Below are 53,959 nucleotides of genomic sequence, written 5' to 3' on the forward strand. Positions count from 1 at the left end.
AGAGCACCAGGCCCATGGCCAGGGCGCGGAGTACACCGGAGATGAAGATGATCACCGAGCTGGTGACGAAGTCTTCGCCGTATGGGGCTGTATCTAGGGTGATGCTGAGGTCGCCGTAGTACTCGCTGTAGGGACTGCGGCCGACCAGTTGGGTGGTGAAGGTCTGTTCCTTGCCGAGGATGGGGTCGGTCAGCCAGCGGGTCGACAGCTCCATCAGCGGCCGGTCCTTCTCCGCCAGCATCGGCTCGTTGGGGTGGCCGATGGAGGCGTGGCGCACTGATTCGTGCTGGAACAGGCCTTCGATCACCTGCATGCCCATCTCGCGATCCAGGCTATAGACGGCCTGGGTCGAGGGGTCGCGGAACATGCCAAGGATCCGGTTGGCGTCGTTGGAAACCGCCTGCCGCGTCTTGTAGACATCGAACACGATCTGCGCGCAGCTCAGCACCACACCGACAACCAGTGCGGACAGCAGCACCACACGCAGCAGCTTCAGCGACAAGCTGTGTTTGAGATCCAGCTTCAAATGGAGATTCCTTGTTCGATGCCGCCAGGCGTCAGACGGGTGTGAGTATTGGCAAACAGGCCTTGGCCGTCAAAGGGCCAGTATGTGTATGCCACTATTCAAAGCATCGATCCACTCTCGGGACCGCCGCTTTCGATTCCCCCTCTCCTTTATGTCGGTGCGAACCGGTCCGACCTTGAGGGGGTGTCCGACAATTTTTCCCTTGTACCGCAACAAGACGACGAATGACGCGCAAAAATGAAGAAACCCGGCGAATGGCCGGGTTTCTCTTACCGCTGGAGCGGGTCTCAGGCTGCGTAGTTCTTGGCTACGAAGTCCCAGTTGACCAGGTTCCAGAAGGCCTCTACGTACTTCGGACGCAGGTTGCGGTAGTCGATGTAGTAGGCGTGTTCCCAAACGTCGCAGGTCAGCAGCGGGGTGTCGCCGCTGGTCAGCGGAACGCCGGCACCAATGGTGCTGGCCAGGGCCAGGGAGCCGTCAGCTTTCTTCACCAGCCAGGCCCAGCCGGAGCCGAAGGTGCCGATGGCGGTCTTGGTGAACTCTTCCTTGAACTTGTCGAAGGAACCGAAGGCGGCGTTGATGGCGTCAGCCAGGGCGCCGGTGGGCTGGCCACCGCCGTTCGGGCTCAGGCAGTTCCAGTAGAAGGTGTGGTTCCAGATCTGGGCCGCGTTGTTGAAGATGCCGCCGGAAGAAGTCTTGATGATCTCTTCCAGGCTCTTGCCTTCGAACTCGGTGCCCGGAACCAGGTTGTTCAGGTTTACCACGTAGGCGTTGTGGTGCTTGCCGTGGTGGAATTCCAGGGTTTCGGCGGACAGGTGCGGCTCAAGGGCGTTCTTTTCGTAAGGCAGCGGCGGCAATTCGAAAGCCATGTCTATCTCCTTCATCATCAGGTCGGGATTTTTGCGCCAGGCGCGGGGCCGTTCACGGTCGGCCGAAAAAGCGGCTGCGAGTTTGTACTCTTTATTGCCGCGAAGTCCGGATCATAGCATCGGGCATGGGGCTTAACCACGCAGCAACTGTGTGGTTAAGCCCTGCCGCCAGGGCTCTGGCACGGTTATCTCATCTGGACCCGACGCACTCAGATTCCGTTCACCAATTGAGCCGCCATGCCGAACATCATTACCGCCACTGCCAGATCGAGCAGGCGCCAGGTGGTTGGACGCGCCAGCCAGGGGGCGAGCCAGGCGGCGCCAAGGGCGAGGGCGAAGAACCATACCAGCGAGGCACTGGCAGCGCCCAAGGCGTAGGCGCCGGGGACAGCCTGTTGCGCACCGAGGGAGCCGATCAGCAGGACCGTGTCCAGGTAGACGTGGGGGTTGAGCAGGGTGACCGCCAGGGCCGCCAGCAGTACCGCGCGGCGCGATCGCGGTCCGGTTTCAGCGGACTGGTCGAGGATGCCGGGCTTAACTGCGCGACGCAGCGCCTGAATGCCGTACCAGAGCAGGAAGGCCACGCCACCCCAGCGGGCGATGGCCAGCAGCACGGGGTTCTGTGCCAGCAGGGTGGCCAGGCCGAAGACGCCGGCGCTGACCAGCAACGCATCGCACAGCACGCAGAGTGCGGCCACCGGCAGGTGGTGTTCGCGGCGCAGACTCTGGGCAAGGACGAAGGCGTTCTGTGCGCCAATGGCGATGATCAGGCCCGCCGCCACCAGTATTCCGTTCAGATAGCTCTGCCACATGTTGCTCACTCCGCCTGGGCGTTGGCCGCCAGGGCCCGCAGGGTAGAAAGGGCGCGTTCGGCGTCGGCGCTGGCAACGAACAGGTGATCGTGGAAATAGCCCGCTACGACGTTGCAGCTGATGCTGGCTTGGGCCAGGGCGCCAGCGAAGGTCGCGGTCAGGCCTACTGCACTCAGGGAGGAATGCACTTCCAGGGTGATCCAGGCCGCGCTGTAGTCGTAGGCCAGGCCCAGGCGATCGGCCTCGCTGCGTTCAAGGATCACGGTCAGTCCTTCGCGCTCGCGGAAACTGCCCAGCGGCACGCTGCCTTGCAGGCGGGCGGCGTCTTCGAGGGTGCAGAACACGTACTGGCCGGGGTTGAGTTGCGGCGACATGTTGCGGATCAGAATGGAGAGTGCAGTTTCGCCGGCCATGGTGCTTCCTTCGCTACGACGGGTTGGGATGTGGCGAGTCTGCGGCGCGAAGATGTATAAGGAAAACGAATCTTGCTGATCTCTCATTAGGAAAACTGATTTGTTCGACTACAAGTTGCTGGCCGCCTTGGCGGCCGTGGTGGAACAGGGTGGTTTCGAGCGCGCGGCCCAGTTGCTGGGGCTGTCGCAGTCCGCCGTATCGCAGCGCATCAAGCTGCTGGAGGCGCGGGTCGGTCAGCCGGTGCTGGTACGCGCGACGCCGCCAGCGCCCACTGAAGTGGGCACGCGCCTGCTCAACCATGTGCAGCAGGTGCGCCTGCTGGAACGCGACCTGCAACGCCAGGTGCCGGCACTCGAGCAGGGCGACATGCCGGAACGCCTGCGAATTGCCCTGAATGCCGACAGCCTCGCCACTTGGTGGGCCGCCGCCGTGGGGCAGTTCTGCGCCGAACAGCGGGTACTGATGGAACTGGTGGTGGAGGACCAGGAAGTGGGCCTGAAGCGCATGCGTGCTGGTGAGGTAGCGGCCTGTGTCTGCGCTGCTGAACGCCCAGTGGCCGGCGCCCGCAGTCTGCCGCTTGGTGCGATGCGTTACCGTGCCCTGGCCAGCCCCGCGTTCATCGAGCGGAATTTCCCCAAGGGCGTCACGCCGGGGGCATTGGCCCGCTCACCGGCAATCGTGTTCGGCCCGGATGATCTGCTGCAGCACCGTTACCTGGCAGCGTTGGGAGTCGAAGGCGGCTTCGTCCATCACCTTTGTCCCTCCTCGGAAGGCTTCGTGCGCTTGACGGAAGGCGGCCTGGGCTGGGGGCTGGTGCCCGAGCAGCAGGTGGGGGCGCAGCTGGCGCGGGGCGAGTTGCGGGAATTGATTGCCGACCAGCCCATCGACGTGCCGCTCTATTGGCATCACTGGCGACATGGCGGCGAACTGCTGGGCCTGCTCACCGATCATCTGGCTGCGGCAGCCAGTCGCTGGCTGGTGCCGCTGTGACGTTGCCGGCCCGGCGGGAACGATGATCGGGGATAACGTTCAGAGTCGTTCTATTGGCTCGCGACGCCACACCTGGCAGGCATCAGGGCTGCTAGAGTCGCGGGCATCACGAGGCATGGCAGGGGACCATCGATGAAGATTCTGGTGACAGGGGCGAGTGGGTTCATCGGCGGACGTTTCGCTCGTTTCGCGCTGGAGCAGGGGCTCGACGTGCGGGTGAATGGACGCCGGCCGGAGGGCGTGGAGCATCTGGTCAAGCGCGGTGCCGAATTCGTCCAGGGCGACTTGTCGGACACGGACCTGGTGCTGCGCCTGTGCGACGACGTCGAAGCGGTGGTGCATTGCGCAGGCGCGGTCGGCGTCTGGGGCAAGTACGAGCACTTTCACCAGGCCAACGTACAGGTCACCGAAAACGTGGTCGAAGCCTGCCTGAAGCAGCGAGTGAAGCGTCTGGTGCACCTGTCCTCGCCTTCGATCTACTTCGATGGCCGTTCCCATGTCGGTATTCGTGAAGAACAGGTGCCCAAGCGCTTCTCCGATCATTACGGCGCCACCAAGTACCTGGCCGAGCAGAAAGTGTTCGCCGCCGAAGAGTTCGGCCTGGAAGTGATCGCCTTCCGTCCGCGCTTCGTCACTGGCGCGGGGGATACCAGCATCTTTCCGCGCCTTATCGCCATGCAGCGCAAAGGCCGTCTTAAGATCATCGGCAACGGCCTGAACAAGGTCGACTTCACCAGCGTGCAGAACCTCAACGACGCCCTGCTCAGCGGTCTTCTGGCTGCCGGGCCGGCGCTTGGACAGGTCTACAACATCAGCAATGGCCAACCGGTGCCGATCTGGGATGTCATCAACTATGTGCTGCGCAAGCTGGGCGTCCCCCAGGTGACCCGGCACGTTCCCTATGGCTTGGCCTACAGTGCCGCGCTCGTGAACGAGTCGGTCTGCAGGATTCTGCCGGGGCGGCCGGAACCCTCGCTTTATCGACTGGCCGTGGCGGTGATGGCCAAGGACTTCTCCCTGGATATCAGCCGCGCGCGGCAGTACCTGGACTACGATCCGCGGGTGAACGTCTGGACGGCGCTGGATGAGTTCTGTGCGTGGTGGGGCGCTCAGCAGCCCTAACCGCGCAAGGGACCGGCGTACTGGGTGTACTTGCGAACCAGTTCTTCTTCGCTCAGCACCGGCGGTTTGAGGCGAATGCCGGTCAGGATACTGAGGTGCTCGCCCAGCTCGCGGGTCGTGTCGCGCTGAGATTCGGCGCACGCATTGAGCATGGACAGGATGGCGTCGGGCTGGCTGAGGCGGATATCCACAGCCTGTTCGTCTCGAAGCTGGCGCCGCAGGGTTTGCATGCAGTCCAGCACAGCCTTGGTCAATTCCACTCCTTCTTCCCCCATGGTCGAAGTGTGCTCCTGCCCTTCATGGCGACGAGCGAGAAGCCTGGCGGAGCCTTTGGCTCCGGATGGCGATTTCCTGGCATGGCCCCGTGCCGGGGCTGGCAACTGGCTAGCAAGCCCCGTACCAGGCTGTAAACCCCGGAACTGCTGGGCCCTGGCGTGGTCAATCGAGTGTCTCTGCCCCTGAGCAGTGCAACCCGCACCGCCGTGGCGCGACGCTGAAGACCGCCGTGCGAACCGGTATACTCCCGGCCATTCGCGGTTCTGCGTTTCTCTCCAAAGGTCCCCCAATGCGCAACGACGCTCTTGACGAAGTGGATGATGTCCCCAGCCTGACTACCGATGCCCGTGATCGCGACGAGTTCGGTCATCACCCGGTGGCTGAGCCCGTGCATCGCCACAACAATGGTTATTCAGCCGCTGCTCCCGTGGGCAAGGGAGCCAGCACCGGGCCGCTCTGGGCCCTGGTGGTTGCCCTGGTCGTCGCCCTCTGTGGCCTCGGCTGGTGGAGCTTCCAGCAGATCAGCCTGATGGAGCAGCAACTGGTGGCGACGCAGGAAAGCTTTGCCCGCATCAGTGAAGAGGCAGCCGGCCGCATCCAGGACATCTCCGGTAAGGTGGTCGCCACCGAATCCAGCGTGACCAGCGGCAGTGAGTCCATGAAGCTGCAGATCAAGCAGCTGCAGGCCAAGGTAGTCGAACTGACCAAGCAGCAGCAGGCCGCTGGCGCTCAGCTTGGCAGCCAGGGCAAGCGAGTCGATCAGCTCGCGGCTGACGTCAAGGCTGCGCAGAGTGCGGCGACCCAGGTGGGCAGCCAACTGGGCAGCAAGCTCGACGGCCTGGCGAGCGAGCAAAGCAAGCTCAAGGCCGCCCAAGGCGATATGGCCCAGCTGGACAGCCGTCTGAAGGGCCTGGGCAGTGATGTCGAGGCGCTGAAGAAGCAGGGCAATCCGAACCAGGCGATCAAGGGCCTGGAGCAGGACCTGCTGGTGCTGCGTAGCGAAATGGACAACCGTCCGGCACCGTCCCAGGGTGCCAGCACCGCCGAGTTCGATGCTTTCCGCGCGCAAATGACCCGCAATATCAGCACTCTGCAAAGCCAGGTGCAGAACCTGCAGCAGCAGCTGAACATGCGCTGATCCAAGCTGCTTGAGAAAAGCCCCCGTGCCTTGTGGTTCGGGGGCTTTTTTATGGGTGATTCGAGGTTTCGGGAAGGTTTCGCATGTTATTGGCAATCTGGAGCCTGGGAGTCCAGCTCATTGACGAGCGGGCTCTGGCTTAATGTTTCACCTTCCCGGGCGACTCCCTTTTGCAGTCGCCCAAAAGGAAGCAAGTACGCTTGCCCCTGCATCCGGCCCGGCTTCGCCGGGTGCCCTCGCTCCATCATTGCGCCGGGCCCCTCTCGCCTCTCGCGGCATCGATGCCGCTCGTTCCCTCTGCAACGATTCCGCTCGGCCTTCTGAAGGGGCGGAATGGTTGCTTAGTTCCAGGTCGCGGGCTGCTTCAGGATTGTTAGGTCGTCGCCGGCGCGAGTCACCCCTCTAGGTTTGGGAGAGGGGGCGGGGGAGGGAGGCCCGGACACGCGCATAAATTTTCAATTCAAAGTGAAGATCGCGTCTCCAGCCTTAAAACCTGAATACGTAATTCAGATAAAACCGCTCGGCATTGTGGGTAATGATCCCTGCCGGGCCGCGGGAAGCGGTGGTGCGCTCGATGCCGTCCGGTTGGCCCTTGGTGTGGAACTCGTTGTGCAGCCAGACCAGGCTCAAGCCTTTCAGGGCGCCCGTGAAACTGTACTGCAGCAAACTCTGGAATTCCCGGCGGGAAAACCCGTCGTAACCGGCTGCGTGATCGGAAAAGGCATAGTGAACATCCAGCCTGAGTTGTGGAAGACCAATTGAACTGAAGTTGGTGCCGCCCACAAGTTTGAACATTTCCTCATCTTCCACGCCGAAGAAATAGAACAACTTTGCGCTGCTGTTCCAGGCGCCGTGATCCTTGCTGAAGAACAAACGGTCGAAGTCGTCACCTCGAACTTTGTTGTAGGTCATGCCGGCGTAATAGTTCGTCGTACGGTATTTCGCGGAAAGATCGATATAGCGCGCGTCATGGGAGGTTTCTGCTTCGTAGAGTCCGGGTACGCCCTGGTAGTCGAACAGATCGCCGGCATCCTGCTGCATGCCCTGGGTGGCGTAGAGATCGATGAAGCGGCCGGCACCCAGGTCGAAGCTGTGCTCCAGCTTGATGGAGGCGGCGCGCAAGTAGTTATCGGACTCGGAGTATTCGGCCAGCAAGTTGCTGCCGAAGGGCATCCGGTAGGCAAGGGCGAACAGCTGCAGTTGGTCGATCTTCTCGCCGCGGAAATTGCTCAGGTCGTCGCCCCAGCCATTCTCGTTGCGCGGACTGAACTGGTTCACCCGGCTGTAGCGCAGGTTCAGGCTGCCTATGCGGTAGTCCGCATCGAGGCCCGTGGTACCGGCGGGGAGGATACGGGTGGCGTCATCGAAATACTGGGCATAGCGGCGGACCTTCTTGCCGCCGCCCACCACCAGTTCGCCTGCGTCTCCCTGCAGGCGGCCGCGCAGGTAGGCCTCCAGGGGCTTGGCAAGACCATGAGGTGACTGCACCGAGTCGTCGGGTTCGAGGTTGCTGATGCTGTTGGCGTCGTCGCCGATGCGCAGGTCATCGGCCAGGCCGTAGCTGTAGTCCACGCCCAGCACGTCCCGGTACCAGCCGGAATTGAAACTGAACTGAGTGCCCTGGACCCATTCGTCGCGGGTGGGGCCGACACCGTCGCCGTTGTTTTCCTTCCAGTAGAACTGGCTGTAGCGAAGTGACGTGATGCTGTCATTGATAAAGCCATCGGCACTTGCACTTCCTGCCAGTAAGAGTCCGGCAATCCCCGCCAGATACTCGCAGCGAACTCTGCACATCTCATCACCTTTATTCTTGTGTTATGACGAAAAGACCGATTTCCGGGTCGTGGTCTATTGTCGATTCACGCGAATAAAGGGCAATTCAATTGGGTTCCGCGCTGTGGAATCACAACTTCAAGAGTGAATGAAAAGTATCCGTCAGAGTTGTCGACGGATACTTTTCATCAAGACGGCGGTCGAGTGTTCAGCCGAGACTGTGCTGCAACTGGCTGACGGTGCTGGCCAGTCTTCCGAGATGGCGTTCCCTTACGCTCTCGACGCTGCCGGTATCCCGTGGCCAGTGCAGCGCGATGCTGCCGACCAGGCGGCCCCGGCTGAGTATCGGCAGCGCCACGGCGCGGATCAGGAAGGGCAGCCGTATCGAGTATTCCCACGAGCCCTCGGTGCGCTCGCCAAAGCCGCGGTTGTGGGTCTGTTCGTGGGCCTGCAGCAGGTCATCACCGCTGAGCCGGTGGTGCTGCGCCAGGCGCTGTACCTCGGAACTGTCCAACTCGCCGAGGCAGGCCTTGCCCATGGCCGAATGGAACAGGCTGGCCCGCAACCCTATGACCAGACGATTGCCCGGATATCGCTTGCGCAGCACCTCCGGAATGGAGCTTTCCATCACATGCAGCTCGTCGCCGTCAAAGTACGACAGGTCGGCCACCAGCCCGGTGCTCTCGCTCAGGTCCAGCAGCAGCGGCGCAGCCTGCTCGACAAGGAGCCGGCTGAACCGCTGGGCGGGATTGCCGAACAGGCGGCGGGAGCATAGGCGATAGCGGCGGTCGCACAGTCCCCGGTAGAGCCAGCCCTGCTCCTGCAGGGTGTGCAACAGTCGCGAGACGGTCGCCTTCGGCAGTCCCGTGAGGTAGTGGAGTTCTTCCAGCCCGAGTTCCTGGTGTTCGCCCAATAGCTCGACTATCGCCAGCGCGCGTTCCACCGACCTGACCGTGCCACCATCGTCTTTACCCTGAGTCTCCGCCACCTGCCGCGCCTCCCGGATTTGCGTTCCGAAAACGCTGCAAGATCGGGACCCGAAGGCGCCAGAGATGCCGCCCATTGGCTTAATCAGCCTCTTTGAGCAACGGTGGCGGACAATTGCGTACCCATTGCGTGAGCTGCTCGTGGGCATGGGCCAGTTGCAGCACCGCCAGGTCAGCTTGCGCCGGGCCCATGATTTGCAGACCCATGGGCAGGCCGGCGGGGTTGAAACCAATCGGTACGCTCATGGCCGGGATACCCGCCAGGGTGGCGCCGATCACCACCTCCATCCAGCGGTGATAGGTGTCCATCTCGTGGCCTGCTATGGCCTTCGGCCAGTGCAGCGTTGCATCGAAAGGAAACACCTGTGCACTGGGGAGCAGCAGGAAGTCGTAACGCTCGAAGAGTTTTTCCACGGCCCGGTACCAGTCGCTGCGGTCCACTGAGGCCTGAAAGACGTCGGCGGCGCTGAGGCCAAGGCCGCTTTCCACTTCCCAGACTGCCTCGGGCTTGAGTCGGGCGCGCCGGGCAGGGTCGGTGTAGGCGGCGCCCAGGCTGCCGCCCACCAGCCATTGCCGGTGCACCAACCAGCAGCGCCAGAGCCGGTCCATGTCGAACGCAGGCTGACAGTCCTCGACCTGGCAGCCGAGGTCGCGGAAATCCGTCAGGGCGCTCTCACACAGAGCCAACAGGCCAGGTTCCATGGGCAGGCGACCGCTCAGGTCGCCCAGCCAACCAATGCGTGCACCGGCGAAATCGCGCTGCAGCGGCCCGATCAGGTCGGCGGTACTGGAAAGGGCCAGCGGCGTAGCACGATGAGGGCCGGCCTGGGTGCGCAACAGTGCCGCCACATCGGCCACGCTTCGGCCCATGGGGCCTTCCGTACCCAGTTGCTGGGCAAACAGCTCGGGTGTGGGGCCGAAGGGCACGCGCCCCTGGGACGGGCGCAGGCCGTAGACGTTGTTGAAGGCCGCCGGGTTGCGCAGCGAGCCCATCATGTCGCTGCCGTCGGCCACCGGCAGCAGGCGCAGCGCCAGGGCGGCTGCCGCTCCGCCGCTACTGCCGCCAGCGCAGAGGCTGGGGTCGTAGGCGTTGCCGGTCGTGCCGAAGACGCTGTTGTAGCTCTGCGAGCCGAGGCCGAACTCCGGGACGTTGCTCTTGCCGATGAAGACTGCACCGGCAGCGCGTACCCGCGAGACGGCGATGGCGTCGTGCTGGGCGATCTGCCCGGCGAACAGCGGAGAACCCATGCTGGTCGGCAGCCCGGCACAGGCAGCCAGGTCCTTCACCGCCTGTGGCATGCCGTGCATCCAGCCCAGCCATTGGCCCCGGGCCAACTGGCGGTCGCGTTCATCGGCCTCGGCCAGCAGTTCCTCTGCCGGGCGCAGTGCAACCAGTGCATTGACCCTGGGATTGAAGCGGTCGATCTGTTCCAGGTAGGCCTGCATCACCTCACGGCAGGACAGCTGGCGCGAGCGGATGGCCTCTGACAGAGGCAGCGCATCCAGTGCGACGATTTCCTGCTGCAGGGTGGCATGGGGAAGATTGGTTTCGAAACGAGTCATTCACAGGCTCCGGGCAGTGGCGAGCAGGTCGCGGCGTTGGCGGCGCTCCAGGGCGGCGGGGGCGCCTTCGCGCAGATAGCAGGTGGCGATGAGGCCGACGAAGGAGGCGAAGAGCACGTAGTAGGCAGGCGCTACCGGCGTGCCGCCCACCTGGGTCAGCCAGGTGACGATGAACGGGGCGAAGCCACCGAACAGCATGACGGCGACGTTGTAGGCGAACGCCAGGCCGGTGGAGCGCACGCGGGTGGGGAACTGTTCGGCGACGGCTGTGGGTGCAGGGCCGTAGAACACGCCGATCATCGAGCAGAGCAGCAGTTGCATCACCAGCAGGCGTTCCAGGCTGGGGGCCTGGGCGACCCAGGAGAACAGCGGATAGACCAGGAGGAAGAAGGCCAGGGTGCCGCCGAACAGTACCGGGCGCCGGCCGATGCGATCAGACAAGGCACCGGATAGCGGAATGATGATGGTCATCAGCGCCACGGCCAGCATCTGCACCATGAACACCTGGTCCAGCGGCAGGCCCAGTTGTTTGTGGGCGAAGGTGGGCATGTTCACCAGCACCACATAGAAGGCCACGGTACCGCTGATGGTGCCGCCCATGGTCGCCAGCACTGCGCGGCGATGTTCGCGCACTACTCGCAGCAGGCTGAAGGATTCGCCTTTGTGTTCTTCCTGGGCATAGATGAAGGCTTCTGTTTCCTCCATGTGGCGACGCATCCACAGCCCCACCGGACCGATCAGCAGACCGAGGATGAACGGAATCCGCCAGCCCCAGCTGTCCAGCGCTTCGGGGGACAGGCTGTGGGTCACCAGGGCGCCCATGCCCGCCCCAGCGAACACCGCCAGGCACTGGCCGAAGAGTTGCCAGGCGCCATAGAGGCCACGGCGGTTGGCGGGTGCGCTTTCCACCAGGAAGGCCGTGGCGCTGGCGTACTCGCCGCCGGTGGCGAAGCCTTGCAGCATGCGCGCGATGACGATCAGCAGGGGGGCACCGATACCGATGGCGGCGTAGTCCGGGGCGAAGGCGATCAGGGCGATGGACAGGGTCATCAGCAGGATGATCAGTTGCATGGCCGCCTTGCGTCCCTTGCGATCCGCGTACATGCCCAGCAGCACGCCGCCTACCGGGCGCATGAAGAAGCCGACGCCGAAGGTGGCCAGGGCCATCAGCAGCGAGGCGTACTCGCTGTCGGAGGGGAAGAACAAGCGGGCGATGATGCTGGACAGGAAGCCGTAGACGATGAAGTCGTACCACTCGAGCGCATTGCCGATGACGGCGGCGGTCACCTGACGGGCGCGCGAGGTTCCGCTTTGGGAAGCGTGCATGGGGAATCTCCGGAATCTGGTGTTGGGCTAGGCGGCAGTGGCAGAAGCCTGGGAAGGCGCGGCGGGGTCCTGGAACCAGGTTTCCGTCAGCGCGGCCCAGTACGCGGCGCCGCGCACCAGGATTTCGTCGTTGAAGTCGTATCCGGGGTTGTGAACCATCGGCCGCCCGGCACCGCTGCCGTTGCCGATGAAGAGGTAGCTGCCGGGGCAGCGCTGGAGCATCCAGGCGAAGTCTTCGCTGCCCATCACGGTGGGGGCTTCGAACACCTGGTCGGCGCCGGCTAGCTCCACGCCTATTTGCCGGGCGAAGGCGGTTTCCGCTGGGCTGTTGATCAGCACCGGGTAGGCCGGACGGTGCTCGATGCTGGCGCGGCAGCCGAGGCTTTCGGCCTGGCTGTGGATGATCCCTTTCACGCGCGCCAGCACCTGCTCGCGCACGTGGGCATCGAGGGCGCGCAGGCTGAGGCGCAGCAGCGCCTGCTGCGGAATTACGTTGGCCGCTTCGCCTGCCTGTAGGGCACCGACGGTAACCACCGCCGCTTGTTGCGGATCGACATTGCGACCAACCACTGTCTGCAGCGCCATCACAGTGCTGGAGGCGGCTACCAGTGGGTCGACGGAGAGGTGCGGCATGGAGCCGTGGCCACCGACGCCTTCGATGACCACTTCCAGCAGGTCCTGGGAGGCCATCAGCGGACCTGCGTGGAAGCACAGGTGGCCGGCCTCCAGGCCCGGCATGTTGTGCATGCCGAACAGTGCCTCGCACGGGAAACGTTCCAGCAGGCCATCTTCGAGCATGGCTTCGGCGCCACCCTGGCCTTCCTCGGCCGGCTGGAAGATCAGGTTCAGGGTGCCCTGGAAGTTGCGGGTCGCGGCCAGGTAGCGTGCCGCCCCGAGCAGCATGACCGTGTGCCCGTCGTGGCCGCAGGCATGCATGCGGCCGGCGTGGCAGCTGCTGTAGGCCAGACCGGTGTTCTCGATGATGGGCAGCGCGTCCATGTCGGCACGCAGGCCAAGCGTGCGGTTGGAGGCGCCATTGCGCAGCACGCCGACTACGCCGGTGCGGCCGACGCCGCTGTGTACTTCATAGCCCCACTCCGTCAGCAGGCGGGCGACCAGGGCGGACGTGCGCTGCTCTTCGAAGCCGAGTTCGGGATGGGCGTGGATGTCCTGGCGCAGCGCTTTCAAGTCGGCGTCTACGTCATCGAGCCAGGCCTGGATGTGTGCGTAACGGGTCATTGTTCTTGTTCTCCTCGTTGGGGCGGCTACCGCCTTTTGCGGCTGGCCCTCAGCTAACCGCGAGGACGAAATGAGAACAATCGAAGGTGGTTCCACAGGGTGGAACAGGGGGGGGGCGAGGGCCGCGTTGGGCTTCGCTCCGCTCAGCCGCAACCTACGGGGACGTCGGGGCGTTCCGTAGGTTGGTTTGAGTCCACGACGCCCAACGGGCGAGGAACGAATGCCTCAGAGAGCACTGTTCGCGTTGGACATCAAGCGGCATCCCTGATGCGGGCTGACCCAGGCGGCAGTGCTGCTGCGCCCGAGGCCGCTGGCGGTCACGCGCTTGTGCTCAGCGTCGTCGAGAAAACCGCTGGTGGGTACGTACTGCTTCACGTAGCCCTGGCAGTAATCGGCGTCGTTGCCCATCACGTAGCGGCAGGAGCAGTACTCCTTGGCGGTGTAGGCGCTGATGATGTCGGGGAAGGCCGCAAGGTGCTGGCGATTTTGCCAGGCCAGCGCGGCCAGCAGGATGAGCGCCAGCACCAGCAGGCTGAGAACGGGACGACGGGCGATCACGGCTGCACCTCCGGGGCGAATGCGGCCAGGGCCAGCTTGAGGAAGTCGTTGTGGTGGTAGCTGCCGTCGCGGTCATCGGCGTAGCGCACGATCACCAGTTTCTGGCTGGGCAGCACGTACAGCGCCTGCCCCCAGTGGCCCAGGGCGGCGAAGGCATCTTCCGGGGCGTCCGGCCAGGGTTTGGCGCTGCCTTCGAGCTGGACGTTGAGCCACCAATGGCCGCCGGGTACGGCCTCTCCGGGCTTGGCCGGATCGGTACGGTACTCGGCGAAGGGCTTGCGGTTGAAGGCGACCCAGTCCGCTGGCAGGAGCTGGCGTTCACCCCAGCGGCCGCCGCGCTGCATCAACAGGCCGACACGCGCCAGGTCGCGGGCTGTCAGGTAGCTGTAGGAAGACCCGACGTAGGTTCCAGCAGCGTCGGTTTCCCAGATTGCCGAGCGAATTCCCAGGGGCTCGAACAGCGCAGTCCAGGGGTACTCCGCGTAGGCCTTTTCCCCGACCATGCCGCGCAGCGTGGCGGACAGCACGTTGGTGTCGCCGCTGGAGTAGCGGAAGCGCTTGCCGGGCACCGCATCCAGTGGGTGCGCGGCGGCGAACGCGGCCATGTCGTCCCGGCCACGGGTATAGAGCATGGCCACCACCGAGGATTTCAGCGGTGCGTACTCGTAGTCCTCCTGCCAGGCGAGCCCGGAGGCCCAATGCAGCAAATGGTCGAGGCGGACACCGGGATGGCCTGCAAAGGCCGGGTAGTAACGTGAGACTGGCTCGTCCAACTTGAAGCGACCCTCGCCATAGGCGACGCCGAGGACGGAGGCCAGCAGGCTCTTGCTCACCGACCAGGTGAGGTGTGGGGTGTCTACGCGGGTGGGACCTGCGTAGTGCTCGTAGATGAGCTCGCCATCTCGGATCACCACCACGGCATCGGTGCGCACGCCCTTGCGGCTGGCGTCGTCACGCTGCGGGAAGGCATAGGATTCGAGCGCCTTCACGGCGGCACTACTGGGCGCAGGGGCTTGTTGCCAGTCGGTGGCGGGCCAGGTTTCAGCCTGGGCCAGACCGGTGAGCAAGCCGAGCGCCATGGCCAGCGGTCGTAGAACGGGGATGGGCATTGTTCGGCCTCTTCTGGTTTCGAAGGGCGAAGCTAGCACGGGCCTTGTGACGGTAAAAAGCGCCGAACGCGCCGGCTGCTGTGGCTATTCGGCGCGATAAGTCAGTTCAGCGTGGCAGGCGGTAGTCGTCCGGACCGAGCAGGTCGAGGCCACATTCCAGGTTCTCGATCCAGTAGAGGAAGGCACTGATCATTTCCTGGCCAACGAAGGGACGGCCGTGCTGCGGGACGATCATCTCCACGTCCATGCCGCGCACCATGTCGGCCCAGAGACGGCAGACCTTGTTGCTGGCCATGTAGCGACGGTGGAAGCCTTCCATGTTCGGCACGTGATTGACGAAGTCGCGCACCGGCGTGGCGTCGTCAACCATGGAGGCGCCCATGTCGCCGGAGAAGAGGATACGGCTGACCGGGTCATAGAGCTGGAAGTTGCCCACCGAGTGGAGGAAGTGTGCCGGCACGGCCTTGAGCTGGCAGCGACCCAGATTGATGGACTGGCCGCGATCGGGCAGGGCGATGATGCGGTCGTAGGTGGAGATGCCGTGGCTGATGGCCAGGTAGTTGGCGGTCAGGTGAGGCAGGAAACGAGCCCAGAGCTTGGAGCAGATCACTCGCGCACGGGTGTGCAGCAGCCATTTGTCGAGGGACGCGATGATGTCCGGGTCCTGGTGGGAGGCGAAGATGTAGGTCAGGTCCTGCACCGGCATGTGCTTGGACAATTCCAGCGACAGCGGCGTGTAGGTCAGGTCGCCGCCCGGGTCCAGCAGCAGGTACTGCTCGTGGTCAGTGATCAGGAACTGGTTGGACTGCACGCCGTCGCCGCTGACCAGATCGTCGAACATCAGGCATTGGTGGGAGCCGTTGTCGAACAGCACGATGGGGTCGCGACGCATGTAAACCTCGATAGGAAAAGCGACGCGCAGATGTAAGGCATTTCTGAAGGACGAGTGCTGACCTGAGTCAATTCAGGCTGAGGCGGGCTTTGCTGTGGGGCGATTTCAATCGCGAATGAATTCGCTCCCACAGGGACACAATCGGAACGTCTTCTGTGGGAGCGGTTTCAACCGCGATGCAGGCCGAAGGTCAGCCATTGATCATGGCCCCATTCGTGAATGACTTCGCTTCTACAGGACCGCGTCAGAGCCCCAGGGCTGCACGGGCTTTCTCCAGCCGCTTGGCCCTTGGTCCACTGGCAATTTCCAGCACGCCCTGGTCGCGCTGCCAGAGGTTGGCCCATTCCGCCGGACCGCTGGCGAAGGCGGCGTCCAACTCTGGCTTGAGTGCCTTGAACTCGGCGAAGAGGGCGGCCAGCAGCAGGTGCATCGTCGGGGTGGTAGCGCACTGGCGGGAGACTTCGGCGGCGCCACTGAGCAGGCTCAGCAGGCGCAGTTGCAGGAGCTGCGGCCAGGCGCTGTCGCGTCCCACGCCATAGAGCCAGGCGACCATCGCAGCGAGGATGTGGAGGTCTTCGATGCTGCGGAAGGGTTTCACGTATGCGTCCCAGCCATCGCCTGCCAGGCGCTCGCAATGGCTGCCTTCCAGGTGCAGGCGGGCATGGGGGACGTCGGGCATCAGCGGCAACGGCTTGAGCTGTTCGACGTGCACGCCGGGAGCGCCATTGCGAACCACCACCAGCGCCAGGCGCGGTGACTCACCTTCGGCCTCCTCACGGGCCGCCACCAGCAACCAGTCGGCGGCGTCGCCAGCGGTGACGAAGTCCTTGCGGCCACTGAGGCTGAGACCCGCCAGGCGCGTCTGCATGTCCGCCGGGCGCACGCTGCGGTTCTCGGTGACGCACAGCGCGCCCAGGCTCAGCGGCGCCGATGGCCAGAGCAGGCGAAGGGCGCCCTGGTAACCCGCCAGGAAAGCCAGGCCGGGGGTAGGCGCCAACTTGCCGCCGAGGACGGCGAGTTCGAAGGGCGTGACCTCGCCCAATCGGTCCAGCAGAGCGCCGTACCAGTCGTCCAGCGGATGGCCGGACGTTAGGCGGGCGGAAGCTTCGAGCAGGCGTTGCCAGGGCATTAGGGATTCCTCGAGGGCTGTCATACAAGCATCACTGGACCGTCATGGTCGTGACACCGGGTCTACCTAGCCTGAGCTTGCACAACAAGATCGTCCGGCTGCAACCGGGATCGAGCCGGCCTACGGAGGCTTATTCATGACCCAGATCGCCATGACCCGCGACAGTGTCGCACCCAACGGGAAAAGCCCTCGCCGCCTGCAGGCCGAGCGCCTGGAAGGCATCGCTGCGCTGCGTGAGGCACAGGCCCTGCGTTTCCGCGTATTCAGCGCCGAGTTCGACGCCAAGCTGCAAGGTGCCGAATTCGGTCTCGACATGGATGACTACGATCCGCACTGCGAGCACATCGGCGTGCGGGATCTGGACAGCGGTGAGCTGGTCGCCACCACCCGCCTGCTCGACCACCAGGCCGCCCGCGACCTGGGTCGCTTCTACAGCGAAGAGGAGTTCAGCCTCCACGGACTCGGTGAACTGCAGGGCCCGGTGCTGGAAATTGGTCGTACCTGCGTCGACCCGGCCTACCGTAATGGCGCGACCATCGCCGTGCTTTGGGGTGAGCTGGCCGAGGTGTTGAACCAGGGCGGCTACCGCTACCTGATGGGCTGCGCCAGCATTCCGATGCAGGACGGCGGCATCCAGGCCCAGGCCATCATGCAGCGTCTGCGCGAGCGTTATCTGTGCACCGAATACCTGCGCGCCGAGCCCAAGAACCCGCTACCCATCCTGGAGTTGCCGGGCAACGTGATTACCGAGATGCCGCCGCTGCTCAAGGCATACATGCGCCTGGGGGCGAAGGTCTGCGGCGAGCCCTGCTGGGACCCGGACTTCCAGGTGGCCGACGTGTTCATCCTGCTCAAGCGCGACGAGCTCTGCCCGCGTTACGCCCGCCACTTCAAGGCAGCGGTCTGAGGCCGGGCATGCTGAAGTCCGTACGTTTCTACGCGCGCGTTGTCCGGCTGATGGCGGTGATTGGCCTCGGCCTGTCACTGGCTGCCTGGGTTTCCGTATTGGAGCGCCTGAGGCGTGCCGAGCTCATGGCCACCCGGCAGCGCCTGACCCGCTGGTTCCTCAACTGCCTGGCCGGTGCCTTGCCGTTTCGCGTACACGTCAGCGGAAGCGTGCCGGATCAGCCGATGCTCTGGGTGAGCAATCACGTGTCCTGGACCGATATTCCACTGCTCGGCGCCGTCGCGCCGTTGTCGTTCCTCTCCAAAGCCGAGGTGCGTACCTGGCCGGTTGCCGGCTGGCTGGCGCACAAGGCCGGCACGCTGTTCATCCGCCGCGGCTCGGGGGATAGCGGATTGGTTGGCCAGCAACTCGCCCGTCATCTGGGCGATGGGCGCAACCTGTTGATCTTCCCGGAGGGCACTACTACCGACGGTAGCCTCCTGAAGACTTTCCACAGTCGCCTGCTGACCAGCGCGGTCGAGACCGGTGTGCCGGTGCAACCGGTGGCCATCCGTTACCTGCGTAATGGCGAGCGTGACAATGTTGCCCCCTTCATCGGCGAGGACGACCTGCTTTCGCATCTGGTCCGCCTGTTGCGCAGTGATCTGGCAGAAGTGGAAATCCGGTTGCTCGAACCAGTGTCGAGCCAGGGGCTGACCCGCACGGTGCTGAGTCAGAAAGCGAAGAGCGCCGTGCAACTGGCGCTCTTCGGCGAGGAGGAAGACGAGGCATTGGCCGCCTGATAGGTGGTCAGGCCTTGTCTTTGTCCGGCCAGCGGATTGGCGGCACCGCGAGGATGTCGCAGGCCAGCTCGCGTATGGCGGCATCGGCGACACTGCCAATCAGTATCCGCTTCATACCCGTCAATCCACGCGTGCCCATGACCAGCAGGTCGACGGAGTCGCGTTCCAGTACGCGACGCAGCGCGGTCATAGGTTGGCCTTCCTCGATCAGGCGCTGGTCGACGTGTGCGCCCAGTTCCTCTCGGCGCAGGAACTCATCCAGCGCGGCTGTGGCTCGGCGGCGTTCGTCGGCACTGTAGTCGCCCGGTATCGCCCCGGCGCCGGCAGAGGCCGCCAGCATCATCGCGCCACCCAGCGGGTCGAAGGCATGCAGCGCCTTGGTGCCAGTCTTCGGCAGCAGGCCCAGTTCTACGGCGGCACGCACCGCCTGGGCGGAAGCCGGGGAGCAGTCCAGGGCCAGGAGGGGCATCCGGTAGTCGTCTTCCGCCACTTTGTTCACTAGCAGGATGGGTACATGGCTGGTGCGCAGCAGACGTTCCAGGGTGGTACCCGCGAAGATGTCGCGCAGCGGGTTCTTGCGGTGGCTGCCGACAACCAGCAGGTCGATGTCGGCCCAGCGGGTGCAGTCGGTGATGTGCTTGGCCGGATCACCCACTTCCACCCAGATTTCGGGTGCGCGGCCAGCCAGTTCGGTGAAGAGATCCAGCTGCTCGTTCAGGTAGCGGCGGACCTGCTCCACTTCCAACTCGATGCGCAATTGCGGCTGGTCTTCATCGACTACGTGAAGGATGAACCAGGGGCAGTTGAACTGATGGGCCAGCCGGGCTGCTCGCCGCAGGGCACGGTCTGAACGGTTGGAAAGGTCGGTCGCGAGCATCAGGGCTTTCATCGGACGCCTCCTTTAGCGGATTCCTAAGCTTATTCCACTGCAGGTGTAGGAAATTTCCCTTGATGCAGGTCAAGCGATGTTTGGCTGGCCGCCGGCGAACTGCTGGAGCTGTGGATAGAACTGCCGAAAATCCTCGCTCAGGGGGTGGTACAGCTGTTCCAGCTCGGCCATGGCGCCGGCCAGCGCTTCGGGACGCGAAAGGCGACGGGATATGCCGGCAACGACCAGTTCCAGCGTCTCGAACTCCCGATAGCTGCCCAACCAATCCTGGGCCGCCATGCGTGGCGCGATGAGGGCCAGGCGGCCGGGCAGTTCGGGCTCGTTGCCCAGGACCTGGTAGACGTGGCGGGTGAAGGCGTCCAGCGGTTCGGTGGCGTAGAGCTTCCAGTCCCGAGCCAGGCAGTGGTCGAAGAAGACATCCAGCAGGATGCCGGCGAATCGCCGTCGCTCGTTGGGAAAGCGCAATCTGGCCTGGGTGATCAGGGGATGGCTGTCGGTGAAGACATCGATGCGCCGGTGCAGGCGGATTGCGGCTTCGATCTCCGCCGGCCAGCGTCCGGCCAGCGGCCCTTTGACGAAGTCACCGTAAAGGCTGCCGAGCAGTTGTGCAGGCTGCGAGCCGCCGAGATGGAGGTGGGCGAGGTAGTTCATTGGCTGAGCTTAACCCAGGGGCGGTTTTATCATGGCGGTCGATGATGACTATCGTCACAAACGATCTGCGTATCGATTTTGATCGATATAAAGTTCGCTCCATCTCGATATGAGAACCCGGCCATGAGCACACAGATTGACCTCGACGAAATCATCAAGGCACTCGCCCATCCCGTGCGACGGGAGATGCTGCAGTGGCTCAAGGAACCGGAAAAGTATTTCGTCGAGCAGGACCACCCGTTCGAAATCGGCGTCTGCGCCGGCAAGTTCGACCAGCGTTGCGGACTGTCCCAGTCCACCGTCTCGACGCACCTGGCGACCTTGCAGCGCGCCGGGCTGGTGACCAGCCGCAAGGTGGGCCAATGGAACTTCTTCAAACGCAATGAAGCCGTCATCGCTGAATTTCTTCGCCAGATGAGCGACGAGCTGTAACTGCAGCACCTGCCACAACCCGAAAATCTTCCCAGGAGCAGGCCAATGCCTACTGCGCTTCTCGTCCTCGCCTTGTCCGCATTTGCGATAGGCACAACCGAATTCGTCATCATGGGCCTGCTGCCCGAGGTAGCTGCCGACCTTGGCGTGTCCATTCCCGGCGCCGGCTGGCTGGTCACCGGCTATGCCCTGGGCGTGGCCATCGGCGCACCGTTCATGGCGCTGGTCACCTCGAAGCTGCCACGCAAGCGCGCTCTGCTGGTCCTGATGGGCGTGTTCATCATTGGTAACCTGCTTTGCGCCATCGCCGCCAACTACGGCCTGCTGATGTTGGCTCGAGTCGTCACCGCACTCTGCCATGGCGCCTTCTTCGGTATCGGTTCTGTGGTGGCGGCGAGCCTGGTGCCGGCCAACCGCAAGGCCTCCGCCGTCGCCCTGATGTTCACCGGCCTGACCCTGGCCAACGTGCTTGGCGTTCCTCTGGGCACCGCCCTGGGCCAGGCCGCCGGTTGGCGCTCGACCTTCTGGGCCGTGACCCTGATCGGCATCGCCGCTCTGATCGGCCTGTGGCGGGTGCTGCCGCGCCAGGACGATGAAGAAGCCACCGACATCCGTGCCGAGTTCGCCGCCCTGCGTGGTGCCGGGCTGTGGCTGGCTCTGTCCACCACCGTGCTGTTCTCCGCCGCGGTGTTCTGCATCTTTACCTACGTCGCGCCGTTGCTTGGCGAGGTGACCGGTATTTCGCCCCGAGGTGTGACCTGGAGCCTGTTGCTGATCGGGCTTGGTCTGACGCTGGGCAACGTGATCGGTGGCCGCCTGGCCGACTGGAAGCTGGCGCAGACCCTGATGGGGGTATTCGTCGCGCTGGCTGTTGCCTCCAGTGCCCTGACCTGGACCAGCGCTGCGCTGATCCCCACGGAAATCACGCTGTTCCTCTGGGCGACGGCCGCCTTCGCCGCGGTGCCGGCCCTACAGGTCAACGTTGTGAACTTCGGCAGTGCCGCGCCGAACCTGGTTTCCACCCTGAACATCGGTGCCTTCAACGTGGGCAATGCCCTTGGTGCCTGGGTCGGAGGCCTGGTCATCAGCCAGGGTTACGGCCTCACCACAGTTCCCCTGGCCGCTGCCGTACTGGCGATCCTCGCCCTGATAGCGACCCTGCTCACCTTCAGCAACCGTACTCCCGAGCTGCAAGCGGCTCTCGACTGACCCGAGGTAAACGACATGCCCACGCTTTTCGACCCCATCAAGATCGGCGATCTGGAACTTTCCAACCGCATCATCATGGCGCCGCTGACCCGCTGCCGCGCCGACGAGGGCCGCGTGCCCAATGCGCTGATGGCGGAGTACTACACCCAGCGCGCGTCCGCCGGGCTGATCATCAGCGAAGCCACTTCCGTCACTCCCCTGGGTGTCGGCTACCCGGACACCCCCGGCATCTGGTCCGACGAGCAGGTGAAGGGTTGGAGCAACGTCACCAAGGCCGTCCACGCCAACGGCGGCAAGATCGTCCTGCAGCTGTGGCACGTAGGCCGCATCTCCGACCCCAGCTACCTGGGTGGCGACGCGCCCGTGGCGCCCAGCGCCATCGCGGCCAAGGGGCACGTCAGCCTGCTGCGCCCGCTGCGTGACTATCCGGTGCCGCGTGCCCTGGAAACCGAAGAGATCGCCGACATCGTCGAGGCCTATCGAGTCGGCGCGGAGAACGCCCAGGCTGCTGGTTTCGATGGCGTGGAAATCCACGCTGCCAACGGCTACCTGCTGGATCAGTTCCTCCAGGACGGCACCAACAAGCGCACTGACCAGTACGGCGGCTCCATCGAAAACCGCGCGCGTCTTCTGCTGGAAGTGACTGATGCCGCGATCAAGGTGTGGGGCGCTGGCCGCGTAGGCGTGCATCTGGCTCCGCGTGCCGATTCCCACGACATGGGGGATTCCGACCTGGCGGCTACCTTCGGCTATGTCGCCCGTGAACTGGGCAAGCGTGGCGTCGCCTTCATCTGTGCCCGCGAGAAGGAGGGCGAAGACAGCCTGTCACCGCAACTGAAGGAAGCCTTCGGCGGCGTGTTCATCGCCAACGAGCGCTTCACCCGGGACAGCGCCAGTGCCTGGCTGGAAAGTGGCAAGGCCGATGCCGTGGCCTTTGGCATTCCCTTCATCGCCAACCCCGACCTGCCTGAGCGTCTGCGCCTGGATGCACCGTTGAACGAGCCGCGTCCGGAGCTCTTCTACGCCAAGGGTCCGGTGGGCTACATCGACTATCCGCGCCTGTAACAGCGCAACAGGCCTTGTAGGGGTGAATTCATTCGACAAGGGCCGCGCCGCGGCCCCGAGGTGGCTTTGCCTGCGTGCAGGCCTTCGGCCTGCCTGGGAAATGAATTCGCCCCTACAGTTATCTTGGCGAGATCAAATTTCCGATTCCTCTGGTAGCTTTGCTTCCATTGTCCGTCCGTCGGGATCGCCCCAGGGGGAACCCGGTGGCGATTCGTGTGACCAATGGAGTCCGGCCTGAGTCTCTGGGCCGTCAGCGACATGCCAAAGGAAGCCCGCATGCACAAATCGATACGCCCCCTCGTTGCCCTGCTCGCCGCTCTGGCGTTGCCCGTCCACGCGAGCTGGTACCTGGACAACGAGTCATCGCGGATCTCCTTTATCTCCACCAAGTCCGGCAGCATCTCCGAGGTACACCGCTTCCTCACCCTGCACGGCAAGATCGGCAAGGATGGCAAGGCCAACCTGCGCGTGGAGCTGGAGTCAGTGAGCACTGGCGTGCCGCTGCGCGACCAGCGCCTGCGGGATCAGTTCTTCGAAATCGCCAAGTACCCCGAGGCCGAGGTCAGCGCCCAACTTGACCTGCGTCCGATCACCGACCTGGCACCTGGTGCACAACTGGAGCTGGGCCTGCCGCTCACCGTGAAGATTCGCGAAAAGCAGCAGCAATACCGCGCGGAACTCCTGGCCACCCGCCTCGATGACCATCGCTTCCAGGTGGTGACCCTGGCGCCGCTGGTGCTCCAGGTGGAGGACTTCGGCCTGACCACGGCGCTGGATGGCCTGCGCAAGCTCGCCGGCCTGCCGGGCATCAGCCTGTCGGTGCCGGTGGGGGCCGTGCTGATCTTCACGGAGCGCTGATGGGGCAGATCTTCCCCTGGAAGTCCGGCAACCGCCTCGAGTTGCTGATTGACGGCCCGCAGTTCTTCCCGATCATGCTCACCGCCATTGCACGGGCCGAGTACCAGGTTGCGCTGGAGTTGTACCTGGTGGAAGACGGCCGTTGCAGCGAAGCGCTGGTAGATGCGTTGTGCGTTGCTGCCGTGCGCGGAGTGCGCGTGCGTTGCCTGTTCGATGATTTCGGCAGCCTGAAACTTGGCAGGGTGCTTCGCGAGCGACTCAACGATGCCGGGGTGCTGCTGCAGTTCTACAACCCGCTGCGCTGGCGGCGCGGCTTCAGGAACCTGTATCGCGACCATCGCAAGATCCTCGTGGTGGATGACCGACTGGCATTCGTGGGCGGCACCGGCGCCACCGACGAATTCTGGGACCCGGCGCAGGAAGCCAGCCGTTGGCACGAGGTGATGGTCGCAATCGAGGGCCCGCTGGTGGCGCACTGGCAATTGATCTTCGACTACCAGTGGCTGGCCAACCTCGGCCGCCGCCCCTGGAAATCGGGCGATGCGCCGGGCCTGGCGCATCTGCCACCCTATCCGGCGGTGGGCGAGGGGCTTGGTCGCCTGGCCTACGCCGATGCCAGCCAGCATCGCGACATTGTCCAGTCGCTGGTGCGCAGTATCCGCACGGCGCGCAATCGTGTGTGGCTGGCGACGCCCTACTTCCTGCCGAGCTGGAAGGTTCGCCGTGCCCTGATCAAGGCCGCACGACAGGGGGTCGAAGTGCGCCTGCTGCTCACCAGCCGTCACACCGACCACCCGCCGATACGCTTCGCTGGCCAGCGCTACTACCCGCGCCTCCTGCGTGCCGGCGTGCGGATATTCGAGTACCAGCAGCGCTTCCTGCATCTGAAAATGGTGCTGGCCGATGACTGGGTCAGCGTCGGCTCCTGCAACTTCGACCACTGGAACCTGCGCTTCAACCTCGAGGCCAACGTGGAGGCGCTGGACCAGAACTTCACTCAGGCGGTCGATGCCTGCATGCGCCAGGATTTCTCCGATAGTCGCGAGATCACCATGGACGACTGGCATGCCCGGCCCCTGATCAAACGCTTGCGCCAGCGCCTTTGGGGATGGCTGGACCGTCTGGTGGTGAATCTGCTTGACCGCCGCCGCTAGCGGCACGGGAATGGCCGCCGCACTTTCGTCGGGTGTCTGCGGATCGATGCCGGGCTAGGCTTGCTCCACAACAACAAGAGGGAGTGGCTGCATGGGCCGCCGATACCTGCCGATCCTGCTGCTGTGCGCCGTGCTGGGCGGCTGTTCCACCCCAGGTGCGTTCTTCGGTGCAACCGAGGGACCGGCCTTCCAGTCCATTGCGCCGAGCGATGGCGAGCACGCGCTGGTCTACCTCTATCGGCCGCAAAGCCAATGGGCCGACCAGGAACTGGAAGCACCTGGCATCTTCCTCAATAAGGAACTGATCGGCAGCCTGCCGAGCAATGGCTACCAGGCATTGGAATTCGAAGCCGCCAGCTACAAGCTGGAAGTGCGTCGGCCCCTGTTCGGCAGCTACTGGACCCTGTTCGCCGACGGTCCACTGGACTTCACCCTGGTCACTTCCTTTGCTCTGGACGCCAGCGCCGGTCGAACCTACTTCCTGCGCTACGACGAACTGGACCCGCCGCCGAAGAACAGCGAACAGCCCGGCGCGGGCAACGGTCCACTGCAACTGGTGGAGGAATCCCTGGGCAGCCAGGAAATCACTGCCACCCGTCAGGTGAAGCCGATCGAGCGGGTTGCCGCCAGCGGTGAAGTGGTACGCCCTCAGGAGGGTTTCTGGCGCGGCGTGGGCCGGGTGCTGGATAAGATTGGCATCTGACGCTTGGCATTCCAGTAGTAGGGGCCTATTACCCGCGATCGAAAGACGCCGTGGATAATTGGCTACCCTTTGAAGCCTCAGGGCTTCCAATCCAGGAGGATGCGAAATGGCCGCGAAGAAGATTCTGATGCTGGTCGGCGACTACGCCGAAGACTACGAAACCATGGTGCCGTTCCAGGCCCTGCTGATGGTGGGTCACACGGTGCACGCCGTGTGCCCGGACAAGATCGCCGGCCAGAGCGTGCGCACCGCCATCCATGACTTCGAAGGTGACCAGACCTACAGCGAGAAGCCTGGCCACAACTTTGCCCTCAACTTCGACTTCGCCAAGGTCAAGGCAGAGGACTACGACGCCCTGTTGATCCCGGGGGGGCGCGCGCCAGAGTACCTGCGCCTGAACGCTGCCGTGTTGGAGTTGGTGAAGGCCTTCGACAAGACGGGCAAGCCCATTGCCGCGGTCTGCCATGGCGCCCAACTACTGGCGGCCGCCGGCGTGCTGGAGGGGCGCGAGTGCAGCGCTTATCCGGCGTGCGGCCCGGAAGTCAGGCTCGCCGGTGGCCAGTTTGTGGATATCCCGGTGGATGCTGCCCACACCCAGGGCAATCTGGTCACCGCCCCGGCCTGGCCGGCTCACCCTGCCTGGCTGGCAGGTTTCCTCAAGCTGCTCGGGACGAAGATCGAGCTGTGAGGTGCGTAGGGTGGAAACCGCTTTAGGTTTCCACCACCGAGGTCGTGCCGGCCTCCGAGGGTGGATTGGTGAAGCGTGATCCACCCTGCGCCGATGCACCACACCATGAACCTGGAGGCACCCATGTGCGAGCTGTACGTCAAGGCCGATCCCATCCTCTACGAGTCCCGCTCGCGCTCGCTGCGAATCCGCGGGGTCGTGACCACCCTGCGCCTGGAAAACCAGTTCTGGGACATCCTGCGAGAGATCGCCGAGGTGGATGGCATGACCACCAACCAACTCATCACCAAGCTCTACGACGAGGTGATGGAGTACCGCGGCGAGGTGATCAACTTTGCCTCTTTCCTGCGGGTGAGCTGCACCCGCTATCTGGCTCAGCGGCGCGCCACGGTCGTCGAGCTGCCAAAGGCGCGAGCGCAGGGCTGAGACCTTAAACCACCTGTTCGACCCAGTCGTTCAGGTTGTAGTAGTTGGTCACGCGGGCGATCTTGCCGCAGTGGATGTGGAAGAAGGCGCCCGCTGGCAGCACGTAGGTCTGGCCCTTGGCCGGCGGCAGGCCCTCATCGTCGGACAGGTACTGGCCGTGCACTACGAACTCGGCGGCGGCGCGGCTGCCGTCGGCACTTTGCATGACCACGATGTCTGACAGTCGCTCCTTATAGCAGCGGTTCATTTTGTCCATGAAAGCTGCGAAAGCGGCCTTGCCCTGCTGGCGTTCGCCCTGGTTGATGTCGTGCACCACATCCTCGCTGAGCAGGGCGAGGAAGGCCGGCATGTCGCTGGCGTTGAAGGCGGCGTAATAGGCTTGCACCAGTTCGGTAGCGGTCATGGTTGGGTTCCTGTCGCAATGGGGTCATTCGGTCCGTGCCCGGCATGATAGGTTCTTGACCCAGACCCGGCTTAGCCAGGGGCGTCATCCACATCGCCAGAACGACCGCTCCCATGCAGATCCGACTTCTCCAGGGCGCTGCCATCGCGCCCCACATTGAAGACCTCGCACGCCTTCGACTGACGGTTTTCCGCGAGTTTCCCTATCTCTACGATGGCACGCTGGACTATGAAGCGCGCTACCTCTCGACTTATGCCGAGTCACCGGAAAGCCTCTTTGTCCTGGCCCTGGATGGCCAGCGCGTCGTAGGTGCTTCCACTGGCCTGCCGATGGCGGATGAAACGGAGGAGTTCCAGCGGCCCTTCCGCGAGCGGGGCTGGGACCCGAAGCGCATCTTCTACTTCGGTGAGTCCGTGCTGCAGGCCGAATACCGGGGCAGCGGTCTGGGCGTGCGCTTCTTCGCCGAGCGCGAGGGGTACGCACGGCGCCTGGGTCGTTTTCGCCATTGCGCCTTCTGCGCGGTGGAACGACCGGACGATCATCCACGACGGCCTCCGGGCTACCAGCCGCTCAATGAGTTCTGGGCGCGGCGTGGCTATAGCCACCATCCGGAGCTGCGCACCGAATACCACTGGCGCGACCTGGACGAAGATTCGCAGTCGGCCAAACCCATGTCCTTCTGGCTCAAGGAGCTCACTCCATGATCAGGATCGCCGCCTGCCAGTACGCCATCGAACTGCATGAGAGCTGGGACGCCTACGCCGCACACCTGGAGGCAGTCTGCGCCGAGGCGTCAGCGACTGGCGCGAAACTGCTGGTGCTGCCCGAGTACGCCGGCCTGGTGCTGGCAGGCCAGTTGCCGCCGGATGAGCGGGGCGACCTGCAGGCGTCCATCGTCGGCATCCAGCCGCTCCTGCAGGACTGGCGAGCGCTGTGCGCCGGCATTGCCGCGAAGCTCGGTGTCTACTTGCAGCCCGGCAGCCTGCCGGTGCGTGACGCAGACGGGCGCTTTCGCAACCGCGCCTGGCTGTTCGGTCCGGGCGGCGAACTCGGCCATCAGGACAAGCTGATCATGACCCGTTTCGAGCGAGAGCAGTGGGGCATCGTGGCGGGGGAGGGGCTGAAGGTGTTCGACACGGCCCTGGGACGACTGGGCATCCTGATCTGCTACGACAACGAGTTCCCCATGCTGGCGCGTACCCTGGCCGAAGGCGGCGTCGACCTGATCCTCGCCCCCAGCTGCACCGACACCGAAGCCGGCTACAACCGTGTGCGCATCGGTGCCCAGGCGCGCGCACTGGAGAACCAGATCGCCGTGCTCCAGGCCCCCACCGTCGGCTTGGCGCCATGGTCGCCCGCGCTTGACGAGAACATCGGCCGCGCCGGCCTTTATGTACCGCCGGACTACGGCATGCCGAGCAATGGTGTTATCGCGGAAAGCCCCGAACTCTGCCCCGCTTCCAGCCAGTGGCTGATCTGCGATCTGGATCTGGAGGAGGTGCGCCGTGTGCGTACGGAAGGGCAGGTGTTCACCCGGCGGGACTGGCCGGAGCAGTTTGGCCAGGCACAGCTCCAGTAAGTTGGTGCGGGGTGGCGTTCCGCTTGCTCGGAGCGAAGTTCGGTATCGCTGTGTTCGGCCTCGTAAGCTCAGCGCCAACCTGCGGGTACAACGAAAAAGCCCGGCACATGGCCGGGCTTTTTCATGGAGCGATGTAGGCTTACTTCACTTCCACCGCCAGGTTCTCGGCGATCTTCTGTTGCCAGATCGCCGGGCCGGTGATGTGGACCGACTCGCCGTTGGTATCGACGGCGACGGTGACCGGCATGTCCTTCACGTCGAACTCGTAGATGGCTTCCATACCGAGTTCGGCGAAGGCCAGGACCTTGGACTTCTTGATCGCCTGGGCCACCAGGTAGGCGGCGCCGCCGACGGCCATCAGGTAGACAGCCTTGTTGTCCTTGATCGCTTCGATGGCGATAGGGCCACGCTCGGACTTGCCGATCATACCCAGCAGGCCGGTGCTTTCGAGGATCTGGCGGGTGAACTTGTCCATGCGGGTCGCGGTGGTCGGGCCAGCCGGGCCAACCACTTCATCACCGACCGGATCGACCGGGCCGACGTAATAGATGAAGCGGCCTTTCAGGTCCACCGGCAGTTCTTCGCCCTTGTTCAGCATGTCGACCATGCGCTTGTGCGCGGCGTCGCGGCCGGTGAGCATCTTGCCGTTGAGCAGCAGGGTTTCGCCCGGCTTCCAGCTCTGCACTTCTTCCGGGGTGATCTTGTCCAGGTCGACGCGGCGAGCGGACGGGCCGGCTTCCCAGACGATCTCCGGGTAGGCGTCCAGCGGCGGGGCTTCCAGTTCGGCGGGGCCGGAGCCGTCGAGCACGAAGTGGGCGTGCCGGGTAGCCGCGCAGTTGGGGATCATGCACACCGGCAAGGAGGCGGCGTGGGTCGGGTAGTCCATGATCTTCACGTCGAGCACGGTGGTCAGGCCGCCCAGGCCCTGGGCGCCGATGCCCAGCTGGTTGACCTTCTCGAACAGCTCGAGGCGCATTTCCTCGATCTTGTTCTGCGGACCGCGGGCCTTCAGCTCGTGGATGTCGATCGGGTCCATCAGGACTTCCTTCGCCATCACCGCAGCCTTCTCGGCGGTACCACCGATACCGATGCCGAGCATGCCCGGCGGGCACCAGCCGGCGCCCATGGTCGGGACGGTTTTCAGTACCCAGTCGACGATGGAGTCGGACGGGTTGAGCATGGCCATCTTCGACTTGTTCTCGGAGCCGCCGCCCTTGGCCGCGACGTCCACTTCCACGGTGTTGCCGGGAACGATGGAGTAGTGGATGACCGCCGGGGTGTTGTCCTTGGTGTTCTTACGGCTGCCTGCCGGGTCGGCCAGGATGGACGCGCGCAGGACGTTCTCGGGCAGGTTGTAGGCGCGACGCACACCCTCGTTGATCATGTCGTCCACGCTCATGGTGGCGCCGTCCCAGCGCACGTCCATGCCGACGCGGACGAACACGGTGACGATACCGGTGTCCTGGCAGATCGGGCGGTGGCCGGTGGCGCACATGCGCGAATTGATCAGGATCTGCGCCATGGAGTCGCGCGCGGCGGGCGACTCTTCACGCAGATAGGCCTCATGCATGGCCTGGATGAAATCCACGGGATGGTAGTAGGAGATGAACTGCAGGGCGTCGGCGACACTCTGGATCAGATCATCTTGCTTGATCACGGTCATGTGGGCGCTCCTCTTGGAGGGAACATCAGGGAAGCGCCGGACCACGACCCGGCGCGCGAGGCTAAAAAAGGCGCGGCAGTATAGCGCGTGGTGCCATTCGGGCACAGTCGCCGGTAGTCGACCTTGGTCGGTTGTCGGCCACATCCTACAGGCTAGGAAATTTGTGATCACAGGCGTACATTGAAGGCATGGTGCCATTACGGGAAGGAGCCCCATGAGCCCATCCAGCCAGCGGGTCAGCCATAGAGCCTTGCAGAGTTTGCTGTTGAAGCGCTTCGGTATGGCAGTGGCTACCTACTCGATGGTCCTGCTTTTGTGCTGGGTCGCGATGATCGGTGGCTTGTTCCGGGTTTCGGCGAGCACCGCCCTGATCGGCTCCGGCTTCGTCGCCCTGTCCCAGTTCGTCCTGTTCTGGCTGTTCATGAGCGGGCACAACCTGCGCTTTTCCGATCCCAGCCTGACCGAGCCCCAGGTGCTGCTGGCGCTGGCCTGGAACACTTGGCTGATGTCCATGGTCGACACCGCGAGGGGGACACTGCTGGCGGTTTATGTGCTGATCATGATGTTTGGCGTATTCCAGCTCAAACCGCGGGTATTCGCCCGCTGCGCGGCAGTCGGCTTCTTTGCTTTCGCCGGCCTCAATCTGTTTGAAGCCTACTGGATGCGCTTGCCCGATCCGGCCCTGGCGTTGTTGCAGGTTTGCGTGCTGTTCGTGTTGATGGTCTGGCTGAGCTTGTTCGCCAGCTATGTCCAGGCGCTGCGCCAGCGCATGCGTCAACGTCGCTTTGCCCTCCAGGCGCACCAGGACACCCTGCGTGGAATGATGCGTCAGTTGGAGGACCTGGTAGCCACCGACGAGCTGACCGGGCTGTTCAATCGCCGTCATTTCCTACGCCTGGCCAGTCGCGAGCTGGAGAACCTGACGCCGAACCGCCGGCATGGGCTGGCGCTGATCGACCTGGACCATTTCAAGCGAATCAATGATGTCCATGGCCATGCCGCCGGTGATCGGGTGTTGCAGACGTTCGCCGCCGTTGCGCGGGCGTGCCTGCGTGATGGCGATGTGCTTGCGCGCTACGGCGGCGAGGAGTTTGTCCTGCTCCTGCCCAACTGCGATGCAGACCGCCTTACCGCTTGTTGCGAGCGCCTGCGCCAGGCCTTTGAACAGGCCGAGCCGGTGGGCGTGCAGGTTGAGCGGTTGAGTCTGTCGGCGGGCATGACTCTGCTGACGGCCGGCGACGATCTGGATGATGCGCTGCAGCGTGCGGATCAGGCACTCTATCGGGCGAAGCGCGGCGGACGTAACCGTTGCGATGCCGCCTGGGAGGGGCAGGGTGCCTGAACTTGAAGTTGCCGGAAAACACTGGAGCGTTGCACCTGCCAGCAACTTGCTGGATGCCCTGAATGCCGGCGGTTGCAACGTGCCCTTTAGCTGCCGCGCTGGCAGTTGCCACGCCTGCCTGGTTCGTTGCCTGTCTGGAGAACCGGCTGATGCCCTACCTGAGGCGCTGGATAGTGTCCGGCGTGCCGAAGGCTGGCGGTTGTCCTGCCAGTGCCTGGTAGTGCAGGACCTAGTGGTGGAGGTCTTCGATCCCGCTCGTGATGGTCTTGAGGCAGAAGTCGTCGGTATCGACTGGTTGGCTCCAGACGTCCTGCGCTTGCGGCTCGTGCCGCAGCGACCTCTGCGCTACAGCGCGGGTCAGCACCTTCTGCTATGGAACGACGAGGGTATTGCGCGGCCCTATTCCCTGGCCAGCCTGCCCGGTGTCGATGACTGCCTGGAATTTCATCTGGATTGCCGCAAGCCCGGCCTCTTCAGCGATCGGGCTCGTCGTCTGGCATTGGGCGAGAAGCTGCGCCTGGGCGAACTCCATGGCGGTGCACTTCACTACGATCCATCCTGGGATGCGCGGCCGCTACTGTTCCTCGCTTCGGGCACCGGTCTCGCGCCGCTCTGGGGGCTGCTGAGGGAGGCCTTGCGGCAGCATCACCAAGGCCCCATGCGCGTCATTCACCTGGCCCATGACGCCCAGGGCCACTACCTTGCCAACCCCCTTGCCGAGCTGGCCACAGCCCATCCAGGCCTGGAAGTCAGCCTGATCTCCCCGGCCGAGCTGCCAGAGGTTTTGGCGCAATTCCGCCTTGTTTCCCGCCAGACCATCGCCTTACTCTGCGGCCATCCTGCCAGCGTCGAAGAGTTTGCACGCCGGCTGTACCTGGCCGGCCTGCCCCGCAATCAGTTGCTGGCCGATACCTTCCTGACCCGCGAAGCCTGAAGTCGCGGGCCAACACCCATCGAGGATTTGCCATGAGCGAGCACATTCTGGTCGAGCGCGAACAGGGCCTGCTGACGCTGCGGATGAACCGTCCGGACAAGAAGAATGCCCTGACCCGTGCCATGTACAGCGGCATGGCCGAAGTGCTGGACGCCGCGCGAAACGATGCTGGCGTACGTGTCGTGCTGATCACCGGCAGCGAGGAGTGCTTCACCAGCGGCAACGACATCGTGGACTTTCTGCAGGAACCGCCGAGCGGGATGGGCAGCCCGGTGTTCCAGTTCATGCGCGCGCTGTTCGACTTTCCCAAGCCTGTGGTGGCGGCGGTAAGTGGTCCGGCGGTAGGCATTGGCACAACCTTGTTGCTGCATTGCGATCTGGTCTTCGTGAGCTGCGATGCCAAGCTGAAGATGCCATTCGTCAGCCTTGGCCTCTGCCCCGAATTCGGTTCCAGCTTGATCCTGCCGCGTCTGCTCGGTCACGCGAAGGCGTCGGAGTTGCTGCTTTTGGGTGAAGGCTTCACGGGTGAGCAGGCTGCCAGCTGGGGTATCGCCAACGCTGCACTGGAAAATGGGGCTGCGACTCTGGCCCGCGCCCGCGAGGCCGCACTGCGATTCCTCGACCTGGCGCCCTCGGCACTGGCGGTGAGCAAGCGCCTGATGCAGGCGCCGGGCCGCGAAGAGTTGCGCCGGGTGATCGCGGAAGAGGGCGAGATGTTCAGCCAGCGCCTGCGTTCGCCTGAGGCGGTGGAAGCGCTGTCGGCCTTCACCCAGCGACGCAAGCCGGATTTCTCGAAGTTTGTATGAGGCTGCGAGAGCCGCTGTAGGGGAATCGATGCTGTAGGGGCGAATGAATTCGCCCCTACAAGAAAGCCAAAAGCCGCCCCGAAGGGCGGCTTTTTTCGTTCCAGGCCAGGTCAGACCAGCAGGTCGCCGACGTGGAGGATCTTCATGGTGTTGGTGCCGCCCTGGGTGGTGTAGCTGTCACCCTTGGTCAGGATCACCCAGTCACCCTTGGTCACCACGCCGCGTTGCAGCAGTTCGTCCACGGCCATCTGGCTGACCTTCTCCGGGGGCAGTGCGGCGGCGTCGAAGGGGATGGTCTCCACGCCACGGAACAGCGCCACGCGGGCCTGGGTCTCGCGGTGAGGCGAGTAGGCGAAGATCGGCACCGAGGAGCGGATGCGCGACATGATCAACGGTGTGTAGCCGCTTTCAGTCAGGCAAATGATGGCCTTGATACCTGGGAAGTGGTTGGCGGTGTACATCGACGCCAAGGCAATGCTCTCGTCGCAGCGGTCGAAGGTCTGACCGATGCGGTGGTGGGAGCGGCGGGTATCCGGGTGCTTCTCGGCGCCCTGGCAAATACGCGCCATGGCTTGCACGGCCTCGACCGGGTACTCGCCAGCGGCGCTTTCGGCCGAAAGCATCACGGCGTCGGTGTAGTCGAGCACGGCGTTGGCTACGTCCGAAACTTCGGCGCGGGTCGGCATCGGGCTGTGGATCATCGACTCCATCATCTGGGTCGCGGTGATCACGGCTTTGTTGTAGCGGCGGGCATGCAGGATGATCTTCTTCTGGATACCCACCAGTTCGGCGTCGCCAATTTCCACGCCGAGGTCGCCACGGGCCACCATGACGGCGTCGCTGGCGCGGATCAGGCCGTCGAGGGCCTCGTCGTCGGCCACGGCTTCGGCGCGTTCGATCTTGGCCACCAGCCAGGCCTTGCCACCGGCTTCGTCGCGCAGGCGGCGGGCCAGCTCCATGTCTGCGGCGTCACGGGGGAACGAGACGGCCAGGTAATCCAGTTCCATTTCCGCGGCCAGCTTGATGTCGGCCTTGTCCTTGGCGGTCAGCGCCGGTGCAGTCAGGCCGCCGCCGCGACGGTTGATGCCCTTGTGGTCGGACAGCGGACCGCCGATCAGCACGGTGCAATGCAGTTCGTCAGCGGTGGTGGCGACGACGCGCATCACCACGCGACCGTCGTCCAGCAGCAGCTCGTCGCCGACGCCGCAATCCTTGATCAGGTCCGGGTAGTCGATGCCCACCACTTCCTGGTCGCCGGCGTCACGCGGATGGGTGACGGAGAAGCGGAAGCTGTCGCCTTCCTTCAGTTCGATGCGTTTGTTGGCGAACTTGGCGATGCGGATCTTCGGGCCTTGCAGGTCGCCGAGCAGCGCGACGAAACGGCCGTGCTTGGCGGCCAGTTCGCGGACCAGGCGGGCGCGTGCCTTGTGTTCCTCGGGGCTACCGTGGGAGAAGTTCAGGCGGGCGACGTTCAGCCCCGCGACGATCAGTTGCTCCAGGACCTCCGGGGAGTTGCTGGCCGGGCCGAGGGTGGCGACGATTTTGGTACGGCGAAAAGGCATGCGAAGACTCCATTTTTCAAGCAGAGCGCGAGGCTACTACGCGAGAAAACTGTAGTCATTGTTCCTTTGCACTACCCGCTGAATTGTTTCAGGTGGGCCGCTGGGCGGCGCTACGGACGACTCTGATTGAGGGCCTGGTCGAGGTGCTGCGAAGCCTTGCTGGCCAGGTCGCTGTCGGGGAACTGCACCAGTAGCCGGCGGAAATAGCCAATGGCCTTGTCGCGACTGGCGTGGGGATTGTCCGGCGCCAGGTACATCAGGCCCAGTTGATAGAGCGCCTTCTCCTTGATGTCAGGCTGTACGTGGGCGTCGGACAGTGCCAGCAGGTAGAGCTCCTCGGCTTCGGCCACGCGGTCCTTGAGTACTGCCCGGCGTGAAAGCAGGGTCATGTCCGGATCCAGTCCCGGCTTGTAGAGATCGAGGTTGTTGCTTGGCTGCCAGGTGGCGAGGAGTTCGCGGGACGTCTTCTGCACTGGCTCCCCGGCCCGCTGGCGAATGACCAGAATGCGCGCTTCGGCGCGTTGAGCCGCGCGGCTGCTGGGAAATTCGTCGAGCACCCGCTCCAGGTAGCCCAGCGCCTTGGCATCGTTGCGCTGCTCGTTGTAACGGCTCATATAGATCAGGCCGATCTGGTAGAGGCTGATGGCGCGTACGTCGTCGCTGAACTTGTCGTCGCGGTAGCCGACCAGATACAGCTCTTCCGCCTCCGGACTCTTCGCGTCGCGGATGGCCATGGCGCTGTAGGTCAGCAGATCGCCTTCTTCCTCTACTGCCGCGGCCATCCGATTGCTTTTCATGGTCTTGTACTCCACCACCTCGTTGGTGGTGACCTGGGCAATGAATAGCGGAGTGGTGGGCGAGCAGGCGCCCAGTAGCAGGCACAGGGCGAGAAGGGTGGGGCGCGTGGAGTGCATGGCGGGAGCGTGTCCTTGGGCGACTTCCGCAGTCTAGCAGTGGCCGCTTGCCCTCCGAGTCGCGCGCCAGCAGGACCAATCGGAGGTTATGCTTTGCACTTCTCGTTCGCCCAACGGCCTGAAGAAGCGGCGCTCCCAGCCGATATCCCGTGGGACGGAGGAATTACCCATGAGAACCCTGATCATCCTGACCCTGTTGGTGGCCGTGGGCGGTTGCACCCGCTGGTCCCTCGACCATCACCTGAACAGCGCCTACCGCTCCTACGAGAAGGGGGATTGCGAGGATGTGATGCTCGAGCTGTCCAAGGCAGAGCGCAAAAGCCGGTCCCGCCAGTACCTGCAACCGGAAATCTCTCTGTTGCGCGGCCAGTGCCTGGAGCGCCAGAGACTGTTCGTCGATGCAGCGCAGACTTACCAGTTCATCATCGCCCGCTATCCCACCAGCGAGTACGCCTATCGGGCCAAGGCCCGCTTGGAGACCCTGGAGCAGCTCGGCCACCTTGGCGGCAGCGCTGCCCGCGCCAGCGCCACACCGCTCTGACCCGTAACCCGGCCGTCGGTCGTTGTCAGCTTGAGCTGCGTTCGGCCGGGGCTAAGCTGTGCGTCAATCCGAGGAACCCTGGAATGCGCCACCTGCTGTGCTGCCTGTTGCTGGTTCCGGCCATCGCCGGTGCAGAGATCTATCGCTGGACTGATGCCCAGGGACAGGTGCATTTCAGCGAGACGCCCGGGGAGGGAGCCGAGCCGGTCTCGGTGAAGCCCCAGGTGGTGGAGCGTGACCAGGCGACTCGTGAGCGCGAGGCGCGCACCGCGAAATTCTTCGATGCGCGCCGCCAGGAAAAGGCCGCTGCAGCTGACCAGGCCACGGAGGCTCGGGAGAAGCAGCAGAGAAGGTGCGGCCAGTTGCGTTCGCAGCAGGACCAGCTAAGTCGCGGCGGCCCGTTTTACCGGGTCGACGAGCGTGGCGAACGTCAGTACTACACTGATGAAGAGATCGAAACCTTCCATCGCAAGCTCGGCGAGAACATCTCCCGCGATTGCAATTGAAGGTTGGTCTGGGGTTACAACGAGTTCATACTGAAGTGCCACCAATAGCGATTTGATATCATGCCGACCAAGCGCCATATCGAACGCCATCAGTTGCCTTATTACCTGAAGGTGTTCAATCGCATCACCGACAAGCCCATGGGTTACCTGGGCAATGTTTCGATGGACGGCCTGATGCTGATCAGTCAGCTGCCCATGCTGGTGGGCGCGCGCTTCGACATGCAGCTGAAGATTCCGGGCAAGGATGGGCAGCTGCACTTCATCGATTTCTATGCCACCTGCCAGTGGTGCCATGAGGACGTGACTCCCGGGCATTACGATTCCGGCTTCTCGCTGGTTGCGCCGCCGTCGGAGTATGCCGACCTGATCGATGCCCTGCGTTTCTATTTCAGCTTTCGTCCTTTGGCCGCCTCGGCCTGAGTCTGCCTGAAAAAAGGTTGCCAGCCTGCTTCGAACTTTCCCTGATTCGTGCAATGGAAAATAAAAAAGGCGCCATTTGGCGCCTTTTTCGCAGCAGATCGACTCAGGGGCGGATTTCGATCAGCGTGCCATCTTTCACCAGGCTCCAGATTTCGCGCATGTCAGAGTTCTTCATGGCGATGCAGCCTTCGGTCCAGTCCAGGCTGTGGAAGTACCACTCGGGGTATTCCTCATCGAGCGGGGTGCCGTGGATCATGATCATGCCGCCCGGCGGCACGCCCTTGTCCCGTGCCTTGGCGGCGTCGCGGGCGTTGGGGTAGGAGATGTGCATGGCCAGGTTGAATTTGTCGCTGGTCTTTCGCCAGTCGATCCAATAGAAGCCCTCGGGAGTGCGCTGGTCTCCTTCACGCAGCTTGGGGCCAAGCGGTTGCTTGCCAAGGGAGATGCGGTAGGACTTGAGAATGTCGCCGCGATTCATCAGTAGCAGCTTGCGCTCCGATTTCACCACCAGGACCTTGTCGATGGATTTTTCACCCATAGTCGGCGTAGTGCTCGCTTGGGCGAGAGCGGCAAGGCTCATGGAAAGTACGACTAGCAACCAGCGCATCGGCACAACAACCCCACAGTGTTCAAGTAAGCAGATATAGCGGTCAGGCTTTTTTGTAGTAGGCCCGCAACGGCGCGAGCGGCTCGTTGCGCACCGGGAAGACCTGCCCGGTGCGGTCGGCGAAGTAGCATTCTAAGGTACGGCCCACGGTCGGAAAAGCCAGCTCCGACCAGGGAATATCCTGTTCGAGGAAGAGGCGCACTTCCAGGCTTTCGTCACCGGCGGCGAAGTTCAGATCGACCAGTTCGGCGCGGAAGAAGGTGTACACCTGGCTGATGTGCGGCAGGTCGAACAGCGTGTAAAGGCTGAGATTGCTCACCCGCGCGCAGGCTTCTTCGAGTGTTTCGCGGGCGGCGGCCTGCTCCATGGTCTCGCCGTTCTCCATGAAGCCGGCGGGAAGGGTCCAGTAGCCCTTGCGCGGGTCGATGGCGCGGCGGCAGAGCAGTACCTGCTCGCCCCAAACCGGCAGGCAGCCGGCGACGATGCGCGGGTTCTGGTAGTGGATCGTGTGGCAACTGTCGCACACGTAGCGCAGGCGGTTGTCTCCGTCGGGGATGCGCTGGGCGATCGGGCCGCCGCACTGGCTGCAGTATTTCATCGTGGTTCCTCGGGGGCAGGAGCTCATCTTGGCGCGGCACGGTGTCGCACGGCAAGCGACGTACCGGGCAAACCAAAGGTGGTGAATGGTGCGACCTGTCGGCGTGGGACTTGGGCGTCCCACAGGTTCATGCCATGATGCCCGGCAGTCGAGAACAACGAGAAAATCCATGCTGGATGACCTGCTCCGTCGTGTGCAGAACTACTCCCCGAGAACCCTGGAAACCGATCACGACTTCCCCGAAGCGGCGGTACTGGTGCCTATCACTCGCAGCGACGAGCCTGAGCTTGTCCTGACGTTGCGCGCCAGTGGCCTGTCGACCCATGGCGGCGAGGTGGCCTTTCCCGGCGGTCGTCGCGACCCCGAGGATGCGGACCTGATCCACACCGCCCTGCGCGAAGCGGAGGAAGAAGTGGGCCTGCCACCAGGGCTGGTGGAGGTCATCGGCCCGCTCAGCCCCCTGGTTTCCCGCCATGGCATAAAGGTCACACCTTATGTCGGGCTGGTTCCGGACTTCGTCCAGTACAAGGCCAACGATGGGGAGATCGACTCGGTCTTCAGCGTGCCGCTCGTGTTCTTTCGCGACGATCCGCGACAGGTGACCCACCGCATCGACTACCTCGGCCGCAGCTGGTACGTACCCAGCTATCAGTACGGCGAATACAAGATCTGGGGCCTGACGGCGATCATGGTCATCGAACTGGTCAACCTGGTCTATGACGCTGGAATCGATATGACTCGCGCCCCCGCGAGCTTCATAAAACTCAAATAAGCCCCGTTTGAGGAGCGCCTGATGAAATACCGCCTTGGAACCTCCCAGGTCGAAACCCATCCCGAGAGCTGGGTCGCACCTAATGCCACCCTGGTGGGCAAGGTGCGCCTGGATGCCGGTGCCAGCATCTGGTTCGGCGCCGTGCTGCGCGGTGACAACGAGCTGATCCACATCGGTGAGAACAGTAACGTCCAGGATGGCACGGTGATGCACACCGATATGGGCTATCCGCTGAACATCGGCCGCTCCGTCACCATCGGCCACAACGCCATGCTGCACGGCTGTTCGGTGGGTGATTTCAGTCTCATCGGCATCAACGCCGTGGTGCTCAACGGCGCGAAGATCGGCAAGTACTGCATCATCGGCGCTAACGCACTGATCCCCGAAGGCAAGGAAATTCCCGATGGTTCGCTCGTCATGGGCGCTCCCGGCAAGGTGGTGCGCGAGCTGACCGAGCAACAGAAGAAGATGCTCGAAGCCAGTGCCGCCCACTACGTACACAATGCCCAGCGCTACGCCCGCGATCTGGCCGAGCAGGACGACTGATGGACGCCGAACGCCCCGTCCGCTCCCCCTGCGTGCAAGTCTGCGTGCTGGACGACCATGACATCTGCGGCGGCTGCCAACGCAGCGCCGACGAAATCACCCGCTGGGGCCGCATGGACAATGCCGAGCGCCGCGAAGTCCTGGCCCGCTGCTTCGAGCGCGCCAAGGCCAGCGGCCAGTTCATCAGCACTCCGCCCCAGGCTTCTTGACTCCCCCGAGGAAACGACATGTCCCGTATTGGAACCCCCTTGTCGCCCAGCGCGACCCGTGTGCTGCTGTGTGGCTCCGGCGAACTCGGCAAGGAGGTGGTGATCGAACTGCAGCGCCTCGGCTGTGAAGTGATCGCCGTTGACCGTTATGCCGATGCACCGGCCATGCAGGTGGCCCACCGCAGCCACGTCATCAGCATGCTTGACGGTGCTGCCCTGCGCGCAGTGATCGAGCAGGAGAAGCCGCATTACATCGTGCCGGAGATCGAGGCCATCGCCACCGCGACTCTGGTCGAACTGGAGGCCGAAGGCTTCACCGTGGTGCCCACCGCCCGTGCGGCCCAGTTGACGATGAACCGGGAAGGTATCCGCCGTCTCGCCGCCGAGGAACTGGGCGTGCCCACCTCGCCCTATCATTTCGCCGATACCTTCGAGGATTACAGCGCGGCAGTGGCCAGCGTCGGCTATCCCTGCGTGGTCAAGCCGATCATGAGTTCCTCCGGTAAAGGCCAGTCAGTGCTCAAATCCGACGCAGATCTGAAGGCCGCCTGGGACTACGCCCAGGAAGGTGGCCGCGCCGGCAAAGGGCGGGTCATCGTCGAAGGTTTCATCGACTTCGAGTACGAGATAACCCTGCTCACCGTGCGCCACATCGGCGGTACCAGCTTCTGCGCGCCTATCGGCCATCGCCAGGTGAAGGGCGACTACCACGAATCCTGGCAGCCCCAGGCCATGAATCCGAAGGCCCTGGCCGAGTCGGAGCGTATTGCCCAGCTAGTGACCGAAGCCCTGGGTGGCCGAGGCCTGTTCGGCGTCGAACTGTTCATCAAGGGCGACCAGGTGTGGTTCAGCGAGGTTTCGCCGCGTCCCCACGATACCGGCCTGGTGACCCTGATTTCCCAGGACTTGTCCGAATTCGCCCTGCACGCGCGAGCCATTCTTGGCCTGCCGATCCCGGCTATTCGCCAGATGGGGCCGTCCGCTTCGGCGGTGATCCTGGTCGAGGGCAAGTCCAGCCAGGTCAGCTTCGGCAATCTGGGCGCTGCGCTCAGCGAGCCGGATACCGCGCTGCGCCTGTTCGGCAAACCGGAAGTGGATGGCCAGCGCCGCATGGGCGTTGCCCTGGCGCGGGACGAGTCCACCGACTTGGCGCGGGCCAAGGCGACCCGGTCCGCCCAGGCGGTCGACATCAAGCTGTGATGCGCCTGGCCACGCTGTGCTGGTGGGTAGCGGCGTTGCCGCTGTTACCCTTAGCACTGCCCATGGCCATGCACACTCGTCGCACCGCCCTGCGCCTGGCACCGGCCGCTGGCTCGGAGCGCGGGCTTGCCGGAAGCGAGCTGCAAGGCGATCCCCTCCGGCTTTTATTGATTGGTGAATCCACCGTCGCCGGTGTCGGCGCGTCCTGCCTGGACTTCGCCCTGGCTGGTCAGCTGGCAGCCGCTCTGGCCTTGCGCCTGCGGCGCCCTGTGGCCTGGCGTGCCTGCGGCGAGAATGGCATCACCGCCGGCGAGGCCCTGAAGCGCTTGCTGCCGCAAGCGGCAGATGAACCCGTTGATCTGGTGCTGCTGGTCTTCGGCGTCAACGACACCACTCATTTCAGCTCCAGCCGTAGTTGGCAGGAGGCCCTGAATGGGATGGCTCGGCATTTCGTAGAGCGTGGCGCGCAAGTCGCCCTGGCCGGCGTGCCGCCGCTGCAGCATTTCACTGCATTGCCCTGGCTGTTGCGCCAGTTGCTCGGCTGGCGGGCCAGGCTGCTGGACCGTCAACTGCGAGCGTTGGCTGAGCGTGAGGGGCTGGTCTGTTGTGCCACCAGTCTGGAAATGCGCCCGGAGTTTCTGGCGTTGGATGGCTACCATCCTTCCGCACTTGGTTATCGCGTCTGGGGCGAGTCACTGGCGGACTGGTTCGTCGCCTCGGCCCAACCGTCTCCGGAGGCGGAGGGCCTGGCGCTCGACCTTAGCGTGTGAGGCTGAGGTCGCTGTCGCGGGTTTCCTTCAGGCAGAGGACGGCCAGCAGGCTGATTACTGCCGCTATCGACACATAGCCCCCGACCCAGCTCAGGCCACCCATGGCGACCAGCTTCTGTGCGAAGAAGGGTGCCACCGAGGCGCCGACTATGCCCCCCAGGTTGTAGGCCGCCGAAGCGCCGGTGTAGCGCACGCGAGTTGGAAACAGCTCCGGCAGCAATGCTCCCATGGGTGCGAAGGTCACGCCCATCAGGAACAGCTCGATGCAGAGGAACAGCGCCACGCCGTAGGCCGAGCCCTGGGTCAGCAGGGGTTCCATGGTGAATCCGGAGAGGATCGCCAGTAGCGTGCCGCCGATCAGCACCGGCTTGCGCCCGAAACGATCGCTGAGCCAGGCGGATATCGGCGTCGCGAGGGCCATGAAGAGCACTGCAAAGCAGAGCAGGGCGAGGAAGGTCTCGCGGCTGTAGCCCAGGGTGGACACCCCGTAGCTCAGGGAGAAGACCGTGGAGATGTAGAACAGTGCGTAGCACACCACCATGGCCAGGGCGCCGAGAAGCAGGGGCCGCCAGTGTCCGGAGAAGGTGTCCAGCAGTGGCACGCGGGATTTCTCCTGGCGGGCCATGGCTTGGGCGAAGACCGGCGTTTCTTCCAGCTTCAGCCGCACATAGAGGCCGACTACTACCAGCACGGCGCTGAGCAGGAAGGGAATGCGCCAGCCCCAGCTGCGGAACTGCTCGTCATCGAGCTCCATGGCCAGACCGAGGAACAGACCGTTGGCGGCGAGGAAGCCGATGGATGGGCCGAGTTGTGGGAACATGCCATACCAGGCTCGTTTCCCGGGCGGAGCGTTTTCCGTGGCGAGTAACGCCGCACCACCCCATTCGCCACCCAGCCCGAGGCCTTGGCCGAAACGCAGCAGGCACAACAGGATGGGCGCCCAGGCACCGATGCTCTCGTAACCGGGTAGTACGCCGATCAGGGTGGTGGACACGCCCATCAGCAGCAGCGAGGCGACCAGGGTGGACTTGCGCCCGATGCGATCGCCGAAATGGCCGAACAGCGCCGAGCCCAGCGGGCGGGCGAGGAAGGCTATGCCGAAGGTGAGGAAGGCCGAAAGCATCTGCGCGGTGCTGGAGGTCTGCGGAAAGAACACCGGACCAATCACCAGCGCGGCGGCGGTGGCATAGACATAGAAATCATAGAACTCGATGGCGGTGCCGATGAAGCTGGCGGTCGCTACCCGCACCGGGGAGTTGGCCGGTTGGGTGCCCGGGGTGTCGCTTAGGGCGGCGCTGGTCATCTGTGGATATCCCTTTGCATGGGCCGGACGTGCTCCTTGCGGGATGCCCGGCGGGTCTCTGGAGCTGGCGATCGCTGAGGGATGGGCTGATGGCGCTGTGTCGCCATCGAATCCCGGGCTGCAGGCGGGTGGCCGCGGCGGATGGTTCTCAGGTGGTCGCAGAGTGCGGCCGGTGGCGCGGCGTCGCGGGTGGCGACTGTGGCCGGAGGAGGGCGGGTAAGCCCGGGTCGATTATAGGAAGGGGCCCCGGCCGGGACTACTAGGCCTTTGGCGTAAGTCCGGCGCGCCAGGCGAGCACACGCTGTACGCGGTTGTCGCCGGACTGGAGGATTTCCAGGCGGTACGGGCCGACCTTCAGGCACACGCTTGAGTCGGGAATCTGCTCCAGGGCTTCGGTGATCAGGCCGTTGAGGGTCTTCGGCCCGTCGCAAGGGAGGTGCCAGCCGAGCACCCGATTCAGTTCGCGCAGATGAAGCGCACCGTCGAGCTCGTAGTGGCCGTCATCGCGCGATTGGATGCCGGGATTGGGAGCGAAGTCTTCCAGGCTGCCGAACTCGCCCACCAGCTCCTGGAAGATGTCTTCCAGGCTGACCAGGCCCACCACATCGCCGTACTCGTCGACCACGATGCCGAGGCGGCGCTTCTGCTTCTGGAAGTTCACCAGCTGCGTCAGCAATGGCGTGCTTTCCGGCACGAAGTAGGTTTCCCGGCTGACTGCCAGCAGCGATTCGGCGCTGGGCCTGCCCTCCGCCAGCAGGCGCGGTAGCTGGCGCAGGTGGAGGATGCCTTCGATCTGGTTGATGTCTTCGCGATACAGCGGCAGGCGAGTGTGGGTGGCGTTCTGCAGTTGGGCGATGAGCTCGTCTTGCGACGTGTCCAGGTCGATCCCCTGGATTTCGCTTCGGGGAATCATGATGGAACTGATACTGACCCGTTGCAGTGCATCGGTCACAGCAACCGGCAACCGCGATTGCGGCTGGATCTCCACGCCATGGCGGCGGCGTGTCGTCAGCCATGCGACCAGCGCGCCGGCTACCAGGGAGAGAGTGATTCCGAGGAGGAGGCCGGCGAGCAGTCCGTGCATGGGATAGTCAGACGTGAAGGATGAATTCGCGGACCAGCTTGCTGCCGAAATACGCCAGCATCAGCAGGCAGAAGCCCGCAAGGGTCCACCGTATGGCCTTGTGCCCGCGCCAGCCGAGCTGGTGGCGGCCCCACAGCAACACCCCGAACACGACCCAGGCGATGCAGGAAAGGATGGTCTTGTGCGCCAGGTGCTGGGCGAACAGGTTGTCCACGAACACCCAACCGGAGATCAGCGACAGCGACAGCAGGCACCAGCCGGCCCACAGGAAGCCGAACAGCAGGCTTTCCATGGTTTGCAGGGCAGGGAAGTTCTTTATCAGTCCGGAAGGATGCTTGTGCTTGAGCTGGTGGTCCTGCAGCAGCAACAGCAGCGCCTGGAACACCGCCATGGTCAGAAGGCCGTAGGCCAGGATGGACAGCAGGATATGCGCAAGGATGCCCGGCTCTTCATTGATGGCCTGGGACGTGCCGCCCGGCACCAGTACCGCCGCCAGCACCGTCAGGGTGCCAAGAGGCAGCAGCAGGAGCAGCAGGTTCTCGATGGGAATCCGCGCGACCGCCACGATGGTCAGCAGAATCACCGCTGCGGCGATCAGGCTGGCGGCATTGAAGAAGTCCAGGTAGAGCCCGGCAGGGGTTATCAACTGGAGGAAAAGTGCAGTGCAATGGGCGAGCAGGGCCAGGCCGCTGCCGAGGATCAGCAGACGTTTGTCCGGCGTAGTGCGCTGGCTGAGGCGAAAGCCGTGGTAGCCAGTGGTGCCCATATAGAGGAATGCAGCCAGGAGGCTGGGCAGCAGAGGGTGCATAAGTCCTTGTAAGGCAAGCCCGAAAGGCAGTGAGTGTGGCATACAAGGCTTGACGGTGAAAGACCGCTGGCGGTGTCGGCGGCGCCGACTCTTCGTTATACTCCGCCGCCTGCAGCAAGCTCAGCCGGGGCCCATGAGAGCCCGAAAGGAACGCGCATGTTTGAAAACCTAACCGACCGCCTCTCACAGACGCTGCGCCATGTCACCGGCAAGGCCAAGCTGACCGAGGACAACATCAAGGACACCCTGCGTGAAGTGCGCATGGCCCTGCTCGAGGCCGACGTCGCCCTCCCGGTGGTGAAGGACTTCGTCGCCAAGATCAAGGATCGGGCGGTCGGTACCGAGGTTTCCAAGAGCCTGACCCCGGGCCAGGCCTTCGTGAAGATCGTCCAGGCTGAACTGGTGGAGCTGATGGGCGCCGCCAACGAAGACCTGGCGCTTAACGCCGCGCCGCCGGCGGTGATCCTGATGGCCGGCCTGCAGGGCGCGGGCAAGACCACCACGGTCGGCAAGCTGGCGCGCTTCCTCAAAGAGCGCAAGAAGAAGTCGGTGCTGGTGGTTTCCGCGGACGTCTACCGCCCGGCGGCCATCAAGCAGCTGGAAACCCTGGCCAACGACATTGGCGTCACCTTCTTCCCGTCCGAAACCAGCCAGAAGCCGGTGGCCATCGCGCAAGCGGCAATTCAGGAAGCGAAGCTGAAGTTCATCGACGTCGTCATCGTCGACACCGCGGGTCGTCTGCACGTCGATACCGAGATGATGGATGAGATCAAGCAGGTCCATGCCGCCATCAAACCGGTGGAAACCCTGTTCGTCGTTGACGCCATGACTGGTCAGGATGCCGCCAATACTGCCAAGGCCTTCAACGATGCCCTGCCGCTGACCGGCGTGGTACTGACCAAGGTCGACGGCGACGCCCGTGGTGGTGCCGCGCTTTCCGTGCGCGCGATCACTGGCAAGCCAATCAAATTCCTCGGCATGGGCGAGAAGACCGAAGCCCTTGACCCCTTCCACCCGGATCGTGTCGCTTCGCGCATCCTCGGCATGGGTGACGTGCTTAGCCTGATCGAGCAGGCCGAGCAGAACATGGATCGCGAGAAGGCCGAGAAGCTCGCGAAGAAGATCAAGAAGGGCAAGGGCTTCGACCTCGAAGACTTCCGAGACCAACTGCAACAGATGAAGAACATGGGCGGTCTCGGCGGTCTGATGGACAAGCTGCCCATGCTCGGTGGCGTCAACCTGGCGCAGATGGGCAACGCGCAGAACGCCGCAGAAAAGCAGTTCAAGCAGATGGAAGCGATCATCAATTCCATGACCCCTGCAGAGCGTCGCGATCCCGATGTGATCAGCGGCTCGCGCAAGCGCCGCATTGCGCTGGGCTCCGGCACCCAGGTGCAGGACGTCGGTCGCCTCATCAAACAGCACAAGCAGATGCAGAAAATGATGAAGAAGGTCACCGCCAAAGGCGGCATGGCCAAGATGATGCGCGGCATGGGCAGCATGTTCCCCGGTGGCATGCCGAAGATGTGAGCCCTGGCCGCCGATCGGTGGCCGCCAAAAAGAGATTTGCAATCGGCCGCATAATCCTTAGAATATGCGGCCTTTCGGGCCCATGGCCCATGTGTGTGCACAGCTTGAAAAGCACCGACTATAGGAACGAAGTTCAATGGTAACCATCCGTCTTGCCCGTGGCGGCTCCAAGAAGCGCCCCTTCTACCACCTGACCGTGACCAACAGCCGCAATGCGCGCGACGGTCGCTTCGTTGAGCGCGTTGGCTTCTTCAACCCGGTTGCCCAGGGTGCAGAAGTCAAGCTCTCCGTAAATCAGGAGCGCGTCAGCTACTGGCTGAGCCAGGGCGCCCAGCCGTCTGAGCGTGTTGCTCAGCTGCTGAAGGAAGCTGCCAAGGCTGCTGCCTAAGCATCTTTATGAGCACGACGCCGGCTCCCGCCGATGAACTGATCGTTCTCGGCAAGATTTTCTCGGTGCATGGCGTACGTGGCGAGGTGAAGGTCTACTCCTTCACCGATCCGCTGGATAACGTGCTCGATTACCGCCGTTGGACGCTCAAGCGTGACAACGAGGTAAAGCAGGTCGAAGTCGCCAGCGGACGTGTGCACGGCAAGGTCCTGGTAGTAAGGCTGAAAGGGTTGGACGACCGCGAGGTTGCACGAACCTACGCAGGTTTCGAAGTCTGCGTTCCCGTCAGCGAACTGCCGGAACTCGACGATGACGAGTTCTACTGGCACCAGTTGGAAGGTCTCAATGTGATCAACCAGGACGAGCAACTGCTCGGCCGAATCGATCACCTCCTCGAGACCGGTGCCAACGATGTGATGGTGGTCAAGCCCTGTGCTGGCAGCCTCGATGATCGTGAACGCCTGCTGCCCTATACGGACCAGTGCGTGCTCTCGATTGATCTGGACGCCGGCGAGATGCGGGTGGATTGGGACGTTGATTTCTGAGGGCCTGACATGAAAAGCATGCAGGTCGAAGTCATCAGCATCTTTCCCGAGATGTTCGCTGCCATCAGCGAGTACGGCATTACCAGTCGTGCGGTGAAGCAAGGGCTGCTCAAGCTCAATTGCTGGAATCCGCGGAGCTTCACCGAAGACCGCCACCAGACGGTGGATGATCGGCCGTTCGGCGGTGGCCCCGGCATGGTGATGAAGATACAGCCCCTGGAACGGGCCCTGGCAGCAGCCAAGGCCGCGACGGGGGAGAAGGCGAAGGTGATCTACCTCTCGCCGCAAGGGCGTCAGCTGAAGCAGGCGGCCGTGCGCGAGCTGGCGAACGAGGAAACATTGATCCTCATCGCCGGTCGTTACGAAGGCATCGACGAACGCTTCATTGAAGAGCACGTCGATGAGGAATGGTCGATTGGCGACTACGTCCTGTCCGGCGGTGAGCTGCCGGCCATGGTGCTGATCGATGCGGTGACGCGGTTGCTGCCCGGTGCGTTGGGCCACGCGGACTCCGCCGAGGAGGACTCGTTTACGGACGGCCTGCTCGATTGCCCGCATTACACCCGACCGGAGATGTATGCAGGCAAGCGTGTTCCCGAGGTGCTGCTCAGCGGCAACCACGAACACATCCGGCGATGGCGTTTGCAGCAGGCGCTTGGGCGCACCTGGGAACGTCGGGCCGATCTTCTGGATTGCCGCTCGCTTTCTGGAGAAGAGAAAAAGCTGCTGGAGGAATATGTCCGCCAGCGGAACGATAGTTAACGTATCGATGGCACGCCCAGAAGGCCTGCCTTAGGAGCATAGCGATGACCAACAAAATCATTCAGCAGATCGAAGCTGAACAAATGAACAAAGAGATTCCGGCTTTCGCCCCGGGCGACACCGTAATCGTTCAAGTGAAAGTGAAGGAAGGCGACCGTGCGCGTCTGCAGGCCTTCGAAGGTGTGGTCATCGCCAAGCGTAACCGCGGCCTGAACAGCGCTTTCACCGTACGCAAGATCTCCAACGGCGTAGGCGTTGAGCGTACCTTCCAGACCTACTCCCCGCTGGTCGACAGCCTGAGCGTCAAGCGCCGCGGTGACGTGCGCAAGGCCAAGCTGTACTACCTCCGCGACCTGTCCGGCAAGGCAGCTCGTATCAAGGAGAAGCTGGTCTAATCGCCAGAGTTTCTCGAAAAACCCGCCCAGGTTCGCCTCGGCGGGTTTTTTCTTGCCTGTGTGCAAGGGATAATCCGTGCCCCGCTGGCAGCGCCAGCCAGGAAGATTCCTGCCTACCAGGTAGCGCATAGAAGAATCACAAGAGTCGCCGCACGAGTGGCAGCCACATGGGTTCGATTCAGGTAGTAGTGGCATGACCCCGAGAGAGCAAGAGATAGCCCGCCGGACCGAACTGTCCGAGAGCCGGGTGACCAAGGCGGTGTTTCCGCCCAGCACCAACCATCACAACACCCTGTTCGGCGGTACCGCCCTGGCCTGGATGGACGAAGTTTCCTTCATCACCGCCACGCGCTTTTGCCGCCTGCCGCTGGTGACGGTGTCCAGCGACCGCATCGACTTCAAGCACCCGATCCCGGCAGGTTCCATCGTCGAACTGGTGGGACGCGTCGTGAAGGTGGGCAATACCAGTCTCAAGGTGGAGGTCGAGGTGTTCGTCGAGGACATGTACTGCGCCACTCGCGAGAAGGCCATCACCGGCCTGTTCAGCTTCGTCGCCATCGACGGGGAGAAGCGACCGGTGCAGGTTCTGCCGGACCATCCGCGGACCGCCAGCGCCGCATGAATGCAAAAGGCACCCGTCGGGTGCCTTTCTCGTATCCCGCCTGGTTCAGTTCCGCATGCTGATCTTCAGGGATGCCTGCGACAGATCGATGTTGTTCAGGGTCAGGCTGCCGAAACTCTGGTCCCGTGGTGCGCCGGCCACACGGATATTCTCGAAGCGCAACTCGCCGATCGAACTGGGCAGGCGCAGGTTCACCGAACCATCCGGGTTGACCACCGAGGTCATCTTGCTGGTGTCGTAGGCCACATCCTTCATCGAGGTCTCTGCGTCCAGGCCGTCCAGCACTGGCATCACCAGCCGCGCCAATTGCTTCACTGCACCCAACCCATCGCCCTGCTCCGCTTGCAGGAAAAGGCCCTGCAGAACGTCGTCCAGGCCCTGGGCGCTGACATTGCTCATCTCCAGGTCGCTCAGCGGACGCAGGCCCTGCGGGGTCTCCTGGCGGCTGATACTGGCCGGCGGCTGCAGGCGCTGGATATCGGCGCTGGCCATCTGGAAGGGGCTCATCAACGCAGCCACAAGGGTAGCTGCCAGACGCAGATTGCTCTGTTTCTTCAGGGCCTTGGTCAGTTGCTTCTGGGTTAGCAGGCCTTGCGCTATCAGTACTTCACCCAGCCGCATCTTGCAGGTGAGTTGCATCTTGATTGCGGCATCCAGCTGCTGGGAGTTGATTAGACCCTTGTTGATGAGGATCTGCCCCAGGCGGGAGTTCATTTGGTTGGCCATGGTCCGGTACCGGCGGTGGGTGATAGCAAGATGAAATCATCCACGGCCAGCCCAATCCTGTCACCAGACTAAGGATAGGCTGGCCATGCCGCCCGTCAGTGTGTTTGCGCCAGAGTGCGATCAGCGGTAACACCGGGTTGCGCTTCGGTTTCGATCAGGGACACGAGGGTCCAGTCCTTCTCGGGTACGAAGTCCGTCGGGTTGCCGATCAGGTGCACCCAGCCCCGTGGGTCTTGTGCCAGCAGCAGGGTCGCGCGGTTACCGTGCAATGCCTGGTATTCCTCCCAGCCGAAGGCGGCGGTCAGCGTAGTGGTCCGAACGTCGGCGCCCTTGGCCAAGTAGCTGGCGAATTGCGGAAAGGTCAGTGGCTGGTTGCCCAGCGGTCGGCCCCGGACCGTTTCACCGGCACGGTGCTTCTCGCTGCGTCGACTTTCATGGCCGCTGGGCAGGGTGAAGCGACGCTGGGCACTGAAGTCATGACGGAAATGCATGCAGGCCAGGGCATTGAGTTCACTGGAAGGTGATAGGGCCAGCAGATGGCCGAGGCCCACCAGGTCGAGGTGCGCTTCGGCGTGTTGCGATGTGGGATTGCCGAAGTAGGTGGGTAGGTTGTCCATGCGCGCGGCACGAATGTTTTCCCAGCTGGAGTCGGTTAGCAGCACACGGCTGCCCAGGTTCTGCAGCGCCTTGCCGACCTCCCGGGCCACAGGATTGGCGCCGATGATGAGAAAGCCCGAGGGGGCAGGTTCGGCAACCTTCAGGAGTCGAGCCAGCGGACGCGCGGTGGCGCTTTGCAGTACCACGGTGCCGATGATCACCAGGAAGGTCAGAGGGACCAGCAGTTGCGCTTGCTCGTGGCCAGCCTCGATCAGACGTAGGGAGAAAATCGCCGACACCGCCGCCGCGACTATCCCGCGCGGAGCGATCCACGCCAGCAGCGCCCGCTCGCGCCAATTGAGGCTGGATCCCCAAGTACTGACTGCGACGTTCAGCGGTCGTGCGATGAACTGGATCACTGCCAGTAACAGCAGAGTCGCCGGCCCCATGGCGATAAGGGCGGCGAAGTCCATGCGCGCGGCAAGGAGGATGAACAGTCCTGAAATCAGCAGCACGCTGAGGTTTTCCTTGAAGTGCAGGATCTGCCGTACATCCACGCCACGCATGTTGGCCAGCCCCATGCCCATCACGGTCACCGCCAGCAGCCCGGACTCATGCACCAGTAGGTTGGCAATGATGAACACCCCGAGTACCGCCGCCAGGGCTGCAAGGTTCTGCAGGTACTCCGGCAGCCAATGGCGCCGCATGACCACGCCGAACAGCCAGCCTCCAACAGCCCCCAGCAGGCAGCCACAGGCGATAACACTGGTAAAAGTAGAGAGGCTCGCGATCCAGCCGCCGTCGTCGCGGCTGACGATGAAGCTGAACACCACTACCGCCAGCAGCGCTCCGATGGGGTCGATGACGATGCCTTCCCAGCGCAGGATGTTGGCGATCGACGAGCGCGGTCGCACGACGCGCAGCATCGGAACAATCACAGTGGGACCGGTGACCAGGGTCAGGGTGCCGAACAGCAGCGCCAGTTCCCAGGAGAAATCCAGCAGCCAGTGCGTGGCGATCGCGATCACCGCCCATGTCAGAAGCGCGCCGACAGTCACCATTCGCCGCACCACGCTGCCGATTTCGCGCCATTCGGAGACGTGCAGGGTGAGGCTGCCCTCGAAGAGGATCAGTGCCACCGACAGGGAAATCAGCGGGAACAACAGCGGGCCGAACAGCGCCTCGGGGTCCAGTAGGCCGGTCACCGGTCCGCTGAGTATGCCGGCCACCAATAGGAAGAGGATCGCCGGCAGACGCAGGCGCCATGCCAGCCACTGGCTGAACAGCGCAGCCGCGCCTATACCGCCCAGGCCCAGCAAGATGTGGTGTTCGCTCATTGGAAGTCCTTGTCGGGGATGAATCGTATACAGCGCTATGAAAGACTAGCGTTTCGTACAGTCAAGGCCGCCATTCATGCCCGCGCTAGACCATCCCCTGATCGACCGTTTCCTCGATGCCCTCTGGCTGGAGAAGGGACTTTCCGAACACACCCGCTCGGCTTATCGCAGCGACCTCGCGCACTTCAACAGCTGGCTGGACGATCGCGGTCTGGCGCTGGATAAAGCCGGACGCGATCTCATCCTCGATCACCTCGCCTGGCGTTTGGAACAGGGCTACAAGGCACGCTCCACCGCTCGGTTTCTCTCCGGCCTGCGCGGTTTCTACCGTTTCCTGCTGCGGGAGAACCTGATCATCGAGGACCCGACCCTGCAGATAGACTTGCCACAGCTGGGGCGACCGTTGCCCAAGTCGCTTTCCGAGGCCGATGTGGAGGCGCTGCTGGAGGCGCCGGAGCTCGACGATCCCATCGGCATGCGCGACCGCGCCATGCTCGAAGTGCTCTACGCCTGCGGCCTGCGCGTGACCGAACTGGTTAGCCTGACCCTGGAGCAGGTCAACCTGCGCCAAGGCGTACTCAAGGTCTTCGGCAAGGGCAGCAAGGAGCGTCTGGTGCCCCTGGGCGAAGAAGCAATTGCCTGGATCGAACGCTACCAGCGCGAAGCGCGGCCCTTCCTGCTCGACGGCAAGCCCAGCGACGTGCTCTTCCCCAGCCTGCGTGGCGAGCAGATGACCCGCCAGACTTTCTGGCACCGCATCAAGCACCAGGCCCGGGTGGCCGGTATCGGCAAGTCGTTGTCGCCGCACACCTTGCGCCATGCCTTCGCCACTCACTTGCTCAATCACGGCGCTGACCTGCGCGTGGTGCAGATGCTACTTGGCCACAGCGACCTGTCCACCACCCAGATCTATACCCACATCGCCCGTGCCCGACTGCAGGAACTGCACGCCCGCCACCACCCGAGGGGGTGAGCCGGATCAGGCGACGCATGCGTCGCCCCGGCGAACGACCGGCCATGGATGGCCGGGCTGGGGTTGAACCGGGCAAAAGGGCGACGACAGGGGTGTCATGCACAAGCGCTGGACCTCGCGCATGCGTCGCCCCGGCGAACGACCGGCCATGGATGGCCGGGCCGGGGTTGAACCGGGCAAAAGGGCGACGACAGGGATGTCATGTACAAGCGCTGGACCTCGCGCATGCGTCGCCCCGGCGAACGACCGGCCTACGCAGCACCAGCCAGCAGCCTACGCAATCCGCCGGGCGTCAGACGACTGCGTGTTGGGCCTTCTGTGGTAGGCTTGAGCGGTTTCCGTACGTCCGCCGCTCGACAGGAGTACCCATGCGCGTGACCCGTCTTATCGCCGGCCTGGCCCTCGGCCTCGCCAGCACCATCAGCCTCGCCGACGATCCGGACCAGGCCATCCGCAAGACCCTCGATGCCCTGGAACTTGGACTGCCCATCGAATCCATCGGTGAAAGCCCGATGAACGGCATCTACCAGGTGCAACTCAAGGGCGGTCGCATGCTCTACACCAGCGCCGACGGCCAGTACCTGATGCAGGGCTACCTGTATCACGTGCAGAACGGCAAGCCGGTGAACCTCACCGAGCAGGCCGAGAGCCGCTCCATCGCCAAGGAAATCAACGCCATCCCTGCTGGCGAGATGGTGGTGTTCTCGCCCAAGGAGCCGGCCAAGGCGCATATCACCGTGTTCACCGACACCGACTGCGGCTACTGCCAGAAGCTGCACAGCGAAGTGCCGGAGCTGAACCGTCGCGGGATCGAAGTGCGCTACGTCGCCTTCCCGCGCCAGGGCATCGGCAGCCATGGCTACAACAGCCTGGTCAGCGTCTGGTGCAGCAAGGACCGCCAAGCTGCCATGAACACGGCCAAGTCCCGCGAAGAACTTCCGGCTGCGACCTGCGATAACCCGGTGGCCAAGCAGTTCGAACTGGGCCAGATGATCGGCGTCAACGGCACCCCGGCCATCGTGCTCGGCAAC

At 63.7% G+C, this 53,959-nt stretch carries 61 protein-coding genes (2 of these 61 running past the window's edge); 34 read left to right on the plus strand and 27 right to left on the minus strand.

The window, feature by feature from the left end:
- The 4 genes from D6Z43_RS25265 to D6Z43_RS25280 form a co-directional block, all read right to left on the minus strand.
- Positions 1–526: the beginning of a bifunctional diguanylate cyclase/phosphodiesterase gene (locus D6Z43_RS25265; RefSeq protein WP_120654728.1), read on the minus strand. Its footprint begins 1,541 nt before the window's first position; only the first 526 of its 2,067 coding nucleotides appear in the window; it begins with the start codon at positions 524–526; its stop codon lies beyond the left edge, outside the window.
- Positions 527–813: 287 nt separating this feature from the next.
- Positions 814–1,395 carry a superoxide dismutase [Fe] gene (sodB, locus tag D6Z43_RS25270; protein WP_120654729.1) on the minus strand — a complete coding sequence of 194 codons (582 nt, stop codon included), beginning with the start codon at positions 1,393–1,395 and terminating at the stop codon, positions 814–816.
- 209 nt (positions 1,396–1,604) lie between these two features.
- Positions 1,605–2,207, minus strand: a complete 603-nt coding sequence (locus tag D6Z43_RS25275; RefSeq protein ID WP_120654730.1) for a LysE/ArgO family amino acid transporter — start codon at positions 2,205–2,207, stop codon at positions 1,605–1,607.
- 5 nt (positions 2,208–2,212) lie between these two features.
- Positions 2,213–2,620: an ACT domain-containing protein gene (locus D6Z43_RS25280; RefSeq protein ID WP_120654731.1), complete on the minus strand. Its 408-nt coding sequence runs from the start codon at positions 2,618–2,620 to the stop codon at positions 2,213–2,215.
- A 100-nt stretch (positions 2,621–2,720) separates the two neighbouring features.
- Here D6Z43_RS25280 and D6Z43_RS25285 point away from each other — a divergent pair, with 100 nt between their 5' ends.
- Together D6Z43_RS25285 and D6Z43_RS25290 are read left to right on the plus strand one after the other, a co-directional pair.
- On the plus strand, positions 2,721–3,611 hold the full coding sequence (locus tag D6Z43_RS25285) for a LysR family transcriptional regulator ArgP (RefSeq protein ID WP_120654732.1): 891 nt from the start codon (positions 2,721–2,723) through the stop codon (positions 3,609–3,611).
- A gap of 132 nt (positions 3,612–3,743) precedes the next feature.
- Positions 3,744–4,733, plus strand: coding sequence for an NAD(P)-dependent oxidoreductase (locus D6Z43_RS25290; RefSeq protein ID WP_120654733.1), 990 nt, complete (start codon positions 3,744–3,746; stop codon positions 4,731–4,733).
- Here D6Z43_RS25290 and D6Z43_RS25295 read toward each other — a convergent pair.
- A complete protein-coding gene (locus D6Z43_RS25295; RefSeq protein ID WP_153918583.1) occupies positions 4,730–5,008 on the minus strand; it encodes a hypothetical protein in 279 nt (92 codons plus the stop codon). The genes D6Z43_RS25290 and D6Z43_RS25295 overlap by 4 nt on opposite strands.
- Positions 5,009–5,298: 290 nt before the next feature.
- Here D6Z43_RS25295 and D6Z43_RS25300 point away from each other — a divergent pair, with 290 nt between their 5' ends.
- The gene (locus D6Z43_RS25300) at positions 5,299–6,147 is read left to right on the plus strand and encodes an ATPase (RefSeq protein ID WP_120654734.1); all 849 of its coding nucleotides are present in this window, start codon (positions 5,299–5,301) and stop codon (positions 6,145–6,147) included.
- Positions 6,148–6,633: 486 nt separating this feature from the next.
- Here D6Z43_RS25300 and D6Z43_RS25305 read toward each other — a convergent pair whose 3' ends face one another.
- From D6Z43_RS25305 to D6Z43_RS25345, 9 genes are all read right to left on the minus strand, one after another.
- Positions 6,634–7,941, minus strand: coding sequence for an OprD family outer membrane porin (locus tag D6Z43_RS25305; protein WP_120654735.1), 1,308 nt, complete (start codon positions 7,939–7,941; stop codon positions 6,634–6,636).
- Positions 7,942–8,128: 187 nt separating this feature from the next.
- Entirely contained in the window at positions 8,129–8,908 is a 780-nt protein-coding gene (locus D6Z43_RS25310) for an IclR family transcriptional regulator (protein WP_256660921.1), read from the minus strand.
- 79 nt (positions 8,909–8,987) lie between these two features.
- Complete coding sequence (locus D6Z43_RS25315; RefSeq protein WP_120654737.1) at positions 8,988–10,469, minus strand: amidase; 1,482 nt, start codon at positions 10,467–10,469, stop codon at positions 8,988–8,990.
- Entirely contained in the window at positions 10,470–11,795 is a 1,326-nt protein-coding gene (locus tag D6Z43_RS25320) for a citrate-proton symporter (RefSeq protein WP_120654738.1), read from the minus strand.
- A 27-nt stretch (positions 11,796–11,822) separates the two neighbouring features.
- Entirely contained in the window at positions 11,823–13,034 is a 1,212-nt protein-coding gene (locus tag D6Z43_RS25325; protein ID WP_120654739.1) for a M20 aminoacylase family protein, read from the minus strand.
- A 225-nt stretch (positions 13,035–13,259) separates the two neighbouring features.
- Positions 13,260–13,592 (minus strand): amidase, encoded by a 333-nt coding sequence (locus tag D6Z43_RS25330; protein WP_120654740.1) that lies wholly within the window; start codon positions 13,590–13,592, stop codon positions 13,260–13,262.
- Complete coding sequence (locus D6Z43_RS25335) at positions 13,589–14,701, minus strand: serine hydrolase (protein ID WP_120654741.1); 1,113 nt, start codon at positions 14,699–14,701, stop codon at positions 13,589–13,591. The genes D6Z43_RS25330 and D6Z43_RS25335 overlap by 4 nt, the downstream gene beginning before the upstream one ends.
- 106 nt (positions 14,702–14,807) lie before the next feature.
- Positions 14,808–15,593 carry an MBL fold metallo-hydrolase gene (locus tag D6Z43_RS25340; RefSeq protein ID WP_120654742.1) on the minus strand — a complete coding sequence of 262 codons (786 nt, stop codon included), beginning with the start codon at positions 15,591–15,593 and terminating at the stop codon, positions 14,808–14,810.
- 244 nt (positions 15,594–15,837) lie between these two features.
- Complete coding sequence (locus D6Z43_RS25345) at positions 15,838–16,722, minus strand: acyl-CoA dehydrogenase family protein (protein ID WP_120654743.1); 885 nt, start codon at positions 16,720–16,722, stop codon at positions 15,838–15,840.
- A 136-nt stretch (positions 16,723–16,858) separates the two neighbouring features.
- On the opposite strand from D6Z43_RS25345, the gene olsB reads away from it, so the two are divergent.
- Together olsB and D6Z43_RS25355 are read left to right on the plus strand one after the other, a co-directional pair.
- On the plus strand, positions 16,859–17,629 hold the full coding sequence (olsB, locus tag D6Z43_RS25350) for an L-ornithine N(alpha)-acyltransferase (RefSeq protein WP_028628694.1): 771 nt from the start codon (positions 16,859–16,861) through the stop codon (positions 17,627–17,629).
- Between the two features lie 11 nt (positions 17,630–17,640).
- Entirely contained in the window at positions 17,641–18,411 is a 771-nt protein-coding gene (locus D6Z43_RS25355; RefSeq protein WP_120655362.1) for a lysophospholipid acyltransferase family protein, read from the plus strand.
- A gap of 7 nt (positions 18,412–18,418) precedes the next feature.
- Here D6Z43_RS25355 and D6Z43_RS25360 read toward each other — a convergent pair whose 3' ends face one another.
- Positions 18,419–19,300, minus strand: a complete 882-nt coding sequence (locus D6Z43_RS25360) for a universal stress protein (RefSeq protein WP_120654744.1) — start codon at positions 19,298–19,300, stop codon at positions 18,419–18,421.
- 69 nt (positions 19,301–19,369) lie between these two features.
- Positions 19,370–19,951 (minus strand): ACP phosphodiesterase, encoded by a 582-nt coding sequence (locus D6Z43_RS25365; protein ID WP_120654745.1) that lies wholly within the window; start codon positions 19,949–19,951, stop codon positions 19,370–19,372.
- A gap of 123 nt (positions 19,952–20,074) precedes the next feature.
- On the opposite strand from D6Z43_RS25365, the gene D6Z43_RS25370 reads away from it, so the two are divergent.
- The 8 genes from D6Z43_RS25370 (at position 20,075) to D6Z43_RS25405 (ending at position 26,486) form a co-directional block, all read left to right on the plus strand.
- Entirely contained in the window at positions 20,075–20,383 is a 309-nt protein-coding gene (locus D6Z43_RS25370) for a helix-turn-helix transcriptional regulator (RefSeq protein WP_120654746.1), read from the plus strand.
- A 45-nt stretch (positions 20,384–20,428) separates the two neighbouring features.
- Positions 20,429–21,592 (plus strand): MFS transporter, encoded by a 1,164-nt coding sequence (locus tag D6Z43_RS25375; protein ID WP_120654747.1) that lies wholly within the window; start codon positions 20,429–20,431, stop codon positions 21,590–21,592.
- Positions 21,593–21,607: 15 nt separating this feature from the next.
- Positions 21,608–22,657: an alkene reductase gene (locus D6Z43_RS25380; RefSeq protein ID WP_120654748.1), complete on the plus strand. Its 1,050-nt coding sequence runs from the start codon at positions 21,608–21,610 to the stop codon at positions 22,655–22,657.
- Positions 22,658–22,933: 276 nt separating this feature from the next.
- The gene (locus tag D6Z43_RS25385; protein WP_120654749.1) at positions 22,934–23,515 is read left to right on the plus strand and encodes a YceI family protein; all 582 of its coding nucleotides are present in this window, start codon (positions 22,934–22,936) and stop codon (positions 23,513–23,515) included.
- Complete coding sequence (locus D6Z43_RS25390) at positions 23,515–24,669, plus strand: phosphatidylserine/phosphatidylglycerophosphate/cardiolipin synthase family protein (RefSeq protein ID WP_120654750.1); 1,155 nt, start codon at positions 23,515–23,517, stop codon at positions 24,667–24,669. Before D6Z43_RS25385 ends, D6Z43_RS25390 begins: the two co-directional genes overlap by 1 nt.
- 91 nt (positions 24,670–24,760) lie before the next feature.
- Complete coding sequence (locus D6Z43_RS25395; protein WP_120654751.1) at positions 24,761–25,372, plus strand: DUF2846 domain-containing protein; 612 nt, start codon at positions 24,761–24,763, stop codon at positions 25,370–25,372.
- Positions 25,373–25,478: 106 nt separating this feature from the next.
- Complete coding sequence (locus D6Z43_RS25400) at positions 25,479–26,060, plus strand: DJ-1/PfpI family protein (RefSeq protein WP_120654752.1); 582 nt, start codon at positions 25,479–25,481, stop codon at positions 26,058–26,060.
- A gap of 123 nt (positions 26,061–26,183) precedes the next feature.
- Positions 26,184–26,486, plus strand: a complete 303-nt coding sequence (locus D6Z43_RS25405) for a ribbon-helix-helix domain-containing protein (protein ID WP_120654753.1) — start codon at positions 26,184–26,186, stop codon at positions 26,484–26,486.
- A 4-nt stretch (positions 26,487–26,490) separates the two neighbouring features.
- Here D6Z43_RS25405 and D6Z43_RS25410 read toward each other — a convergent pair whose 3' ends face one another.
- Positions 26,491–26,889 (minus strand): nuclear transport factor 2 family protein, encoded by a 399-nt coding sequence (locus D6Z43_RS25410; protein ID WP_120654754.1) that lies wholly within the window; start codon positions 26,887–26,889, stop codon positions 26,491–26,493.
- Positions 26,890–27,002: 113 nt separating this feature from the next.
- On the opposite strand from D6Z43_RS25410, the gene D6Z43_RS25415 reads away from it, so the two are divergent.
- Together D6Z43_RS25415 and D6Z43_RS25420 are read left to right on the plus strand one after the other, a co-directional pair.
- The gene (locus tag D6Z43_RS25415) at positions 27,003–27,593 is read left to right on the plus strand and encodes a GNAT family N-acetyltransferase (protein ID WP_120654755.1); all 591 of its coding nucleotides are present in this window, start codon (positions 27,003–27,005) and stop codon (positions 27,591–27,593) included.
- Positions 27,590–28,468, plus strand: coding sequence for a carbon-nitrogen hydrolase family protein (locus tag D6Z43_RS25420; RefSeq protein ID WP_120654756.1), 879 nt, complete (start codon positions 27,590–27,592; stop codon positions 28,466–28,468). Before D6Z43_RS25415 ends, D6Z43_RS25420 begins: the two co-directional genes overlap by 4 nt.
- A gap of 139 nt (positions 28,469–28,607) precedes the next feature.
- Here the strand turns inward: D6Z43_RS25420 and D6Z43_RS25425 are convergent, their stop codons facing one another.
- Complete coding sequence (locus D6Z43_RS25425; RefSeq protein WP_120654757.1) at positions 28,608–30,131, minus strand: fumarate hydratase; 1,524 nt, start codon at positions 30,129–30,131, stop codon at positions 28,608–28,610.
- 214 nt (positions 30,132–30,345) lie between these two features.
- On the opposite strand from D6Z43_RS25425, the gene D6Z43_RS25430 reads away from it, so the two are divergent.
- The 3 genes from D6Z43_RS25430 to D6Z43_RS25440 are packed head-to-tail and all read left to right on the plus strand — an operon-like array spanning position 30,346 to position 33,213.
- The gene (locus D6Z43_RS25430; protein WP_120654758.1) at positions 30,346–31,473 is read left to right on the plus strand and encodes a diguanylate cyclase; all 1,128 of its coding nucleotides are present in this window, start codon (positions 30,346–30,348) and stop codon (positions 31,471–31,473) included.
- Positions 31,466–32,407: an iron-sulfur-binding ferredoxin reductase gene (locus tag D6Z43_RS25435; RefSeq protein WP_120654759.1), complete on the plus strand. Its 942-nt coding sequence runs from the start codon at positions 31,466–31,468 to the stop codon at positions 32,405–32,407. The genes D6Z43_RS25430 and D6Z43_RS25435 overlap by 8 nt, the downstream gene beginning before the upstream one ends.
- Before the next feature lie 32 nt (positions 32,408–32,439).
- On the plus strand, positions 32,440–33,213 hold the full coding sequence (locus tag D6Z43_RS25440; protein WP_120654760.1) for an enoyl-CoA hydratase: 774 nt from the start codon (positions 32,440–32,442) through the stop codon (positions 33,211–33,213).
- Between the two features lie 110 nt (positions 33,214–33,323).
- Here D6Z43_RS25440 and pyk read toward each other — a convergent pair whose 3' ends face one another.
- Together pyk and D6Z43_RS25450 are read right to left on the minus strand one after the other, a co-directional pair.
- Positions 33,324–34,775, minus strand: a complete 1,452-nt coding sequence (pyk, locus tag D6Z43_RS25445; RefSeq protein WP_120654761.1) for a pyruvate kinase — start codon at positions 34,773–34,775, stop codon at positions 33,324–33,326.
- 110 nt (positions 34,776–34,885) lie between these two features.
- Positions 34,886–35,689 carry a tetratricopeptide repeat protein gene (locus tag D6Z43_RS25450; RefSeq protein ID WP_120654762.1) on the minus strand — a complete coding sequence of 268 codons (804 nt, stop codon included), beginning with the start codon at positions 35,687–35,689 and terminating at the stop codon, positions 34,886–34,888.
- A gap of 169 nt (positions 35,690–35,858) precedes the next feature.
- Here D6Z43_RS25450 and D6Z43_RS25455 point away from each other — a divergent pair, with 169 nt between their 5' ends.
- The 3 genes from D6Z43_RS25455 to D6Z43_RS25465 all read left to right on the plus strand — a co-directional run bounded on the left by D6Z43_RS25455 (position 35,859) and on the right by D6Z43_RS25465 (position 37,156).
- On the plus strand, positions 35,859–36,230 hold the full coding sequence (locus D6Z43_RS25455) for a tol-pal system YbgF family protein (RefSeq protein WP_120654763.1): 372 nt from the start codon (positions 35,859–35,861) through the stop codon (positions 36,228–36,230).
- 83 nt (positions 36,231–36,313) lie between these two features.
- Positions 36,314–36,736, plus strand: a complete 423-nt coding sequence (locus D6Z43_RS25460) for a DUF4124 domain-containing protein (protein WP_120654764.1) — start codon at positions 36,314–36,316, stop codon at positions 36,734–36,736.
- 60 nt (positions 36,737–36,796) lie between these two features.
- Positions 36,797–37,156, plus strand: coding sequence for a PilZ domain-containing protein (locus D6Z43_RS25465; RefSeq protein WP_077526741.1), 360 nt, complete (start codon positions 36,797–36,799; stop codon positions 37,154–37,156).
- Positions 37,157–37,259: 103 nt separating this feature from the next.
- Here D6Z43_RS25465 and D6Z43_RS25470 read toward each other — a convergent pair whose 3' ends face one another.
- Positions 37,260–37,763 (minus strand): murein L,D-transpeptidase family protein, encoded by a 504-nt coding sequence (locus D6Z43_RS25470; RefSeq protein ID WP_120654765.1) that lies wholly within the window; start codon positions 37,761–37,763, stop codon positions 37,260–37,262.
- A 43-nt stretch (positions 37,764–37,806) separates the two neighbouring features.
- Entirely contained in the window at positions 37,807–38,361 is a 555-nt protein-coding gene (locus tag D6Z43_RS25475; RefSeq protein WP_120654766.1) for an NUDIX hydrolase, read from the minus strand.
- Positions 38,362–38,530: 169 nt separating this feature from the next.
- On the opposite strand from D6Z43_RS25475, the gene D6Z43_RS25480 reads away from it, so the two are divergent.
- The 5 genes from D6Z43_RS25480 to D6Z43_RS25500 are packed head-to-tail and all read left to right on the plus strand — an operon-like array spanning position 38,531 to position 41,858.
- A complete protein-coding gene (locus D6Z43_RS25480) occupies positions 38,531–39,133 on the plus strand; it encodes a CoA pyrophosphatase (protein ID WP_120654767.1) in 603 nt (200 codons plus the stop codon).
- A gap of 21 nt (positions 39,134–39,154) precedes the next feature.
- Positions 39,155–39,679, plus strand: a complete 525-nt coding sequence (locus D6Z43_RS25485; RefSeq protein ID WP_120654768.1) for a gamma carbonic anhydrase family protein — start codon at positions 39,155–39,157, stop codon at positions 39,677–39,679.
- Positions 39,679–39,888, plus strand: coding sequence for a DUF1289 domain-containing protein (locus D6Z43_RS25490; protein WP_162945874.1), 210 nt, complete (start codon positions 39,679–39,681; stop codon positions 39,886–39,888). Before D6Z43_RS25485 ends, D6Z43_RS25490 begins: the two co-directional genes overlap by 1 nt.
- A gap of 18 nt (positions 39,889–39,906) precedes the next feature.
- Entirely contained in the window at positions 39,907–41,088 is a 1,182-nt protein-coding gene (gene purT, locus D6Z43_RS25495) for a formate-dependent phosphoribosylglycinamide formyltransferase (protein WP_120654770.1), read from the plus strand.
- Positions 41,088–41,858 (plus strand): SGNH/GDSL hydrolase family protein, encoded by a 771-nt coding sequence (locus D6Z43_RS25500; protein ID WP_371924286.1) that lies wholly within the window; start codon positions 41,088–41,090, stop codon positions 41,856–41,858. The genes purT and D6Z43_RS25500 overlap by 1 nt, the downstream gene beginning before the upstream one ends.
- Here the strand turns inward: D6Z43_RS25500 and D6Z43_RS25505 are convergent.
- The 3 genes from D6Z43_RS25505 to D6Z43_RS25515 form a co-directional block, all read right to left on the minus strand.
- A complete protein-coding gene (locus D6Z43_RS25505) occupies positions 41,848–43,161 on the minus strand; it encodes an MFS transporter (RefSeq protein WP_120654772.1) in 1,314 nt (437 codons plus the stop codon). The two genes, D6Z43_RS25500 and D6Z43_RS25505, sit on opposite strands and share 11 nt — an antisense overlap.
- Positions 43,162–43,420: 259 nt before the next feature.
- Entirely contained in the window at positions 43,421–44,245 is an 825-nt protein-coding gene (locus tag D6Z43_RS25510; protein WP_120654773.1) for a transporter associated domain-containing protein, read from the minus strand.
- Between the two features lie 7 nt (positions 44,246–44,252).
- Positions 44,253–45,053, minus strand: a complete 801-nt coding sequence (locus D6Z43_RS25515; protein ID WP_120654774.1) for an inner membrane protein YpjD — start codon at positions 45,051–45,053, stop codon at positions 44,253–44,255.
- A 156-nt stretch (positions 45,054–45,209) separates the two neighbouring features.
- On the opposite strand from D6Z43_RS25515, the gene ffh reads away from it, so the two are divergent.
- From ffh to D6Z43_RS25545, 6 genes are all read left to right on the plus strand, one after another.
- Positions 45,210–46,583: a signal recognition particle protein gene (ffh, locus tag D6Z43_RS25520; RefSeq protein WP_120654775.1), complete on the plus strand. Its 1,374-nt coding sequence runs from the start codon at positions 45,210–45,212 to the stop codon at positions 46,581–46,583.
- A 136-nt stretch (positions 46,584–46,719) separates the two neighbouring features.
- The gene (gene rpsP, locus D6Z43_RS25525; protein ID WP_069085410.1) at positions 46,720–46,971 is read left to right on the plus strand and encodes a 30S ribosomal protein S16; all 252 of its coding nucleotides are present in this window, start codon (positions 46,720–46,722) and stop codon (positions 46,969–46,971) included.
- A gap of 8 nt (positions 46,972–46,979) precedes the next feature.
- Complete coding sequence (gene rimM / locus D6Z43_RS25530; RefSeq protein WP_120654776.1) at positions 46,980–47,516, plus strand: ribosome maturation factor RimM; 537 nt, start codon at positions 46,980–46,982, stop codon at positions 47,514–47,516.
- Positions 47,517–47,525: 9 nt separating this feature from the next.
- Positions 47,526–48,278 carry a tRNA (guanosine(37)-N1)-methyltransferase TrmD gene (gene trmD / locus D6Z43_RS25535; protein ID WP_120654777.1) on the plus strand — a complete coding sequence of 251 codons (753 nt, stop codon included), beginning with the start codon at positions 47,526–47,528 and terminating at the stop codon, positions 48,276–48,278.
- A 44-nt stretch (positions 48,279–48,322) separates the two neighbouring features.
- Complete coding sequence (gene rplS / locus D6Z43_RS25540) at positions 48,323–48,673, plus strand: 50S ribosomal protein L19 (RefSeq protein ID WP_120654778.1); 351 nt, start codon at positions 48,323–48,325, stop codon at positions 48,671–48,673.
- A 193-nt stretch (positions 48,674–48,866) separates the two neighbouring features.
- Positions 48,867–49,295, plus strand: coding sequence for an acyl-CoA thioesterase (locus D6Z43_RS25545; RefSeq protein WP_120654779.1), 429 nt, complete (start codon positions 48,867–48,869; stop codon positions 49,293–49,295).
- Positions 49,296–49,340: 45 nt separating this feature from the next.
- Here D6Z43_RS25545 and D6Z43_RS25550 read toward each other — a convergent pair whose 3' ends face one another.
- A complete protein-coding gene (locus tag D6Z43_RS25550) occupies positions 49,341–50,021 on the minus strand; it encodes a hypothetical protein (RefSeq protein ID WP_120654780.1) in 681 nt (226 codons plus the stop codon).
- Positions 50,022–50,116: 95 nt separating this feature from the next.
- Positions 50,117–51,955, minus strand: a complete 1,839-nt coding sequence (locus tag D6Z43_RS25555) for a sodium:proton antiporter (protein WP_120654781.1) — start codon at positions 51,953–51,955, stop codon at positions 50,117–50,119.
- 76 nt (positions 51,956–52,031) lie between these two features.
- On the opposite strand from D6Z43_RS25555, the gene xerD reads away from it, so the two are divergent.
- Together xerD and D6Z43_RS25565 are read left to right on the plus strand one after the other, a co-directional pair.
- Positions 52,032–52,928, plus strand: coding sequence for a site-specific tyrosine recombinase XerD (xerD, locus tag D6Z43_RS25560; protein ID WP_120654782.1), 897 nt, complete (start codon positions 52,032–52,034; stop codon positions 52,926–52,928).
- 368 nt (positions 52,929–53,296) lie between these two features.
- Positions 53,297–53,959 carry the 5' portion of a disulfide isomerase DsbC N-terminal domain-containing protein gene (locus tag D6Z43_RS25565; protein ID WP_120654783.1) on the plus strand. The gene runs 66 nt beyond the window's last position, so the window shows 663 of its 729 coding nt (coding positions 1–663); the start codon lies at positions 53,297–53,299; its stop codon lies beyond the right edge, outside the window.

This window comes from Pseudomonas sp. DY-1, assembly GCF_003626975.1.
Lineage (GTDB): Bacteria > Pseudomonadota > Gammaproteobacteria > Pseudomonadales > Pseudomonadaceae > Metapseudomonas.

Excerpts from the sequence above, each read along its gene's own strand:
- D6Z43_RS25325 (WP_120654739.1), bottom strand. The coding sequence starts at position 13,034 with ATGACCCGTTACGCACACATCCAGGCCTGGCTCGATGACGTAGACGCC.
- D6Z43_RS25400 (WP_120654752.1), top strand. The coding sequence starts at position 25,479 with ATGGCCGCGAAGAAGATTCTGATGCTGGTCGGCGACTACGCCGAAGAC.
- D6Z43_RS25450 (WP_120654762.1), bottom strand. The coding sequence starts at position 35,689 with ATGCACTCCACGCGCCCCACCCTTCTCGCCCTGTGCCTGCTACTGGGC.
- D6Z43_RS25485 (WP_120654768.1), top strand. The coding sequence starts at position 39,155 with ATGAAATACCGCCTTGGAACCTCCCAGGTCGAAACCCATCCCGAGAGC.
- D6Z43_RS25490 (WP_162945874.1), top strand. The coding sequence starts at position 39,679 with ATGGACGCCGAACGCCCCGTCCGCTCCCCCTGCGTGCAAGTCTGCGTG.
- D6Z43_RS25515 (WP_120654774.1), bottom strand. The coding sequence starts at position 45,053 with ATGCACCCTCTGCTGCCCAGCCTCCTGGCTGCATTCCTCTATATGGGC.
- D6Z43_RS25470 (WP_120654765.1), bottom strand. The coding sequence starts at position 37,763 with ATGCGCTGGTTGCTAGTCGTACTTTCCATGAGCCTTGCCGCTCTCGCC.
- D6Z43_RS25300 (WP_120654734.1), top strand. The coding sequence starts at position 5,299 with ATGCGCAACGACGCTCTTGACGAAGTGGATGATGTCCCCAGCCTGACT.
- xerD (WP_120654782.1), top strand. The coding sequence starts at position 52,032 with ATGCCCGCGCTAGACCATCCCCTGATCGACCGTTTCCTCGATGCCCTC.
- D6Z43_RS25280 (WP_120654731.1), bottom strand. The coding sequence starts at position 2,620 with ATGGCCGGCGAAACTGCACTCTCCATTCTGATCCGCAACATGTCGCCG.
- rplS (WP_120654778.1), top strand. The coding sequence starts at position 48,323 with ATGACCAACAAAATCATTCAGCAGATCGAAGCTGAACAAATGAACAAA.
- D6Z43_RS25290 (WP_120654733.1), top strand. The coding sequence starts at position 3,744 with ATGAAGATTCTGGTGACAGGGGCGAGTGGGTTCATCGGCGGACGTTTC.
- D6Z43_RS25420 (WP_120654756.1), top strand. The coding sequence starts at position 27,590 with ATGATCAGGATCGCCGCCTGCCAGTACGCCATCGAACTGCATGAGAGC.
- D6Z43_RS25465 (WP_077526741.1), top strand. The coding sequence starts at position 36,797 with ATGCCGACCAAGCGCCATATCGAACGCCATCAGTTGCCTTATTACCTG.
- D6Z43_RS25345 (WP_120654743.1), bottom strand. The coding sequence starts at position 16,722 with ATGCCCTGGCAACGCCTGCTCGAAGCTTCCGCCCGCCTAACGTCCGGC.
- sodB (WP_120654729.1), bottom strand. The coding sequence starts at position 1,395 with ATGGCTTTCGAATTGCCGCCGCTGCCTTACGAAAAGAACGCCCTTGAG.
- D6Z43_RS25390 (WP_120654750.1), top strand. The coding sequence starts at position 23,515 with ATGGGGCAGATCTTCCCCTGGAAGTCCGGCAACCGCCTCGAGTTGCTG.
- D6Z43_RS25440 (WP_120654760.1), top strand. The coding sequence starts at position 32,440 with ATGAGCGAGCACATTCTGGTCGAGCGCGAACAGGGCCTGCTGACGCTG.
- D6Z43_RS25365 (WP_120654745.1), bottom strand. The coding sequence starts at position 19,951 with ATGAACTACCTCGCCCACCTCCATCTCGGCGGCTCGCAGCCTGCACAA.
- D6Z43_RS25375 (WP_120654747.1), top strand. The coding sequence starts at position 20,429 with ATGCCTACTGCGCTTCTCGTCCTCGCCTTGTCCGCATTTGCGATAGGC.
- D6Z43_RS25380 (WP_120654748.1), top strand. The coding sequence starts at position 21,608 with ATGCCCACGCTTTTCGACCCCATCAAGATCGGCGATCTGGAACTTTCC.
- D6Z43_RS25455 (WP_120654763.1), top strand. The coding sequence starts at position 35,859 with ATGAGAACCCTGATCATCCTGACCCTGTTGGTGGCCGTGGGCGGTTGC.
- D6Z43_RS25550 (WP_120654780.1), bottom strand. The coding sequence starts at position 50,021 with ATGGCCAACCAAATGAACTCCCGCCTGGGGCAGATCCTCATCAACAAG.
- D6Z43_RS25415 (WP_120654755.1), top strand. The coding sequence starts at position 27,003 with ATGCAGATCCGACTTCTCCAGGGCGCTGCCATCGCGCCCCACATTGAA.
- purT (WP_120654770.1), top strand. The coding sequence starts at position 39,907 with ATGTCCCGTATTGGAACCCCCTTGTCGCCCAGCGCGACCCGTGTGCTG.
- D6Z43_RS25305 (WP_120654735.1), bottom strand. The coding sequence starts at position 7,941 with ATGTGCAGAGTTCGCTGCGAGTATCTGGCGGGGATTGCCGGACTCTTA.
- rpsP (WP_069085410.1), top strand. The coding sequence starts at position 46,720 with ATGGTAACCATCCGTCTTGCCCGTGGCGGCTCCAAGAAGCGCCCCTTC.
- D6Z43_RS25395 (WP_120654751.1), top strand. The coding sequence starts at position 24,761 with ATGGGCCGCCGATACCTGCCGATCCTGCTGCTGTGCGCCGTGCTGGGC.
- D6Z43_RS25480 (WP_120654767.1), top strand. The coding sequence starts at position 38,531 with ATGCTGGATGACCTGCTCCGTCGTGTGCAGAACTACTCCCCGAGAACC.
- D6Z43_RS25295 (WP_153918583.1), bottom strand. The coding sequence starts at position 5,008 with ATGGGGGAAGAAGGAGTGGAATTGACCAAGGCTGTGCTGGACTGCATG.
- pyk (WP_120654761.1), bottom strand. The coding sequence starts at position 34,775 with ATGCCTTTTCGCCGTACCAAAATCGTCGCCACCCTCGGCCCGGCCAGC.
- rimM (WP_120654776.1), top strand. The coding sequence starts at position 46,980 with ATGAGCACGACGCCGGCTCCCGCCGATGAACTGATCGTTCTCGGCAAG.
- D6Z43_RS25555 (WP_120654781.1), bottom strand. The coding sequence starts at position 51,955 with ATGAGCGAACACCACATCTTGCTGGGCCTGGGCGGTATAGGCGCGGCT.
- D6Z43_RS25405 (WP_120654753.1), top strand. The coding sequence starts at position 26,184 with ATGTGCGAGCTGTACGTCAAGGCCGATCCCATCCTCTACGAGTCCCGC.
- D6Z43_RS25430 (WP_120654758.1), top strand. The coding sequence starts at position 30,346 with ATGAGCCCATCCAGCCAGCGGGTCAGCCATAGAGCCTTGCAGAGTTTG.
- D6Z43_RS25425 (WP_120654757.1), bottom strand. The coding sequence starts at position 30,131 with ATGACCGTGATCAAGCAAGATGATCTGATCCAGAGTGTCGCCGACGCC.
- D6Z43_RS25505 (WP_120654772.1), bottom strand. The coding sequence starts at position 43,161 with ATGACCAGCGCCGCCCTAAGCGACACCCCGGGCACCCAACCGGCCAAC.
- D6Z43_RS25460 (WP_120654764.1), top strand. The coding sequence starts at position 36,314 with ATGCGCCACCTGCTGTGCTGCCTGTTGCTGGTTCCGGCCATCGCCGGT.
- ffh (WP_120654775.1), top strand. The coding sequence starts at position 45,210 with ATGTTTGAAAACCTAACCGACCGCCTCTCACAGACGCTGCGCCATGTC.
- D6Z43_RS25360 (WP_120654744.1), bottom strand. The coding sequence starts at position 19,300 with ATGAAAGCCCTGATGCTCGCGACCGACCTTTCCAACCGTTCAGACCGT.
- D6Z43_RS25385 (WP_120654749.1), top strand. The coding sequence starts at position 22,934 with ATGCACAAATCGATACGCCCCCTCGTTGCCCTGCTCGCCGCTCTGGCG.
- D6Z43_RS25320 (WP_120654738.1), bottom strand. The coding sequence starts at position 11,795 with ATGCACGCTTCCCAAAGCGGAACCTCGCGCGCCCGTCAGGTGACCGCC.
- D6Z43_RS25275 (WP_120654730.1), bottom strand. The coding sequence starts at position 2,207 with ATGTGGCAGAGCTATCTGAACGGAATACTGGTGGCGGCGGGCCTGATC.
- D6Z43_RS25475 (WP_120654766.1), bottom strand. The coding sequence starts at position 38,361 with ATGAAATACTGCAGCCAGTGCGGCGGCCCGATCGCCCAGCGCATCCCC.
- D6Z43_RS25370 (WP_120654746.1), top strand. The coding sequence starts at position 20,075 with ATGAGCACACAGATTGACCTCGACGAAATCATCAAGGCACTCGCCCAT.
- olsB (WP_028628694.1), top strand. The coding sequence starts at position 16,859 with ATGACCCAGATCGCCATGACCCGCGACAGTGTCGCACCCAACGGGAAA.
- D6Z43_RS25510 (WP_120654773.1), bottom strand. The coding sequence starts at position 44,245 with ATGCACGGACTGCTCGCCGGCCTCCTCCTCGGAATCACTCTCTCCCTG.
- D6Z43_RS25340 (WP_120654742.1), bottom strand. The coding sequence starts at position 15,593 with ATGCGTCGCGACCCCATCGTGCTGTTCGACAACGGCTCCCACCAATGC.
- D6Z43_RS25545 (WP_120654779.1), top strand. The coding sequence starts at position 48,867 with ATGACCCCGAGAGAGCAAGAGATAGCCCGCCGGACCGAACTGTCCGAG.
- D6Z43_RS25335 (WP_120654741.1), bottom strand. The coding sequence starts at position 14,701 with ATGCCCATCCCCGTTCTACGACCGCTGGCCATGGCGCTCGGCTTGCTC.
- D6Z43_RS25410 (WP_120654754.1), bottom strand. The coding sequence starts at position 26,889 with ATGACCGCTACCGAACTGGTGCAAGCCTATTACGCCGCCTTCAACGCC.
- D6Z43_RS25315 (WP_120654737.1), bottom strand. The coding sequence starts at position 10,469 with ATGACTCGTTTCGAAACCAATCTTCCCCATGCCACCCTGCAGCAGGAA.
- trmD (WP_120654777.1), top strand. The coding sequence starts at position 47,526 with ATGAAAAGCATGCAGGTCGAAGTCATCAGCATCTTTCCCGAGATGTTC.
- D6Z43_RS25500 (WP_371924286.1), top strand. The coding sequence starts at position 41,088 with ATGCGCCTGGCCACGCTGTGCTGGTGGGTAGCGGCGTTGCCGCTGTTA.